Below are 46,341 nucleotides of genomic sequence, written 5' to 3'. Positions count from 1 at the left end.
GATGTTGCAGTACGCATCGGGCGGGTAGGGGAGCTGCTCTCGTCACCGTCTGGAGGTGGGTGTCTGTTTGCCCGGCTCCGAGCGACAAAAACTTTGTCGCTATTAGCCGGGCACGTGCACATATGCGTCCGGAGACCGCGCCGGGGCTGGGGACACTGCACGTTTTGCCCGGCTCCGAGCGACAGGAACTTTGTCGCTATTAGCCGGGCACGTGCACACATACCTCCGGAGGCGGTGCGTCGCGCACCCATCGCGAAATCGAAGCGTGGACGGTTGATCCGTGCCTATTCGCCGAACACCACTCCGGGGTTGAGGATGCCGGCCGGGTCGAAGCTGTGCTTGATGCGCCGCAACAGTGCCACCTTGGCCGGATCTTCCAATTTGAGGTAGTACGAAGTCTTGGCGCGGCCCAGCCCGTGCTCGCCGGATATTGCACCGCCCAATTCCATTGCGAGCGCGAAGATATCGGTCATGAGCTGCTTGCGCGCATCCGTATCCTTCAACAGGATCGCCAAGTGCACGTTGCCGTCACCGGCGTGTCCGCAACCTGCGACTGCTCCACCGGCTGCGGCCGCTAAACCCTTTGCGGTGTCGAGGAATTTCGGCATCGCTGAGCGCGGCACCACGGTGTCGATGATGTCGTCGGCTCCGATCGCTTTGGCCGTCCAGAACGCTTTCTCGCGCGCCTCGATCAGCCGGCGCGCCGAACCGCCCTCGAGTACGTACGCGTCGGCGGCACCCAGTTCGGCCAACAGCTCTCCGGTGCGCTCGACATCCTCGTCCAATCGGACCGAGGTCCGATTCTCCAGTGCCACAACGAGATACGCCGCACAGCTGTCGCGAACCTGGTCGGGAATGCCGAGTTCGAGATTCTGAGTATGCACGATGGCGGCCATGGTGACGTTGTCGATGTACTCGAGGATGTAAGGCGCCAACCCGCTAGCCAACACCGCGGGCACCGCCGTCATGACCTGATCGAGATCGGCGAAGGGAGCCAGCACGGTAGCGCTGTGGTCCAGGTGCGGGTGCAACTTGACGATCACCTCGGTGGCCAACGCCAGGGTGCCTTCGGAGCCGACGATCAATTGAGTCAGGTCGTAACCCGTTGAGACCTTGGCGATCCTGCCTCCGGTGCGGATGATCTCGCCCGTCGGTAACACCGCCTGCAAACCGAGCACGTTGTGGCGAGCGACCCCGTATTTGACCGCGCGCATCCCGCCGGCATTGGTGCCGACGTTGCCGCCGACGCTCGAGGACAGCTCGCCCGGATACACCATGTACCGTAACCCGAATTCGTCTGTGGTGGAGTCGAGTTCGGTCAGTGTCACCCCGGGCTGAACGATTGCGACCTGGTTGGTGGTGTCGACCTCGATGACCTTGTTCATCCGTTCGAACGCGATCACCAACCCGCCTTCGATCGGCCGCGCGGCCCCCGACAGACCGCACCCAGACCCGCGAGCCGTCACCGGCACGCCACTTTCGGAAGCGGCCTTCAGCAGCTCGGCCACCTCCTCGGCGGTGGCCGGCTTGGCGACATACGCCGGCGCTACCGGCGAGAGCGCCAACTCCTCGTCATGGGAGTAGTCCTCGGGGATCGCATCGCCGGTCAGCAGGTGATCGCTACCGACAACGTCGGCGAACCGCGCTGTCATATCGCTCATCGGCATCAACCTATCCTGCGTTCGACCCTGCAAGGTGAGGACTTCTGACTCTCACCCACCCACGTATTAGGGCGGATAGTAAACGGTTATGGAGCACCTGTCCGCCCTCGACGCCGCATTCCTAGAAGTCGAAGACTCTGACCCGCATGTGAGCTTGGCGATTGGCGGCGTCTCGATCCTGCAAGGGCCCGCGCCCACCCATGAGGAGTTCGTCGCTGCCTATACCGGGCGGATCCAACGCATCCCGCGCTGCACGCAGGTGCTGCGAACCCATCCGCTGGACATCGGCCCCCCGGAATGGGTGGATGACCCACACTTCGACATCGACCGGCATCTGCACCGACTCGCCCTGCCGCACCCAGGAGGCGACACCGAACTGTTCGAGATGGTTGCCGATGTGATGGAGCGTCGCCTGGACCGGGGGCGTCCGTTGTGGGACTGCTTCGTCATCGAAGGCTTGCGCGATGGCCGGTGGGCGGTGCTGACGAAGTTGCACCACTGCATGGCCGATGGCATCGCGACCACACAGATGATGGCAAAGCTCAGCGACGACGGTGGCGGTGACTCTTTTGCTACCGACATCCGCGCCACTAAGGAGGAAAACGACTCCCAGGCGGGCGGGTCCAGGCAGAGCCGCAATCCGTTGAGTTGGGTGAGTGCGCTCGCGCACAGCGCCGCGAGTGTTGTGACCGGCGTCGAACACGCCGCACTGGGTGCTGCTGGACTGACGGTGAGCCTGTTGAATTCGGCGCCGGAGACGTCATTGAGCGGTTCTGTCACCGCAAGGCGGCGCTTCAGCGTGGGTCGGGTCGGGTTGGCGGATTTGCATGAAATCGGCGAGGCGTTCGGCGTGACCCTCAACGATGTGGCGCTGGCGGCGATTACCGCCAGTTACCGACAGATCCTGCTCGACCGCGGCGAACAACCCGGGCGCGATTCGCTGCGCACATTGGTGCCGGTCTCGGTACGCGGGATGGACAAATTCAACATGACCGACAACCAGGTGTCGGCGATGCTGCCGCTGCTGCCCGTCGACGAAGCCGACCCCGTGACGCAGTTGGAGTTGGTCCACCAACGACTCCTGCGCACCAAGGGCAGTGGGCAGCGCGAAGGCGGCAATGCGATGATTGCGGCGGCCCGAAAGGCGCCATTTGCTCTCTCTGCGTGGACTATTCGGCTGCTGAGCCGGTTACCGCAGAAAGCCGTGGTCGCTTTGGCGACCAATGTGCCGGGCCCACGAGGCGAACAGAAACTGCTGGGCCGGCGCGTGTTGGAGGTGCTGCCGATTCCGCCGATCGCGCTGCACCTGCGCACCGGAATCGCGATGGTCAGCTACTTCGACCAGTTCGTCTTCGGCATCACCGGCGACTACGACGCCGCACCCGACATCGATAAGCTCGCCTCCGGAATCGAGGACGGGGTGGCGCGGCTGCTTGAGATCAGCCGCAGGCTGCGGGTCAAGCGAGGGGCAAAGTCGCCGATAGCGCTGGCCTAGTTGGCGTTTCGGGCGACATACCGCAATTGCTCAGGCGATATTCGACACCGTCTTCCTATCTTTGCCATCATTGCGTGTCAGCGCACGAGGCCCGGGAGGTTTTGATGGGTTCACAACCGGTCGTTTTCAACCATGTCGGGTTGTGCGTGCGAGACCGGGAGCGGTCGCGGCGGTTCTACGAGGGGCTGCTCGGGTTTCAGTTCTGGTGGGACCTCGATCCACCCGACAACCGGACTGCGCCTTTGTTGGGGTTGCCCGAGCCGCTTGGGGTGCACGCGACGTATCTCGTGCGCGATAGCTTCGTGCTTGAGCTGATCGACTATTCGGCACGTGAAGTCCACGCCGGCGGGCAGCGGGTGATGGATCAGGTTGGGTTGACGCATATTTCGTTCTCGGTGTCTGATGTTCCTGGTGTACTCGCGCGGGTGACGGAGTACGGGGGAGAGGTGGTCGCTGGGACGGTGACGAACGGGTCGGCCATGATTCGGGATCCGGATGGGCAGTTGCTGGAACTGCTCGCGGACGGGTGGCTGAAGGTGTTGCCGAAGAGACCGTGATCGAGGGTGCCCAACAACTCCGTCTTTGTGCTATAGCAAAGCTAGGACGCCGTGAGTCGGTAGGGAGGACAGCAGATCATGACCATTGCACGACTTATTGGTACCGCCGCCGTGTTCGTCGGGTGGGTCTTCGGGTCAACTGGCACCGCATGGGCAGAATCATCCATGAGCGGGCACTACATTTCGACGGTGACCTCGGATTCGGGAGAGGCCACTGATAGTGATTGGTACTTCACGCCATGCGGCGAGGGATGCGCTTCGGTAGCAAACACACCCGATGGTCCCGCCTTTGGTAATGCCCGAATGGTCGACGGGCAATGGACACTGCTCTGGCACTCTGACGCATTCTGTCCGGGTGGCTCACGGGTACCCGGGGTGTACGTCAGTTACGCCACGTGGGATCCGAACACTCTTGCGGGCAAAGATGATTCCGGCATCGTCACGCCGATATGCGGGTCCGGGGGTCGGCCGCCACGCGTGACCCAGCATATGCAACTCACGCCGGCCGGATAGTGCCGCAACGAGCAGTCTTCGAGTGGCGCCAGCGACGTGCGATTGCACCGCTTGAGATGCGGCAGCGCGTTTGCCACGGCAGAAGGCCGACGGCATGATGAGCCGAAGTCCGCGTTGAGGAGCCAAGAAATCATGCAGAAGGTCACCGTCAAGATCTTCGTTTTCTTGGCGCTCACCTCGCTCTCGCTCTGCGCTGCAACGCCTACCTCAATTGCCACTCATGTTCGGTCGGCAGCACCGGAGCAACTTGAGTTAGTAGACAATTGGACGTTGGCAGCGGCGGACTCGGCCTCGATGCAGGGTGAGGCATTATCTGTGCCGGGGTCGGTATCGGACCATGACAGCGCGGCGTGGTACCAAATTCGCCGAATGCCGGCCACCGTGCTGGAGGTCCTCCAAGAAAACGGGGTCTACAGGGATCTTTATGAAGGTAAGAATCTCCGCGACCAAGTGCCGCAGGATCTCTACCAGCGTGACTGGTGGTACCGCACCCAGTTCATCGCCCCGAAGGACCGAAAGACCTACCTGTTGGGATTTCCGGGCATCAACTATCGCGCTGACATCTGGTTGAACGGGCGTCTCGTTGCCGACCGCGAGCAGGTCGTCGGCATGTACGTGGATCACCAGTTCGACGTGACGCAACTGATTCGACCTGGGCAGCAAAATGTGCTGGCGGTGAAGGTAACACCGGAGCGTGCGCTTCAAGATGTGGACGGTGTCGAGCTGGCCGACAGCTGGAACGATTGGATTAACTGGGATTACCTCGGTATCCCGCCGCCGAACGGTGATTCGGACCGGCGCGGAACGTCTTTCGTTCCCGACCGCAACGCCGGCATCTTCAAGCCGGTGTACTTGAAAGCATTGGGAGTCGCGGGAATCGGCTCGGCATCGGTCAATTCGGAAGTCTCGCTACCTAGCGCAGATAGCGCGCGGTTGACGATTCGGGCCGACGTGCACAACTACTCCTCAGAACGCATCCGAGGGGTTCTGCGCGCCACAATCACACGCCCGGACAATGCCACGGTTCACGTCGAGCAAGAGGTCGCCCTCGCTCCCGGCGAGGACGGGCAGATCACCTTCGCACCAGATGAATTCTCGGAGTTGAATTTTCAACATCCGGTCTTGTGGTGGCCGTACACCATGGGGCAGCCGAAGCTGCACACCCTTCGGCTCGAACTCCGCATCAACGAGCAACTCAGCGACTCCCACGAACTGCGTTTCGGGATTCGGACCGTCACACAGCATCGTGACGAGGCGTTCTCCGGTGACGGTGGAGACTTCTATCTGGAAGTCAACGGCAAAAGGTTTCCAGTGCGCGGCGCTGCTTACACGCCCGATCTGCTCTTGACGTATCGCCCTGACCGCGAAGACGCAATCCTGCACTACGCCAAGGATTTGGGCCTCAACATGCTCCGGCTTGAAGGCAAGCTCACCAGCGAACACCTTGTCGAGAAGGCCGATGAACTCGGTATCCCGCTGATGGCCGGTTGGATGTGCTGCAACCAGTGGGAGAAGTGGGAGCAGTGGGACGCCGAAGATCACCGGGTGGCGATGGAAAGCATGCGTTCACAGATTCAGCTGCTGCGCAGCCACGCGTCGGCGTTTCTCTGGGCCAACGGTAGTGACGGGTTGCCCCCGGCGGACATCCGGAGTCGATACCGGTCCATTCTCGATGAATTGCATTGGCAGAATGCCGTTGTCGATACCGCTTCCCGTCAGACCCGCGACGGCGACGGCGTTTCGCAGTGGGACGGGATCGATATGGCCGGACCGTATACCTGGCGCCCGCCCGCCTACTGGTTCAGCCGCCGCTACGGAGCGACCTGGGGGGCATCGGCCGAACAAGGCAACAATGAACAGATTCCGCCGTTCGCGAGCCTGAAGCGGTTCATCCCGTCCGACGAGTTGTGGCCGATCAACGACACCTGGTCTTTTCACGCCGGCGCGCAGTACAAGAACGCCGGTCTGCTCAGCGCTCAGCGCTCAATTGGCATGCGCTACGGTCCGTCCGACAGTGCCGAGATTTTCGCTGCCAAAGCGCAATTGGCTCAATACGAGGCCGTCCGCGCGCAGTTCGAGGCGTTCGCCGCTATGGGATGGAACAGCCACAAGATGACGATCTATTGGATGCTGAACAGTCCCTGGCCGTCCTTCTTCGGGCAGCTCTTCGACTATTACCTGCGCCCCGGTGGCGCATATTTCGGAGCCAAGAAGGGGCTGCGGCCGCTTTCTGTCGTGTTCGACTCGTATGCCACTGGCGACTCGGGCCGCATCAGCGTCGTCAACCAATCACCTTCGGACGAAGGCGATCTCCGTGTGCGCGTCCGCGTCTACGACCTGCAGGGCAATCTGCAGGCGGACGGATCATCAGACCGCATCAACGTCGGCGCCGGTGGTGTCGCGGAGGCAATGGCGCTACCCCGCGGTGCCGCGAAGTCACCCGTCTTCTTCGTTCGCTGTCAACTGGCTCGCGCATCCGGCGAAGTGATTTCGGAAAACGTGTATTGGCAATCGCAACAACCCGATGACGTGGGGGACCCGGACAACGACCGGGCGTTTGACTCAATCCAAGCGAGCTGGGCGGACATGACCGCGTTGAACTACCTGCCGAGCGTGCCGCTGGACGTCACAGCGCATCGTCAACAGACACCGGGAACCGTAGCCATCCGGTTACACAACCCCACGCCCAATGTTGCGTTTTTCGAACGGGCCGAAATCATGTCGTCGCGCGACGGCGACGAGATCCTGCCCGCGGAGTACGACGACAACTACGTGACCGTGTTTCCGGGAGAGACCGTCGAAATCCGGGGAACCGTTTCCGGTTCGGTGGCGAACTGGGTACGGGTGAGCGGGCACAACACGTCGCCGATCACTGCGGCGGTTGAGTAGGGGCTTGGTGCGTGCCGTCGGTAGCCTGTAGTCAATGCCTATCGCCTTCGACCTACGCAGCCTGGACGTGCCGATCGCTCAGGCTGGGATGGGCACCATTGCGGGTCACGAACTCGCCGCGGCCGTGTCCGAAGCAGGTGGACTGGGAACGATCGCCGGAGCGCGTGCCCCGATCGCCGCCGAGGTGGCGGCCGCCCGCAGGCTGACTGGACGGCCGATCGCAGTGAACCTGTTGCTGCCGTTTGTGCGTCGTGGCGACGTGGAGGCGGCCGCTGCCGCCGATGTGATCGTGACGTTCTGGGCGTTCCGTGCCGGCTCGCTACGACCTTGTCGTGGAGGTTTCGTCAAACCATCACGCCTAACGACTGCTGATCCTCACATTGGAGGGTAGCGACTGGCCGGATGCGACATTGGACATCAGCGGGTGTACCACGGCAGGCTGACAGGCATCCACACACGACTTCTTAATAGTCTGGGGATATATGAGTACGCGCGTGCCCGCTTCCTGCACTCCTCCGTCGGCTTTGCGATCGCGCAACATGGCTGCGGTTAAGCGGTTGAACACCGCGCCCGAAATTGCACTTCGATCTCGGCTTCATAGGATGGGTTTCCGGTTTCGTGTTGATTGTCCGATCCGGCTCTCGGGCAAGCTCATCCGACCCGACATAGTGTTCACTCGTTGGAGGGTGGCAGTATTCGTTGATGGTTGCTTCTGGCACATGTGTCCACAGCACAGCACCATGCCAGCTACGAATACCGGCTTCTGGAAAGACAAGCTCGAAGGCAACGCGGCTCGCGACATTGAACAGAACCGCCTGCTGTCGGACGCGGCGTGGGTTGTAGTCAGGATCTGGGAGCATGAGCTCCTGGAGGTCGCCGCAGACAAGGTGCGGCGTGCCGTCGACCACCGGCGTCACTCGGGTGTTTCATAGGTTTGCGCGCGCCGAGCGGCGGCTTGTCGGTGATCCGCCGTAGGATGCGGACGTGCCCACCATGATCGATTTGTTCGCCGGCTGCGGCGGCATGACCAGCGGTTTTACTGCTAAGGGGTTCTCGCCAGTTCTGGCCGTCGAGTGGGATTTGTTCGCAGCGGCAACCTATGCGGCAAATTTTGGTGAGGACCACACACTTTGGCGGGATATCGCCAATGTGAAGTCTCTTGACATCCCGAAAGCCGACATCGTGATCGGGGGGCCGCCTTGTCAGGGGTTCTCAAATCTCGGGATGAAGGACGCGAACGATCCGCGCAATAAGCTGTGGCGGGAGTACTTGAGGATCGTGAAGACGGCCAATCCAAAAGTGTTCGTCATCGAAAACGTTGACCGCTTCATGCGTTCGCCTGAATTTGAGCTACTCCGTGCGGAAGCAGACCACGGAAGTCTCTCCCGCTACAAACTTCACTACGGGCACCTCAATGCCGCCGACTTTGGGGTGGGCCAGCGTCGAATCCGCACTATTGTGATCGGGTCGCGCGTCGGTCCTATCGAGTTGCCTAGACCAACGCACGCCCGACAGCCACAATCCGGCTTGATGAAGCGCTGGGTGACAACCAAGCAGCGCATTGGCAAGGTACCTGAGGAGCCATCTTCGAAGAATCTCCCCGATTCGGTGGTCGAGTTCTTTGGGGAGCTTGTCCCCGGCGCGTTCAAGGGCCTCGACATTCACCTCGGCCGGACGCCGACCCTCTTGTCTCAACAGCGATACGATCATGTTCCCCCAGGGGGCGGCCGATTTGACGTACCGGACCACCTACTTCCTCGGTGCTGGCGCGAAAAGCCGACCGGCACAACAGATGTGATGGGTCGAATGCGCTGGGATATGCCGTCCCACACTATCCGGACGGAGTTTTTCAAGCCTGAGAAGGGCGCTTACCTTCACCCGCAGTGGGATGAAGAAGGCAAGCACCGCGTCAATCGGCCAATTACGCACTACGAAGCGGCTTTGCTGCAAGATTTCCCAGAAAAGTTCCTCTGGTGCGGCACAAAGATTGGCATTGCCAAGCAGATCGGCAATGCGGTACCAGTCGGGTTAGCACGAGCTTTAGCCACGCACCTCAATCAGTACCTGTAGCGTTCACCAAAGAGCGAGCGTCTCGGCGAGATCGCTGTATGGCCGTACTCGCCCTTGGCTGGTTACCTCATTCCAGGCATCGACCTGTTCCACTGAAATTCGTTGTTTCATAGCCAGATTGACCACCGCATCATCCAATGCACCGAACGCTATGTGGTACACGGCGTCAACCTCGCCGGTGCCGCGGGCAATTGCAGCCAATCGACTTGGTAGCGGCTCGGCGGTGACTGTGACCAAATGCGGCAATCGCTCACGCCGGTGCCGGATCATCTGATTGTTCTCATGCCGGATGTTCTGCACGCGATCGCTGCGGATCGTCCACTTACACGAAATGGCGGCATGTAGAAACAACGGTTCGTCGGGATGGCGTGACGGCAGACCGACCACCACATCGGGCTTGATGATGTAGTCCATACCGAGCGTCGTCCGCAGCTCCGCATTTTCCTTGACCAGCTGATCTACTTTCTTGAGGTGGCCGTACTGCAGGAACTCGGTGATCGGTCGAGACGCTTCATTGACAACCCACCGCCGTGACGAGTCTAGCGCTGGCAGATCTGACTTGAGGGTGGCCGCAACCGCCAATTCGAGAGGGCGGCCGCTCTGCGGGTTTTTCACTCCAGAAGCAACTTCCCGCTTAATATTTAGCTCGTCAAGAATTGCGCTGGACAGGGCGACTGAGGCGGCATTATTGCCGTCCGCAGTATTTGGGACGAATCCAGCACTTCGCTGCTTCCTTTTCCAACCGAGTAAATCGGCCGCGAACGACGCGTTCAACGGTCTGGGGACTCTTCGATGAGGCACATACCCAAGATTAGTATTGCCGAGTGTGAGGCACGTCCCCGCGGATGAACCCAGCCAGCCAGCCAGCCGTCGACGTCGATTACCGGCGCGCCGCGTTGCTGCATGGGTGTCGCCGCCCATTCTTTCTGATGAATTCAGCGCGCCTTCTCGACGATGTCGCTGAACAATCCCGCGTCCTCCCAGCCTTCGTCGTGGGTGCCGAAAAGCAGAGCCCGGTCCAGGAAGGAGTTGTTCATTTCACACGATGTCTCCGGCGCGAGCACGCACGCGTGACATGCTGCGAGATTGAGCCCGTCGGCGCCGGCGCCCGACGACTCGATGCACACCGGGTCGGACGAGCACCACGACAGGCGTTGCAGTCCTTCTCGGAGTGCCGCCCCGAGGTGTTCTGTCTCAGCCCTGGACGCAACCCCGCCCAGACTGCCCGCCGAGTCAGAACTTGCCGTGTAGACAAGCAGCCCGGCCATCTTCTCGTCCACGAACAGTCGTTCCCGAAGCGCGGCGGCCGGGTATCCAGCGTCGAGAGACAACTGGTCAATGATGATGTGCGACAAGGTGTGGACGGCGACCTTCACGATATCCACGGGGGCGGGAGTGCGACCGTAGTCCGCCGCCGCCCGGTCGGCGGCCTTCTGAAGTGCGCGGGCCCTACCCTGCGCAAAGTCGCCCGCAGCCCACTCCGCGAGTGCGTTACGGCGGAACGCGAGGAATACACCCTCACCGATCACCTGGATCGCTGGCAGCCAGTGCAGGTGCGTTGGTGCGAGGGCACACAGTTTCTGCCCTGGGCCGGACGGATCAGGTGCCCCGTCGAGACGGGTAAAGCCCTGCAATGCGCGTACTTCTCGCAGTCTGGTGACCTTCCGCACGTCGGAGATCAGAGATTCGAAGCCGTCGGGGACCTCGCGAGTTAGGCACACGAAATCCGAATCGAGGCCTTCCTCTTCACGTCCTTCGACCAGCGCCTTGTATTCGTCGACGCGGAGTCTGGCCTCCGAGATTTCTTCGTCGTCTTCTTCTTCGCCGCGCCGCCGCCCGATCTCGCGGGTGATCTGGTCGACGCTGAAGCGTCCCTTCGACATTGCGGCCAGGCCGGCGAGGACGGGAGGGATCACGGCATCGGGGTCCTTGACCATTTCCCAGTTCTTGTCGACGAACTTCGCAAGCGCTTCTGAGTAAGGCGGTATGGAAATTGACGACCGCACGGCAGGAAACCACACGTTGGAAGCGCCGCGTTGGACCGCGCGCGGATACTGGTCGCAGTCTTCGTTCGTGTCGAGTCCGAGCCAAGGCCGCAACCCGGTGCATTTGCCGAAATCTATGAGGGATCCTGCGCCGATCGCACCGTCGAGGCTGCGGCTCTCGACACCGCACGTGCATGACAATGTCAGGTCACCTAGAGAAGACGTTCGCCCGAGCACGTTGAGTTTCATCTCGTGCTCATCGCCACGGATCCGGTCCTGCTGCCCCTTGTGCAGCCACCAGTAAACAGGAAATTCGCTGACGTGCCCGTTGCGGCATGCAGCCATCAGCCTGAACGGGCTCAGATCGACCTTATCGACCTTGCACTTGGCATCGTTGTCCTTCGACAACTTCGAGAGCGGACCAATACGTCGGCACTTGGGGCACACCTGCGTGAACGGGTAGCGGATGACGGGCACATCCCGCTTGCCTCCGGCCGGCGGCGCCTTGAGTTCAGTTACACCGAGGGCCCTGGCCAGTCGCGGCTCGGAGATGTGCTCAGCCCGATCAACGTTCCATTCGTGAAGGCCAGCGATCATGAAACTTGTTGATTCAGCTGGGAACAACCCTCCCACGCCATATGTACTCAGCAACTGGCTGCGCCGAGCTTTCGCCGCATTCATCGTGCCACCTTTCTCGCCGAGATCTGGAAAAGGGCACTCTCGGCATCGACGTCCCGCATGCTCTGCAAGGTGGGCCACGGCGCGTCTCGAGTCGAGTACTCGATGTCTTCGTCCGTCAAAGCCACGTCTGAGGGCACGAGGAGCGAATCGTCGTAGTCGCGACTATTTCTGTACTGCATGTCCGGCCGAGATTCAGCAGCCTCGGCCCACACCTCGAGGAGAGCGCCCAGTTGATTTTTTGTGTCCTCAGCTTCCTCCGGATCGGTGACAGCCTGTGCGCGCTGCTCCAAAAACTCAGCCAACTGGGTGATTTCGTCGTATCGAACAGTGGCCTTGTGGGCCGAGCCGTTGGATGCAAGGTCATTCACCAAGAGGCGGGCGAGGGAAACAAGCACTCCGTGCAGGGCCCGATCGCGGGCGCGAGCGGCGAACGGTGTCGCGCTAGTGGCCTCAACGGCGCGGTACAACGCTTGGTGATACGGGACGAAGTTCTCATAGTGCGACCTGTCGCGCGAACGCGCTGAGTTGAAAATGGTGACAACCAGACCAGGATGCTGGCGTCCGACGCGACTGGTCGCCTGGATGTACTCGGCGCTCGATTGAGGTTGACCCATCACGGCCATCAACCCGAGCCTGTCGATATCGACCCCGACGGAGATCATGTTGGTCGCCAGGACTACGTCATTCGCTGAGCCCGAGGCGAAAGCCTTCTCGAGGCTCTTGAGCGTGCGGGGGATGTCCGCCGAAGGTACGCGACTCGTCAATTCGACCGGTGGCCGCAGGTCACGCGGCGACGCCTGCTTGCGACGGGCGACCAATTGCAGCCTGTCCCGGACGTCGCCCTCCACTTGGAGATTCGCGCTCCCTAGTACTCGAAGGCTGTTGAAATATCCGAGGAGCGTCCAATATGGATCCCTGGTCTCGGGACTCGCCGCCAAATCGTGGGCGGCCTGCAATATGGCGGCGTAGACCCTGACCATCAGCGTGGCGTGACTGGTTCCTGGCGCCATCACCCCGACGTACTCGCGAGTCCCGAATTGTTCGCGAGGGGCGGGTTCGGCGAAGAACGATTGATCGGGATCTATGCCCGGAGGTGGGAACTGCTGTGCACGACGGTCGAAGACTGCACGAATCTGACGGTCGGCACGGCGGATGGTCGCCGTGGAGGCTATCACCTTCGGCCGGCCACGAACACCTTCGGAGGTCAATTGGCCGCAGGCAGCATCGATTGCGGCTTCGTAGAGCCCGACGATTGAACCGAGCGGCCCCGAGATCAGGTGCAGCTCGTCCTGAATAATCAGAGAGGGTGGCGTACCAATTCCGTCGCGCGCGAACAAGTTCCGCACTTCTTCGCGCCACGTCATTTGTGCAAACTTATCTACGGTACCAAGCACCAATTCGGGACGAACACGATAAATATCTTGATCGACAAGATAGGCAGGCAGGCCGTCTCTGAAGTCACAGGAACCATTCCCGCATGCGATTCTGAGTCGCTCGTCGGGCGACTTGACTACTGAATAATGACTTTCGTTCAAGTCCTGACCACACCAAGGGCACTGCGTCAACTGGACGGGGTTCTTCTCGTTGAGCTCCCTGCCGTCGGCGATGTCTCGGAGAGATTTGCGTGCTTCCAATAGAGTGTTCGGGGTTGCTCCTTGGCCGACCCAGAGACCGATTGAGAACGGTCGGTGCCCTAGGTCGTTCTCACGCTGCCGCAACCGCTCGAGCGAACAGAGCAGCATAGTCGCGCGCTCGAACTGTTGAATTGTCAACAGCCGCAAGGTGTACCGCATAATGACCGCGACACCGAGTGTTTCGGGATCCTTCAGCCTGCGATGGAAGATCGTGAACGCAACCAATCCGAGGTAGGCCTCGGTCTTACCACCCCCTGTCGGAAACCAAAGCAGATCTGCGATGTCGCGGTCTTCGTGGTTAGGGTCTGCGAGACCCGGCAGGTTCAACAGAATGTAAGCAATCTGGAACGGCCTCCAGCTTTGTTGAACGCCATCGCCGACCACACCAACTGCACCGCTCCGCACCCAGTCTTGGCGTGCTCGCTGCAGCTGCATGGCGGCATTAGCGAGGCGGAAGGCACGGCCGGCATCTCGATCGGTTACGATCAGATTGATGCCGTTCTGTATACGTTCGGCGGCACCTCGGGCACGTGAGACATGTTCGTCGGCAACGGCCTTCAGCCCGTCCTCGACGTGCGCCTCGCCATTCTGAACGTTCGTAGTCAACCGGTCGATCCATTCGCGGTATTCGGTGACCAATCGACCGAGATTCGTTGCCAGTTCCTCGTCGGTTGCGTTGCTCAGAAACGACATTCGAAGGTCGATATCCTCGCTTACGCCACCGGGTTTCGCCCTAAATATTTCCTGCCGGGGGATGAAGGTCGATGCCACTCGTTCGACGTGAGAGGAAGTCCCGTCGCGATCCCAGATGGCGGCGCAGCCGTGTCCGATCGCGAAGACCCGCGCATTGCGGTACAGCAGTGCAGCCGAGCGCAAGTCGGCATCATCACTTAGCACACCGTAGGAAGATCGGTCCACGATGGATTGGGCAGATGACTGCACCTCGACACCCACCTGGAACCAGGCATATGCATCGCGCAGTTCACCTCTAGGTGGTACCTGCGTATTGCGCAGTGCAACCGACACTGCCACACGCCCGTTCTTCGGCAGTCGGGCGTACACGTACAGCTGAAGGCCGGATACAACGTCAATCTTCTTCGCCCCTGGCGTGCTGACATCCCATTCGATGGGGTCTACGACTTGCGGGTGACGAATCCATGAGTCCGGTTTCGCCCTTTGCTTGCGCCGGGCTGGTCGCTCAGAACCGGACGTCTCGCCACTGTCCATTTTTCCGGAGGGAACGTATTTGGCTGCATCGACTGCGATCTGCACGGACGAAGCCTTCGCGAGGTCAACGGAAAAGGTGATACCCATTGACGTCGGGTAGCGCATCAGGGCCTGGGATATCGGGCTGTCGCCGGAATCGTACTCCTCTGCTTCACCGCTATCAGGCTCCGGCGCCTCCTGCAGCAGATCGTCTGCCGGCCAGAGCACACCCGCGATGTACCGGTCCAGCGGAAGATCGGTGATGATCTCGTCCGCGCCCTCTGCCGGTCCGACGAGGTCCTTGACCAATTCCTCGACAACGTCGTCGCGAAAACCGTACTGCTCAACAAGATTCGCCATCGCGGTGCTGCAACTCCTAAGTTGTGTTCAAGTCGGGGCGCGCCAGGCCTGTTATCCGCGGTACCAGCCAGAAACCGGAGCTTCCGACGCCGGCCCTCTCGGATTCCCGGTAGTCGCCTGCAACGGTCTCCACTGACACCAGAGACAGACCGTCAATGACTGTCGGACGGCTCTTCAACCAACCGAAGGTCTTCTGAAAGGCAAGGTTAAAGGCGGGGCTGGTACGCCCCAGGGGCTGCTGATCTTGCGTCATAAGAAGATACGACGGGGATTCGGGCGTGGACTCGGATTCGTCGAGTTCTGCATAGACCCTCATACCAAGTTGGTCCAGCGACTGCAGCGTCTGCTGTATGTGCAGGGCGTCAACGGCGTATGACGAGGCAGGATAGGCGGTTTCCACATCGCCATAGAGGAACTCGAACGACTTCGTCCACGAGCCACGCCTTTTCCTCCTCCAGGCCTCTTCCTTGAAGCGTCCCAGCCGATCATCGGCCGTAATCATCGTTTTGGATTGGGGCAGCCTGCAGCTGTAGATCTGATCGCGCGCGCGACTCAATGCCACGTACTCCCGACGCACCCTGGTCCAGCTGGCTTCGCCCTCAGGCAACCAGGTGGGCTCGACGATGAAGACACAATCGAACTCCAGACCCTTGGCCCGATGGATTGTCGACACGATCACTGAACTGTGATCGGGCTCGGTGAGCGGAAGGGGCAGCGCCCGCGCCTTTACGAGGCTGCCCATTCGAAGCAGGTCCAACGAGTCATGATTCCTTGTGCGCCCCTCCGCAGACTTCAGCTCCTTCCACTTCTGTTCCACTTCAGCTTCGGCAAGCATCCGTTGGAGGGCCGCTTCGACCTCCGACCGTCGTTCCCGTGGACCGGGTAAAGGACCCAGCGCTCCGGCTATCCAACGCGCCGCACCGAAATCTTGCGCCTGCCGGCGGACGGCATGCGCGACCGACTTCTCGTTCAGGTAGCGCGATACTCGAAGCACATCCGCGTTGGTCGTGCAAAGCACAGCTGTTCGCTTGCCGTCCGCCGGTGTGACGAGGTCGTACCATTCTGCGATCTCACCCCGATCCGGGATATCCAGAATCAGGTCCTCGAGCAGCCGCTGCGCTTCACCGCCATTGTGAGTCGACCGGAGCTGATCACCCAGCGAGACAACCTGCTTCGGGAATTTTCCTCTGGCCCGGTAGTTTTGGCCTAATCCAACTGTCTCGCATCCGAAGGAACCGGTCAGCTCGGTGAAGACATCGTTGGCGGAGGTCTTGCTGCGTGAATCGTCGAGTTGGAAGTCGTACACGCCTTGCAAGGGGTCGCCCAGGGCGGTGATGCCCGCTTCCTCATCGAGACATCTCAGAATCGCGATGACGAAATCCGCTCGGTCTCCGACCAGATCCTGTACCTCATCCAGCACGACATGAAGTAGAGGCTTGAGCTCGTCAGGCGCTTCGTCCGCCTCCTTCAGAAGCCGCGTCGCGCGTCGAATACGGGCATCGAAACTGCCCTCGGGTTGTACATCCGCTCCGAGCAGCAAGATACTAGCGAACGAGTCGAATGTTCGGACATTGGCCAGGGCAACGTCTCTCGCGTCGAGCCGGCTCCGAACTGCCGATACCGCCGCTCGAGAAAAGCTCAGGACCAGGATTTCTTCGGAGGCAGTCAATCCCTCGTTCTGGACCAGACTGTCTATTCGGCTGACCACCACCTCGGTCTTACCTTGGCCTGCTCCTGCTATCACCAGCACGCGTGCGTCGCACGGCGCCTCGACGACCTCGAGTTGGTGTTCGTTGAGCTCGATCCCTTGCCGGCTGTTACCCGACATGAGCCGACTCCATATCGCGTTCTGCCTCGAAGATATCTTTCACTGTTTGAAACTGGATGCTGTCACCGAACTCGACAATGTTGTCGAGCATGTTGACGATCAGAACCTCCTCGGTACCACCGTTCTTCGGTCCGCGAAGACCGCGACCAACCATTTGTAGGTACCGCACCTCGCTGCTTGTCGGACGGGTGATGTAGACAGCATCCGTCTTCGGAGCGTCGAAGCCCTGCGACAAGACCGCATAGTTCGTCAAGACTTTCAAATCACCCGACTTGAATCTCTCGATCGCGACGCGGCGGTCCTCCGGACTGGTGTCCTGGTCGATCGAGGCTGCCGGACGCCCGTGCAGGGTGAGCAGAGTGGCCAGCGTCTGGGCATTTTCAACCGAGGCAGCGAAGACCACAATCTGCCAGTGTTCCGGCTTGCTCAGGACCGAATCAACGATCGTACGGGTGCGGTCTTCATCCCGACCGATTCTGATTTCGGCACTTTTGGAAAGCCAGCCCATTGACTTGAACTCTTGGAGTTCGTGATCTGACAGCTTTATGGACACACCACCAAGAATCTCGAGGCTGGCCCGCGCAAGGACGCGGTCGCGCTGCAGCCTGACTTGCGGCAATTCGTTGCCGAATACCCCTTCGTCCAGACGGTTGTCGCCGAACCGAGTCAGGAGGCGCTCGGTTTCCGCACTGTCGCGGCGTCCCCGGAAGGGCGTTGCCGTCAGCCCGATCAATGGCTTTTCTCGCTGCCGGGTACCGCGCCCGAGCCACTCGAGGATCGTTGTGTACGAGGGAGTGTAGGCGCCGTGCGCCTCGTCGATGATCACGATAGGAGCCTCGGCCAACCAGGCAAACGCCTTCTTGCCCACGGCGCGGGCCTTGATTTTGTGCCACGTCGCCACTACGACCTGGACGCCTGCGGATTCCTCCTCCATTTCGTAGTTCGACCAGAATCGGCTGAGGATCAACTGTGTGTCCTGGCGGCCCAGCGCCCGCCAGAGATATGACCATGCATCGATCGCCTGTTCGCACAATTCTTCTCCGTCGGCCAGCCACAGGATCGGGCCGAAGAAAGATGATCCATGGGCAAATTCGTCGAGGCTGCCGTCACGAATTGACTGGATGACGGTCTGTACTGCCACCCTCGTCTTTCCGGCTCCCGTCGGAAGCGAAATAATCCCTCGCGTGGGCCCTATGCCGCGCAGTAGGTTGCTGAGGCGCTGTGATACGACCCGTTGATAGTCGTGCAGGGCATCGAGCTGCGTGGGACCGTCGATATATTCCGTCGGCTTGTTCCGTCGCTTGGCCTTCTGGCCCGCCCATTCATCACCAAAACCGAGCCGCTTCACCCACTCTCGAGTGTTGTAGGAACCCACCCACGTCGACGGAGCGGGAACCGGCAGTCCGCGCGGGTCGACCTTGCATACGCGTTCCAGTGCGCGAACACCCAACATCGTCACGCAGAGTTTGGCGAGGTCGAGACCGTGCGGCTCGACCATTCCGTCGTTGACTAGATAGGTGAGCGCGTCTTTAGGGACCAGCGTCCTCAGGCGCTTCTCACCCGCAAACATGAGTAGGCGTTCGGCATCTGAGGATGCGTTCCTGATGGCTCTGATACGTGCCGAGTTACGACGCTGCTCCATATCCTTGAGCAGGAGGTCGACGTGGCGGTCGGAGCTGTCGTAGAGCAAACATTGGAGCGTTTGCCTCAAGACTTCGCGGTCTGTGTTGCCCGTCACTAAGACTGTGTTCGCCTCACGGCCGCTTTGGCAAACCACCTGTGCCGCAGGCTGGCCCGGCACGGCGGCGACCTTACTGATAGACAGGCACTTCTGCAGGGTGAGGTTATCGAGCTCGTGAGCGTCGGGAAGCACGTCCAGCATCGGGAACACATCGGTAAGCAGCTCCGGTTCCGCACTTGTTTCATAGGAGTAAGTGACGGGAAGTCCACGGCCCTCAAGACAACTCCACAACGTGCTGAGCACGTGAACGTACTCAATGGTGTCGACGAGTAAACAAGGTATTCCGAACTCATCGAGTTCTTCATAAGCATCCTTGCTGTGGACAACAGCGACTCCCGTCCGATCCGCCGCGATCCAGTCAGTGTCGCGGCGCACCCACACTTGCTCCGGAGGATCGACTTCTTGATGCGTCCAACACCAACGCGCGTAAGCCTGACCCACGCGTGCAATGTCGTTGCGACTGATATGAATCTGTACAAGCGAATCGAACCCAGAAGGATCAAGCTCTCCGATCTCCCGCCGGAGACCTAACACCCGTTCCGCATCGGAACTTAGCACTACTTGACTCACGCACGGCAGAAGGCCCTCGGGCACATCTGGTACCTCCGCGACGAAAGCAGCGGCCACCGGCACAACACCCAGTGTGGTGGGCAACAGCCCATGCTGTCGCACCCACCAGAGCTCTGGCGCAACATATTTGGCTTTCTTCAGAACACTGGGATGGCTCACCCGCACCAGCGCAACGTCGACGGCATTTATAACAGCGACGGTCAGGGCCGCCCTGTTCATGACGCTGAGGTCTGGCAAACATGCCAGGGGCCCGAGAACCGAATCGATACCCGCTACCTCGATATTCTGGCGGGCTTGGATGCCGAGTTTTAATTCCTCGCCGACGAGCTCGCGGACTGTCCTTTGATACCGCGCCACCCACTTCTCCCTTGCGCCTGCAGGCGAGCGTGCTGGTCGCGACCGTACACCCAGGAGATACAGGATCTCGTGGTCGCCAGCGTGATAGTCAACGTCGACGAGGTGAGTCCCGTCCTCTTTCAAGGGTTTCAGACATTCACCAGCGAAGTACAAGCCCTCAGGCAACACCCAGCGTCCGTGGCCATTTCGCACCTGGACCACTTGCGCCGCGTGCCCGTCGAGCACACCCTCAAACGCCTCGTGCACAAGCTGAGCGCCGGAGCCGCGCATCGCGATCCATAATTCTTCCCAATCGGCCTTTCCGGTGCGCCTTAGTTCCGTGAGTAGCTGCAGCATCTCGCCACCGTCTTCGAAGGCGGTAATGCCTAGGAACTTCATTGCATCAACGGTTGCAGGACGTGCCGAGACAGTCTCGGCGACAAAAGAGGTGCCGTTCTGAAGCGCGCTCGTTCGCAAGAAGCATCGACCACGAACGGGTTGCGCAAGCGATCCGTTCTCCAACAAAATGATCCGGGCGTCTCGCACGTCCATTTCTGTGTTGCCGCCTTTGCGCGCCAGCATTGCAGCGAGTTCGATCGCCGCCGCGGACTGGGCAGGGCGCGGATCAACTACGACAGATTGGAGCCAATGAAGGACACGTCCTGCCGGCTTGATGCGATCATCTTCCTGCAACAGACGGTCAACCTTGGACCGGCGCTCCGTGCTTGTGGTGCAGTCCGGGTGTACCCACGCTCCACGACTTCCCGTGACCGCCAACCACCTATCCGCAAGTTCGGCGACATCGTCTGGAATGCGTTGTAGCGAACTGGGCGCCCGGAGGTCACCATCCAGGTCCGGCAAGCATCGAGAGGCTCGCAACGCTTGAAACACGGGCTCGTTCAAAACTTTATCGGCCCAACTGCGGGACTCCTTTCCTCGGGCGGGCAGAACATCGATGTACCTGCCAAACGCTCCGCCCGCAATCAGATCCCGTCGAGCAGCAACCACCAGCTGCGGGACTACCTCAGTAAGGATCTCGTAGTTGAAATGACATTCGATGATGTTGATGCGGTCGTCTGACAATTTCCACGGCGCATTGACACGACCGCTCAGTGTCAGACCCGACTTCACCGGGAAAAATGCAGAAAGCTGGCCCAGACCCACTCCGCCTGTCAGTGGCAATGCCCAGCTCACCGCTACTGATTCGCGCCGAGCTGCATGCCCGGCCGATTCCAATGCCGTCGGGGAGGGATCGTGCGTGGTTGACACCACTAACCACTCGCGGTCACCGTCCTCGGTGGTTAGCATGACGCGATTTCCCTTTTTGGCGGCCTTGAAATGACGTTCTCGGCTGGCGACAGCGTCGACGAGGTCAAGGATCCGCACGTGAGGGGCAAACAGATTGAAGGACTCATCAAACTCATCGATCTCGGCCGACAGCTGCTCTGCCGTACCCACTTTCAGCGGCACCTTTACAACCGTCGTGGCCCAGGCGGCCAGATCTGCGAGGACAGCATCGCCCCGCAGCTCGAGGGCGGCGTTTAGCGTCCAGGCGAGCCGCAAGGCAGGGACTTCGTCCGGCTGATAGTGGCGTTCGAGTTCAACGGACAACCGTTCCGCCGATTGCGTGCGACTGAATTCGAATGCGACCGAACGGCTGAAGATCTGTGGACAGTCGGAGATACCGCTGATCGATTTGAAACCCAGCCCGAATCGGCCGATTTCGTTGCCCGTTTTATTAGACAAGTGCGTATACAGCAGGGCTCGAACACCTGTGTCCTGAAAAGGGTTGCCTTCGTTCGCCACATACAGCGCGTGATCAGTCAGGTTGACCTGGATTCTGCCCGGTGCGCCTTGGAGCGCATCGGCAGCATTTTGAACGAGCTCCTGGATTTGTTTCCGTCCGTAACCGCCCTCAGCGATCCCGCGCTCTTTGCCCGCATCTTCCTCGACCCGATTGGGATCTTCCTTATAGACCCGAATGCATTTGTCGCGGAATTCGTTAACGAGTCCTTCCAGCGCACGGTCTGGGTCCGTCCACCCCTCGGCCACTACGATGCCTCCCTCCATTTGTGACGTCGTGACTCATTGTTACCGAGCTCACATCAACTGCACCGAGTTTCTACCACTCACCTCTGTCAAAAATCCTGGGGCTGCGTTGCGGCGGTTGCATCCGCGAGCCGCCACGGCGCGGTAACCGCTATGCCAGGCGCAAAGCGCCACATCGACGCGCAGCGCGCCTAACTCAAAACCCTCAACTACAGCTTTACCCTTCTACACGTGACAACCGGGGAGTGCTTGCTGTTACCAGAGCTCGACATCCTGTCGACGCTGGATTTCGACACCGATATTCCGTGCATCTGCCGGAAGTTCTGCGACGAGGCAGACCATTCGGCGGACTGGTGGGTCACGCTGTCCTGCGGTTGCTCGTATCCGTTCTGCAACAAGGCATTACGGATGTCGAAGATGCGGCTCAGAATCCGGCCGTTGACGTGTCGGCTGTGCTCGACGCCCGACATCACGATCAGCCGCGTCAAACGGACATAGCCGACGCGGTTCAGCACGCCTTGGAGATCTGTCACACCCGCTGTGTTCAATCGTGCGATGGGGCATAACCAATCGCAGTTGGTGACGACGACGTCGAGCACGCCCCGCCTCGCCAACGCCGCCGAACGCAAGGTCTACGAAGCCCTGCGAGGGCAGCTCCTACCAAGCAGCTTGCTGATCCCGAACCAACGCGTCACCGACCATCTTAAAGACCACGAGGTCGACTTCCTCGTGGCAATCGAGGGCGCCGGCATCATCTGCCTCGAGGTCAAGGGTGGCGAGGTCTGGCACGACGGCAAGTCGTGGCGTCAGCGTCGAAACAACGACCATCACGAGATCAACCCCGTCCGGCAGGCGCGCGACGCCTGCTACGCGCTGAGGGCCTTCGTGGAAGGCGACGACCGCTGGACCCAGGGACGACTTCGGTGGGACCATGTCGTCGTCCTGCCGAATGCCGAGATTCCAAACGATTTCGCGTTACCGGAGTGCCCGCGCTGGAAGGTGGTCGACCGCAATGACCTTCCGGCGCTCGTGGACAAACTCACCTACATCCTCACCAGTCAACAGCTCGACCGCCCGCTGCTAACCCGAAAAGGAATCCAGCAGCTCTCAACAGCGTTGAGCGGCAGGGGATTACCGCAACGAAACGTGGTCGCCCGCGCGCTGGCGAACGAGGACGCCGCCGACACGCTCACCGAGCACCAGTCGGTCATCCTCAACGCTATCCAGCTGTTGAACCGAGTGGAGATTCGCGGCGGCGCGGGCAGCGGTAAGACGTTCCTCGCGGTGGAACAGGCCAGAAGACTTTCAGTGAAGGGGCAGCGGGTAGCCCTGGTCTGCTACTCCCACGGTCTGGCTTCTTATCTGGAGCGGATCACTGGGCATTGGCGTCGCCGTCACCAGCTGGCCTATGTCGGCGAGTTCCACGATCTTGGTGTGCGGTGGGGTGCACCCGCGGGCCCCGACGAGTCGCTGCGGACCGAGGAGACGGTGCAGTTCTGGGAACACGATCTCCCACGCCAAATGACTGATCTTGCAGCACAACTCGCGCCCAACCAAAGATTCGACTCCATCGTCGTCGATGAAGCCCAGGACTTCGCCGACGCATGGTGGGATCCGTTGCTGGCAGCACTCAAAGACGACGAAACCGGCGGCCTTTATGTCTTCACCGACGAAGGGCAGCGCGTCTTCAGCCGGCACGGTTCGCCGCCGGTACCGCTCGTCCCGTTGGTCCTCGACCACAACCTGCGCAACACCCGCCAGATCGCCAACGCTTTCCAGCCACTCGTGGATCACCCGATGCGCTTTCTCGGCGGTGACGGCCCGGCCGTCAAATTCGTTGCTTGTCAGAACGACGACGCGATGGACGTCGGCGACGACGAAGTCGAGTCACTACTCGACCAGGGATGGCGCCCGGAGGACGTCGCGCTACTCACCACCGGTTCCCGACACCCCGAACAGCGCGAGCGCCAACAGGCCGGCAATGCCGCCTATTGGGACAGCTTCTGGGATGCCGACCAAGTCTTCTACGGACACGTCCTGGGTTTCAAAGGACTCGAACGGCGTGCCGTTGTGCTTGTGGTCAACGAGAAGTCAGCCTTCGACCGGTCCCGCGAACGCCTGTATGTCGGGCTCTCGCGGGCACGTGACCAACTGGTGGTCTGCGGCGACCCGAGTTTCATCCGCGCGGTAGGTGGCTCGGATTTGGCTCGACGGTTGGGCATTGCGTCGAGCTAGAAGTTCAGTGCACGTCGTTCCAAGCAGCCCAGATCTCGGGGCGAAGACGCCCGCGATCGGGTACCGCCAAGCCGGTGCTGCGAGCCCAAGCCCGGACTTCGGCGGTGGACGGTGTCGGCGCGGCGGGCGCCTGCTCCAGATGGGTAGTGTCGACGTTGATCGGTGAAACACGTTGCGCTGCAGCGTGTTCGGTCCTAGTCCACTCGTTGGCGGCGGCGAGGAACCGGTAGGTCCATTCCTCGGCGAGCTGGCGGGTCTCGCAGAACACGATGGGCACGTTGGGCCAGCGAATCTGGACTTCCGCGAGCCCGTCGGCGACCACTGCGGGTCGGACGTATTCGAGCTTGAACAGCTGCGAGTAGCGATCCTCAACGACGACTGCCGCGCGGGGCAACGCGGCTAGGTCGCCAATCTGATAACGCAACTTGCCACCGGTGAGGCTGGCGACCAGATCGGCCAAGGACTTCCGTTCCACGCTGGCGACAAGCTGGTCCTCGACGACGATCCCGTAGTCCCCGCACGGCAGCGCCCGCTTAACCGTGTGGACCTGCTGAGTCGTGAACCGATAGGCGTACTGCTCGTGGCTGTCGACCACGATGTGCAGCTCCTCGATGCCGTGGGCGCGGGCGGTTGGCGTGCGCACGTTCGGGCGCGCCTGCTTGCGGGTGCGGGGCGACTGCCAGAACACAACGTCGCGGCCACGAGCCTGAGTGAACACGAGTTGGGAGCGGTTGTGCCGGGACCGATCGGCAATCACGTCGATCGCCGCGCCGCGCCGACTGCACGACCGTAGCGGCACTCGTTCGATGATCACGGCATCGTCCGGCCAGTCGTGCAGTGGCACCGGGTAGGCGAACAACGCCTTCTCCCGCGGCCACGTCCCCGAGGTGCGGAATAGGAGATCACCGCCGGGCAGCGGAACCCTCAGCAGAAACCTCAGCCGGGATTCACCGTCTGGGTTGACCGCAATCAACAACTCCGCCACAAGTTCCGAGTCTGCCACTACCCATATGCGCGGCCCAGATGCCAGCAGCTTCTGACGTCACACCTTCGCCACACTCAACCCAAGGTCGACTGCCCGAGCGGCGAGTTTGCCATCGAAGGTGGCGACCATGGTGTTGCGCTGCTCCGCGCTGTAAAGCACACAACAGTGCGGCATGCTCAGCTTGGTAGTGGCGCGTAGCTCGCCGAGGCGGCGGGCCGCACCGGCAGGAAGCTCAAGGCTTTCGACCTGCAACTGTGTCAGCAGCCGGTCGAGCTGCTCGGTTCGGCCGGCTCGGGCGGGGCCAATGTAGACCTCCGCGAGGGTGACGACGCTAGCGGCGAACGAGGCCATGGCGTGGGCCTTGAGCAGAGCGGTCGCGCCAACATGATGCGCATCGGCGGGCTCGAAATGTCCAATCAATACGCTGGCGTCGAGGATGATCATTCGGGCCAGTCCTCCCTCAAATCTTTGAGGTAGACCGTTCCGAAGACACCGGCCATTGCGCCGCTCGTCTCCTCTACTGCTTGCTGGCGTTGGTTGATGGACGCAATTTCGTTCTGCGCCAGGGCGTTACGACCCACTAGGATGAGCCGGCGCAGTAGCGCGCCTGGCTTCTGGGCGAGGTCGGGCCAGGCGCGGCGGGCGATCTCCCGCGCGTCGCAGTGCCGTCGGGCCCAGATGTCAGTGGCATTTCCTACGCTTGCCGAGTGGACTACGCGACGATCGATACTTTGCGCGAGCGGCACCCCGCGTGGCGGCTGCTGCGTGCCGGCAACGCCGCGCTGATCCTGTCGTTCCTCGGGGAGTTCTTCGTGGAGGGCAACCGAGGGGCGTGTTCGGCAAGCGTGGTCGCCGCTGCATTGGACGACCATCTGCATGCGCGTAACACCGAGATCCGCACCGATAGTGGAGAGGAACGGTTCCCAAAGCAACCTCGCGCCTATTTAGAGGACTGGGCGGCTACCGACACCACGTATCTGCGACGGTTCTATCCGCCGGGCGACGACGAAGTCCACTACGAGGTCACACCCGCTTTCGAGAAGGCTTACGCGTGGATAGCGACGCTGAAGGGCCGCTCATTCGTGGGAACGGAGTCCAGGCTGCACACCGTGGTCGAACTGCTCAGGCAGATCGTGCACGGCACCGAAGTCGAACCCGCTGCCCGGCTGGCCGACTTGCGCCGCCGCCGCGACGAGCTCGACGCCGAGATCGCCGCGGTCGAGGCCGGTGTCGTCACGGTGCTGGACGCGACCGCGGTACGCGACCGCTACCAACAGCTCTCCACCACAGCCCGGGAACTGCTCGCCGACTTTCGTGAAGTCGAAGACAACTTCCGCCTTCTGGACCGGGGCGCACGGGAGAAGATCGCAGCCTGGGACGGCTCCAAGGGCGAACTGCTCACCGACTTGGTCGGCAGCCGCTCCGAGATCGCAGGCTCCGACCAGGGCCGCAGCTTCCAATCGTTCTACGACTTCCTGCTGTCCGAAGCGCGCCAGACCGAACTTGCCGAACTGCTGACCAAGGTCTCAGCACTGTCCGTCATCGAAGCCGATCCGCGCATCCGCGGCATCCACCACGACTGGTCCGAAGCCGCCGATCGTGCGCAACGCACGGTCCGGCAGATATCCGAACAACTGCGCCGTTTTCTCGACGACCAGGTCTGGCTGGAGAATCGGCGCGTCGTGGACCTGGTTCGGGCAGTGGAAAGCGTTGCCCTCGACTTGCGCGACAAACCACCGGAATTCGGGCTTGAGGTTGATCAGCCCGGCATCGAGATCGCGCTCCCCGTCGAGCGCCCGCTCTACCAACCGCCGGCCGCGGTCGCGGTCGAAAGCCACATTGCACCGGCGACGGAGGGGGTGGACACTGACCTGCTGTTCACTCAGACCTTTGTCGACCAGGCCCGTCTGGCTGGGGTCATCCGTGCCGTGCTACCCGAACGCTCCGCTGCACTGTTGTCCGACGTCGTGGCGGTGCATCCGATCGAGCAGGGTGCCGCGGAGATCGTCGGCTACCTTGCCCTCAACGACGAAGACGTGACCGTCGAGATGGACGACACCGATGAAACCCTGTTGGATTACGCCGATCCCGCCGATCCGAACCTCACCAAGCGAGCGAGGCTACCGAAAGTGACGGTGCGACGACGATGAGCAACGAGCACGCGGTCGCGAGCGCCATCATCCGGCTGATGCAGGGTGTCGTTTACCGCGAGTCAGATGAGGACACTTGGCTGACGCTGGAGCGCTTGGGCGCCGGAGTGAGGGACCATTTCGCCACCATCGGCGTCGATGTCGTCGTCGACGACGCGGAGGGCTACAGCTATTTGCGGTCGAGACCTCAGGAAGACGGCGATGAAGCTCTGCCGCGGCTGGTACGCCGCCGGGCCCTGACGTACAACGTCAGTCTGCTGCTGGTGTTGCTGCGCAAGCGGCTCGTCGAATTCGAAACCACCGGTGGCGACGGCAGGTTGGTCCTGACCACCGACCAGATCGTGGAGATGTTGAGGGTCTTCCAGGCTGCGTCGAGCAACGACGCGCGAGTCGTGGACCAGGCCGAGACGACGATCAAAAAGGCGGCCGAACTAGGCTTTCTGCGCCCGCTACGGGGTCAAAGCGACCATTGGGAGGTACGGCGGATTCTCAAAGCCTACGTCGACGCCCAGACCTTGTCCGATTTCGCGGGCAAGTTGCGCGAGTACGCCGGAGCCGTGACCGGTGATGAGTGAAATAACCTGTGCGACAACTGGACTCAGTCAAAGAGCCGGTTATCGGCTGCAGCACGCCGAAGTGTTGAACTGGGGCACCTTCGACGGCCAAGTCTGGACGTTCACCCCAGGCGCCGACACCGCACTACTCACCGGTGACATCGGCTCGGGCAAGTCGACGATCGTCGACGCGCTCACCACCTTGCTGGTGCCTTCCCATAAGGCGGCGTACAACAAGGCTGCGGGCGCCGACGCCAAGGAACGCACCTTGCGCTCCTACGTCGAAGGCCACTACAAATCGGAGCGAATCGAGGCCACCGGACGGTCGCGCGCCAAAGGACTGCGGGAGAACCGGCGCACGTACTCTGTCATCCTCGGCGTCTTCACCAATCACGGTCACAACGAGACCGTCACGCTCGCCCAAGTGTTCCAGCAACGTGAAAGTGTCGGACAGCCCTACCGCTTTTTCGTTACCGCGACCAAACAACTCTCGATCACCACGGACTTTGCCGACTTTGGCAACGACCTACGCGATCTTCGCAAGCGGCTGCGCGCCGCCGGAGCAGAGATCTTCGACGAATTCCCCAAGTACGCAACGTCTTTGAGGCGTCTGCTCGGCATCCGCTCAGAACAGGCGCTGGAGTTGTTCCACCAAACTGTCTCGATGAAGTCGGTCGGCAACCTCAACGACTTCGTACGTGACCATATGCTCGAACCGAGCGACGCCACCGAGCGGGTACGCCACATCATCGCCCACTTCGACGACCTGACCAAGGCCCACGACGCGGTCAAGCGGGCGCGCGAGCAACTGGAGGCACTCGAACCGATCGTGCAGACCGCAGCCAAGTACGATACCGCGCTCGGCGAGCGCGACGACTTGGATCGCCAGCGATCGGCCGTGCGACTCTTCATCGCCGAGCTGCGTGCGAAGCTATTGGCCGGCGAAATCTCTCAATTGCAGATCGAAGGCGCGGCGCTAGGTGCTCAGCAGGACGCCGCGGAAGCTAAACAGCAAGAGCTCACTAACAAGCGCGAGTCCCTGATCGAAGAGCGCGCCAAAGCGGGTGGGGACCGCATCGGCGAGCTAGAGCGGCTCAGCCGCGAGGCTCGCTTTCAGGCCGAAACACGCCGTCGCACAAGGACGTTATTCGATGACGCGGTCGCCGACGCTGGATTGCGGCCCGTCACCGACCGTGAGGATTTCGCGGCACTTGCCGCACTGACCGCGACCGAGCGCCCGCGACTTGCCACCGAGAAACGAGCAGTCGATACGGCCACCGCCGAAGCGATCGGGCGCGAGCGGGATTTGCGACGCAAGTGTGAGCTCGTCAGCGACGAACTCGCCAGCCTGGAGCAACGCACCAGCAACCTGCCTGTCGAGCAGGTTGAGGTGCGCGCCGAACTGTGCGCGGCACTGAAGCTGACGCCGGAAAGCCTTCCGTATGCCGGCGAACTCCTCGACGTCAGCGATGCCCACTCCGAGTGGCGTGGGGCCGCCGAGCGAGTGCTGCGCGGGTTCGCGCTCTCGCTGCTGGTGCCACAGCAGCATTACGACGCCGTTGCCACCTGGGTGAACGGCCGACGGCTCACCTTCCACGGTCGCGGCGGCAAAGCCACCGGAGCCAAGCTGGTCTACGAACGGGTTCCCCGACAAAGGGTCCGACTCCAACCGCCGGAGCACGACGGGTTGTTGCTCGCCGATTGCCTTGACGTCAAGGAAGGGGACTTCCGCGAGTACCTGGTCAACGAGCTGACCAAGAGGGCCGACTTTCGTTGCGCGGCAAGCGTTGAGGAGTTCCGCAGCCAGCGTCGGGCGGTTACCCGTGAGGGTCAGGTGCGCTCCGGGGAGCGGCACGAAAAAGATGATCGGCACCGCGTCGACGACCCCCGGCGTTGGGTGCTCGGTTGGGCGAACGAGCGGAAAATCGCCGCGCTGCGGACCGAGCTGGCAGACCTTGAGGGAATACGCGAACAGGCCGCAGCTGACCTGGCAACGCTGAGCTCGCAGCGGGAGGCGCTGCAGCAACGATCGGACGCGCTGCTGCGTATCGAAGGTTTTCGCGCTTGGAACGATCTCGACTTCGAGGAGGCGGAAACTCGGGCGAATGACCATGACGCTGAACGAATCCGGCTAGAGGAAGGATCGTCGCGTCTGACGGAGATCGCCCGTGAACTGCACTGCAACAGCGAGTTAGCCAGCGCCGTAACCGAATTGATCAAGGAACTCACCGGCCGTCTCGCCACCACGGCCAAGGCGGCCGAACAGGCGAAACAGGACAAGAAGGGCGACGACGACTTCGTTGCGGCACAGCCGGAACAGGAGCTGAAATGCGCCAGGGAGTCCTACGCTGCACTGGATAACCGTGTGGGTAGGAATCGTCCATTGCGGGCAGCGGAGTGCGTCCAAGCCGAGACAGCGCTTTCCGACGATCTGCATCGACGCATCGAGCGACTAACCCGCGAACTCGGCGGCTATGGACAGAACCTCGGCCAGTACATGGCCGCGGTCTTGAGCCGCTGGCCCGAGCTTCGTGCGGACATGGATGCCAACGTCGAGGCCCGCGGCGACTTCGTGGCGTTTCGGGACCGCGTCGCGACCGACGACCTCCCGCGTTTCGAGACCGAGTTCAAAGAACAACTCAACAAGAACGCGATCCAGGAGTTGGCCGGATTCAACAACTGGCTCGGCCGGCGGGCAGCGGCGATTGACGAGCGTGTCCAGCGGATCAACGAGGCACTCGGCGCGGTGCCCTACAACCCGGGCCGCTACATCCGGTTGGAGAAAGAGCACACCACCAACCAAGACGTCTCACAGTTCCGCTCAGACCTGCGCAACTTGACCAACGACAGCCTTGCCGTCGATGGCGACCAGTACTCCGAGCAACGCTTCCTCGATGTAAAGCGGATTATCGAACGCTTCCGCGGTCGCGACGGCTACGCCGAATCCGACAAGAACTGGACCCGCCGGGTCACCGACGTGCGCAACTGGTTCGTCTTCTCGGCTTCCGAGCGTGACGTCGAGACCGGTGAGGAATGGGAGCATTACAGCGACTCCGACGGCAAGTCCGGTGGTCAGAAGGAGAAGCTCGCCTACACGATTCTGGCCGCGTCTCTGGCTTATCAATTCGGGCTCGAATGGGGTGCTGAACAATCCCAGGATTTCCGGTTCGCCGTCATCGACGAGGCATTCGGGCGGGGCTCGGACGTCTCGACCCGCTACGCGCTGGAACTTTTTGCGACGCTCGGACTGCAGCTTCTCATCGTCACGCCGTTGCAGAAGGTCCACGTCATCGAGCCGTATGTCAAAGCAATTGGTTTCGTCGACAACCCAACCGGAACCTGTTCTCGCCTGCAGACAATGACGATCGAGGAGTACCGGGTACGCCGCGACGGTCGGCGGCGATGAGTAACCGGTGGACCACACCCGAGGACATCGCGGCCAGGGTTAGCCGCCGGTGGGATGACGGATCGCTCTTGCGTGCTTATGCCGACGGCGTTGCGTTTGAGCCGATCGAAGTGCCGCTGCGCGGTCCCAGACCATCAGAGATTGGTGACGACGTCGCTGCCGCGCGGGCGTGGGTAACTGCCTTGGACGCCGGGCGGCGCGACGACCGTCGATACGCGCTGCAATGGCAGGAGATTGGCGGCAGACAGATCGGCCGCAATCGATTACCGTGCCGCGCAACGATATTCACTTTCGAGCAAGTGTGGACACTGTTAGGTGTGACCACTTCGGTTCGTAGGTTCGACGAGATTCTGTCGCTAACACAACAACATTCGCCGGTGCGGGACTGGATCGTCGAGCATCCGCTTCGCGCCCTGGAACTGTCGGCAGAGATGCCGCAGCTGCTAGCCGCCTACGCCTGGCTAGACAGCCATCGCCACTCGCAACGGTATCTGCGCGAGATCACCGCCCCAGGTGTCGACACCAAGTTCGCTGAGCGACACCGTCCAGTGCTGGCGGCGATGCTCGGTGTCTCCTCGTCGGCCGCAGGATTCTTGGCCGGACTTGGGCTTCGGACGAAGCCGAGCCTGGTTCGGCTGAGGCCGTCGGCGTCGTTGGGCTTCCCGGGGCCGACGCTCACCGAATTGGCGGTCCGTGCCGAGGAACTGGCCCAACTCACCGTTGAACCACGCCGGGCGCTAATCATCGAAAATGAGGTCAGCTATCTGTCGGTCGACATTCCCGACGATGGTGTGGTGATTTGGGGAAAGGGCTTCGACATCGACAGCGCTGGTCGGATGCCTTGGCTGGCCGACGTCGACGTCTGCTACTGGGGAGACATCGACACCCACGGATTCGCCATTCTCGACCGGCTGCGCGCGTGGCTCCCGCAAGCATGCTCGGTGCTGATGGACCGCCAGACTCTGCTCGCCCATCGCGACCGTTGGGTGACCGAAGACCGCCCGGCCAAGTCGCTTTTGACCAGGCTGACCTCTGACGAGCAAGATCTCTACGCCGAGCTGGTTGGAGACCGATGGGGTGAACGAGTGCGGCTGGAACAGGAGCGAATCGACTGGCAGTGGGTCCAGCATCGGTTACCGGGGGGACGTCGGGACTGATTTTGAACCGGCTTCGACGATCTTGACGCGGTGCGGTGACGGACTCTGACCGCCACGGGCGGGCCACATTACCTACCGGGCGGCCAGTCTCCGTCACCAGGCGGCGGCCTGGACGGGCGGCGCCCAAAAGCCTTCGCCGCGACGGCTACTCGACGTTGACGCCGTAGTCCACCGCAATGCCCCGAAGGCCGGAGGCATACCCCTGGCCGATCGCCCGGAATTTCCATTCCCCGGTATGGCGGTAGAGCTCGCCAAATATCATCGCGGTTTCCGTGGACGCGTCCTCGGTGAGGTCGAAACGGGCAAGTTCCAGAGTGGTGGCCTGATCGACGACTCGGATGTAAGCGTTGGTGACCTGGCCGAAGTTTTGCCGCCTGTTGTCGGCATCGTGGATCGACACCGAGAAGAAGATGTTGGTGATTGCCGGAGGCGTGTTCGCGAGATCCACGTTGATTACCTCGTCGTCACCGCCGCTGCCACCGACCAGATCGTCGCCGGTGTGCTCGATCGTGCGTTCAGGGGAGTAGGGGTTGTTGTAGAACACGAAATGGCTGTCGGAAAGCACCTTCTTGTTGGGCCCGGTCGCAAACGCACTGGCATCGAGGTCGAAGTCGGCGCCGGCAGTCGCGCGAGCGTGCCACCCCAGGCCAACCGCAACTGCGGTCAGATTAGGCGCTTGCTTCGCAAGCGAGACGTTGCCACCCTTAGCCAGCTTGACCGACATCAATACCTCCATGAACACACATCGTCGTTTGCTAGTTGTTGCGCTCGATATTAGTAACCGGCTGTCAAACCCTGGCTCGGCGGCTTTGGGAACAGCTTGGACCCGGAACGGATCGGTACGCCTAGGTGGCGCCGATCATCAGCGGACACGAAGTCTCGACGGCGATTGCAGAGTCGACACCACAGTCAACGCATCACTCGCCGCCATGAGTAAAGTGGCCCTCCCAGTCGATGACACCGGCATCGGCAGGATACCCGGTGGCCTGGTCGATCCGACGTGCATCGGTGTGTCCGGGCATAAGGCTGACTTGGTGTCGCGATACCAAACCGCCCGCGACCGTGATTGCTTCTTCGACCTCAGCGCCGATGGTCAACACCGTCCACGGTCTTGCCGGCTGCCATCGGTCCTGCATCGCAGTGGCCAATTCAGAAGGAAGTGAACCGAATTGGGGCGTCGAAATGTGCGCACCAAGTGCCCACGCATCGAGCGCGTCACGGGTGACATCGGGAAATCCGGGCCGAGTACCTTGGTCAATCGTCCCGACCGGCCGCACCTGACGGCGCACCTCGATCGCATTGCGCACCGACGAGTACCTGATTTGGTTGGGGTCGACGAAGGCTACGGCCTCGTCGGCATCCTCGACACCGGCCAACCGGGACAGGCTGGTGGCCCATGGCGCGGACGGTGAGGCCACGATGGTGTACCAGGATGTGCGGCCGCCGACGCGAACCCCTAGGGCCAGCGCCGAAGCGAGGCCGACGATCACTGCCTGAGCGGTTCCGCACGACGTGTGCGCTCGGATGTGCGGTGCCGGAGTCCACCCTTCCAACGCCCACCCGCACTCGGTGGGCCCGTCGATCCAGGCAGTCGCTTCGTCGGTTATTTCGTAGGGATCAATAGTTCGACTAATCATTGCGGATTCCGTAACGATGACATCGTGTCCCGTACGAATCCACCGCATCGTGAATTCGACGGGGTCAACTGGTCGCGTGCCGCGCAGTGCGTGGTGAACTTCCGCAGGCATCGCGCCCGCCGCGCTGGGCAGCATTGTCGGAGCCTTGAATTCGGCCAGGATGAGGGACGCGAGATCGACGTCCGGATCGGCATACCACCGTGAATCCTGGCCCAGCTTGCGATCACCGACCGCCCAACTGGCACAAAAGAACCGTCTGGACTCCACCACCACGTGCGCGGTGTCTACGACGACATCGTGATCAAGCGTTGCGACACGCGGGCTGATTTGCATGCCTAGTTCGCGGCTCGCGGCCAGCCGCAACTGGTAGGTGTCGTCAATTTCGTTCCGGCCGAACACCACCCACCGATCGACATTCCCATCGCGGACGACCGCTTGCTCGACCGTGTCGCCACGGTTCACTACAACTGTCATGGCATCACGGTCGGAACCGACGAGCACCGTGGCGCCAGAAGCGGCTAGGTCCGGCGGTAGCTTCTGGAGCTGCTCATCGGTCGTAGGCGTCAAAGCGGCACAGGCAGAACACGTTTCATCCGACCGGCACTCGCGACACATCTCGCGGCAGCAGATGGGACAGGTCCGTACTTGCGGGTCACGCCCGCAGGTGGAGCACGCGGTACTTTCACAGACTTTGCACTGCACGCTCGGCCCCGCGTGTTCGGTCGTAAGGCAGCGTCGGCACACCTGCGCCGAGCACCCGGGACACGGGACGGCAGCCTGGTGCTCCAACGGATCGCATGCCCGGCAGGTCCATGTGCTGCAGGAGCCACACAAGACTGAGGTGCCTGGTGCGTAAAAATGGCCATCGCGGCAAACGCCAAAATCGTTGAGTCGAAATCTGATGTCGTCCAGCTTGGGTGGCACAGGCCTCCCGTTGAAGGTGCGGTATTCGTGCACGGCGGTTCCGTGCCCACGCCAGGCCTCGCGAACATCGAACCCGGTGGACACCGCAGCAGTGAACTCCCCACTGACACGTTCGAGCAGTTGCCTTGCGATGTCGGTGGGCATCGTGACTGTCGTCGCGGGTTCGACTGCCGACAGCTGACCAACGACCGCCACCAGCGAAGCGCGTTGTGCGGGAACCAGTTCGGCACCGTGCGCAACTGAGGCGACTTCGGCAACTGGACGTACACTACGGTCGACCAGCGTGCACTCTGAAGGCGACAAGTTCGGCTCGACCATCGGTGTCTGGTTCTTCGGTTGACCGACTCGACCACCCGGAGTGCCTAGCGAACGAAGGATTTGATACCAGCCGATCTGTTCCTCGGCGGACGAACCATCCGGCACCGCAACCCAACTCAACACAGCTGGCTTGTTGCCGTCGCGGGTGGTTACAAGGACGGCATCGTTGCGGCGCTCGATGCGCACACGCAATCCCGCCAGTTCAGCCTCGGCGAGCAGCGCATCCTTAGTCGACTGTTTCCGCCACTTAACCGGAGCCGTCCGGTGCATCACGGCTCGAGGCGCCGTGCTGGTCGCCACTGTTCGCTCGACGAGACGATCCGGTTCGAGGTAAATGTCGACGAACTCCGAGCGCCTGGTGAGAAGCACGCACGGCGAAGCAGGCGGTGGCACCTGGGCGCGAAGGCTCGCCAGGAGAACCGCCAACCCCGCCGAACGTTCACCTTCGACCGGCACGGCCTCATGAACGGGCAGGTCCGCGGGATCACACTCGTCGACCTCTGATTGATCGGACTCTGCGATGGCCAACTCAGCTCCGACGGTGAGCGAGGAGCTACGCAACAGCAGACCGGCAGAGGCGGGCGCCTGCGGCCGGTCGTCCACATTGCGCACCACCAGCCCAGTGTCAGCGGGTAGACCGCTCTGAATGGCCATCGCGCGCAACCGAATGCGGGCGGGATCATCGACGTCCTCGTCGCGGACCACCAGGGACGGCGCTGACTGTCCCGGTCGTGCCAGCTCGGCCCGCCGCTGCCCGACGTGAAGCGTCACTCCGCGGCTCAGCCGCCACCCGACGGCGAACTTCTCGTCTAATTCCGGTGCCCGGATGGGCTCGCTGCACCCCCGGCAAAGACCGCCGGTGGCTCGTCGGCACCTGCCGCAGCATGCCAGGCCGCACGCAGCACAGTCCGCGAAGATCCCGTCGTCGCCGCAGGCCCGGCACAGGGCGGTGTCGCATGAGCCGCACCGTGCGCGTTCCGATTCGTCGATGACATGCGACTCGCGACATAGCGCGATAACGGTGATTGTTCGTTTCGAGGCAAAGCTTTTGATGGCCGGTGGTCGCCGCGGATTCCACTCGTAGGTCAGCGTTGCCCGAATCCCGCCTGGACCGGCCCACGTCTCTTGGATCGGCCAGTCGTTCTCCGCGATAGTGAAGGCCAGCAATTTGGCCCGCGCCCGGATATCGGGAACGCGGGTGAGCCGCTGCTCTTCAGCGGCTAGTGCACTACGTAAGCGCACCTGGTCTTGTGGTGTGGCCTCGCTGATCTGCGCGTTGTAACCAGCCTGAATCCTCAGCAGTTCGCGGTTGCGCTCGGTTGAGACTTCCTCGACCATGTCCTCTCGTAAGGCGTCGAGGGTTTCGGCCGCGACGCGCTCAAATTCGGTAATCACCTCCGCAGGTTTGCCGAATACCGCAGGCAGGCGCTCGCCGTCCGCCAAGGGGCGGCGAGGCATACGAGTCCTCTTGTTTGCGTTGATATCTGCGGTGACGACGTATTCGGTCGACTCTGCCTCGCCGATGGTTGTCCGGAAAGTTGCCTGTCCGCTCCACGAGCCGGGAGGGACGAAGCGCCGCTCAACGAGCGTTAGGTCGGGGCTATAGCGCAACGGGCTCGGGCCTGGGTCGTCGGGAACGATCGGGACTGTCGCGTGCATGTCGCCGCGCTCCTTGAGCAGTCCCAACAGCTCCTCGAACACCGGCGATCCGACCGCACATAGTTCGGCATCCGCGTGCTGTTCCATGCCGAGTCGATCAAACGCGATGTGCAGCAATGTCCGATTGCCGAGCTCCTTGGCGACCACATCGTCGAACTGAACCGTGAGGAACGCGCCTTCGCCGTCGCCGGTATCGTGAATCGTCTGTGCATCAAGAGCTTTCAATACCTTGCGCACCCAACTTTGCACGTTTCGCTGACGGATCCGCGTTCGCTCAGCGACTTCGGGCGCAAGTTCGTTGCTGCCGGCCTTGCCGAGTTCCTTGCGATGTTCGAACGCGGCCGCCATCCAACTGCTCAGCGTAGTGTCGGCGGCGATCAACGTCGACGCACGCCGACGTGCATCAGCAAGTTCGGACCCCAACTGCGACAGCAGCCGCTTCATACGGGAGTCATCTTCGGCGAATAGTGCCTCGAGGACGCGCGATTCAAACGTCACGGACTTCGACTCGTCCAGTTCGCCCAGGATCGTCGTGACCTGTCCGAACAGCAGCTCGAACATCCGTAGTTTTTCGGCGAGCAGACGATAAACCTGCTCGTCAATCGTGCCGCGCGCGTATAGATTTGCCACGAACACCTCGTCACAGGGTTGCGTGAGGCGGTCTACCCGGCCAATGCGTTGCTCGATGCGCATCGGGTTCCACGGGAGGTCGTAGTTAAGCACGCAATTGCAGAACTGAAGATTCTGACCTTCGGCGCCGGCGTCCGTCGAGATCATGATCGGCGCTTCACCGGCGCGGAACGCAGCGACGGTTGCGGCGCGCTCAGTGGCCGACATCGATCCGTGGAACGCGCGCGCATCGAGCCCTTCCGCCGCAAGACGGCGCAACAGTCCGGTGACGGTATCGGTGTGCTGGGTAAAAATCAGCACTCGGCCGTGGTTGCGCACCCATTCACTGGTGATGCGCAACGCGGTGTCCTCGCGCGCGGAGCATTGAATGTCCATGGCGAGATGACCGACCTCTTGCAGCGCATCACGCACCACTGGATCAGGATGCCGGTCGGCCATGCGCAGCGCCGTTGTGCCCATCGAAAATGGGCTGGCGGTCAAGCGCAGCGCAAGACTTCGTCGGCGCATGCTATCGCCCGGATCGCGCATGACGTTCCTGAGCAGTTCGGTGCTCAACGCGTAGAGTTCACGCTCGCGCGGTCCAAGATCAATTGGCACGTCAACAGGTCGGCGGACGACGCGGTCCACTCCAGCCTGAGCTCGTGTCGTACGGACCATCGCACTGCTGATCAGGCGCCGCAACGCCGCAGGATCCTTTGGAGTGCGGGGGTCGTTGCCGCGCATGTACTGCCGCTTGAATTCGCTGACGGAGGTGAAGGTTCCGGGCCGGAGCAGCTCGATCAGACGGTACAACTCCAGCAGATCGTTTTGGATCGGCGTGGCGGTCAGGAAAAGGGCGTACCGGCATGCACCCGTCAATGCCGTGACCAGTTCGCGTCGCTTACGAGCGCCCGAGCCCGCGACCCGGTGCGCCTCGTCGACGATGACGACGTCCCACGGTCTCTTGGTGAGGGCCGTTAACGCACGCACGCCTAAATCCAGGGTGAGGATTAGCTTTTCTTGGTCGCGCACTTGGAGGCTGGTGTGCGCCACATCGAAGCTCAGATCGAACTTGCTGCTCATCTCGTCGCGCCACTGCTCGCGCAGTGTCGCGGGACATAGGATGAGTACGCGTTTCGCCAGGCCGCGCAGCGTCAGCTCTTTGACGGCGAACCCAGCCTCGATGGTCTTGCCGAGTCCGACCTCGTCAGCCAGTATCGCCCGTCCACGCAATTTCGAAAGTGCGTGTCGGGCAACGGCTTCCTGGTGTGGCATACGTTCGACGTTGGCTATATCGACAGCGAGCAGTTCGGTGAAGTTATCCAGGGTAGCCAGTCTCTCGCCCTGAAGTCGTAGCTTCACCAACTCTAAGGTGTCGAAGCCGGCGGCCGTCAGTTGCTCGCTTAGCAGGTCCCGCGCTGGCTTCAGGAAGCCGACGGCACCGTTTTCCTTTGCGTTCCAATCGTATTCAGAGTCGGGATGGAACTGCCGGTCCACCGTCTTCTTACGACTCTTGCGGGCGGCGTTCTTCTTCGTAGTCCGCGAGTCGACTTTGCTTTTGAATTGCATTGCCGTGCCTGGTGGCAGTAGCACCAGTCGGTACACCTGACCGACAAGGCGCAGACGCAACAGGCCGTCTTCTTGGCCATAGTCCTGCAGCCGCTCTAAGAGCACTTCGCCGCTGAGTTTGCGGCTGCGAGAACTCCATTGTGCGACGAACTCCTCACCCTCTAAATCGATGGTGACCGTCGCGGTGTGCTCAGGCAACGCGAGTGCCGTGCGCTCATTCGGGGTGAGGATCAGTTCACCGGTATTCAGTAGCTGGTGGCTTATTCGCTTCTCAATCATCTTGCGTCAGTACAACTCCGAGGTTTTGGGCGCCGAACTCGGTCAAGACGACCGTCTGATACTGACTTGAAGAACTATCGCGTTGCACGGTCCGACGCTCGACCAGGCCCTGAGCGAGGCACTGGTTCAGCGCGCTAGTCCAGCGTTTCTCGCCGTTGCGGACATGCCGAAGAGCGCCAAATTGCGGACAGCTGAGCACTCCCTGGCCGAGCGGCCGCCCTTCCCCGAGCGACTCTTTGCCCAAAACCGCCGCCTGTAGGCTCGCCTCGCCATAGTGACCGCGTTTGTAGCTCGTCGCCCACGCAACGGATTGCAGGACGATCAGCTGGGGGTTGATCAGCGTTTCGGGATCGGCGACTAGGTGATCCGGTACCAACGACCACGGTGCCGGCTCTGCGTTGCAAACGTCGCACGGTGTGATGCCGCGGCTGGCGCAGTCGGCGACGACGTCACCGAAATGCTTGGCTACGGTCACCCTCCGACACACCGACGCGTCCACGGCGTAGTCGATCATCGCCTGCAGGCGCCGCCGTTGCCAAGCGTTCCAGCGCGCCGATTCTCTGATCAACTCTTCGCGGGGCGCGATCCTGTCGAACAACTCGACTCGGCGAAGCCTGCGAGAACTGGAGAAGGTGACGAGCCGATCCAGGCTCCACGCGATGAGTTGTTGCTCCAAGTCGTCCGGATCGTAGCCACGCTCTTGTTGCAATTTCTGAAAATCGATTTGAATACGGACGTTCGGACGGGCCCGGTGTACCTGGTAGAAGAGTTCGCGGAAAAGACGGCACTCGTCAGGTGAGTCGGGTTCCTTTGAACCGACGTCGACCATTCCGCGGGCAGAACAATCCAGTCCCTGCTTGAGCGCGCCCACCCGTTCGAGGCGGGCGAGATTCACGTTGAGCTCGTCGTCATCGATGCCCAATGCGTCGCCCAGTACGTCGACGTCGAAGACCCGACTGTTGCCGCGCTTTGGGCAGTCCCAGAGCGCGGTGAGCAGGCGCTGGGCGAGCTCGGCGTCCGTCTTGGACTCGTGGGAACTGACCAGCCCCTTGCGAAAACCGATGTCACGCCTGGTGTACAGCAGCAGACAGTCGCCGGTCAGGTCCCGCTGTCGCGCGGCCCGGCCCGATTCTTGGGCGTAGCCGTCCAGAGAGTCCGGCAGGTCGTAATGGACGACCCAGCCGATGTTCGGCTTATTGATCCCCATACCGAACGCCTTGGTGGCGACGATGATTCGCGCGGTGTCGGAGTCGAAATCCTCTTGGACCGCGTCGCGCTGTTCAGGAACCATCCCTGCGTGATAGGCCCGCGCGGCGTGGCCGGCGCGCCGCAGTAGCGCCGCGACCTCTTCGGCGAGTGCGCGACGGGTGACGTACACGATCCCCGGTTTAGGGTCGGCCCAGGTGACGAACCGCAGCAGCTCGCGGCTTCGCTCCCGGTCGCTGCTGCATAGGGTGACCCGGAAACGCAGGTTCGGTCGGTCGCTTGGTTCTCGTAACAAAACCGGGTCGCGCATCTGCAAAGAGGTGTTGATGTCGGATTCGACCTCGCGGGTCGCTGTGGCGGTGAGGCCGGCGCGTGGCGGACGCGTGGCGAAGGTGGCGACCGAAGAGGGGACTTGCCGGAATTCCGGACGGAAATCGTGACCCCACACTGAAATGCAGTGCGCCTCGTCAACAACGACGCGGTTGAGTTGCTGGCGGCTCAACGCCCCCCGCAGCACCGGGTCGCGGGCCAGTCGTTCCGGGGAGACATAGAGGAGCCTTACGCGCCCGTCGGCGATGTCACGCAAGATCTCGGTCTGTACTACCCGGGACGTCGTGCCGGTGATGCCCTGGACCGGTCGGATGCCGCGACGGCCCCGCAGGTCGTTTAGTTGATCCTTGATAAGCGCCACCAGTGGGGACACGATGACCGTCGCACGTGCCTCGGGCGTCAGCAGCGCAGGCAATTGATAACACACCGACTTGCCGAACCCGGTGGGCAGCACCGCAAGGAAGTCTTTGCCGTCAAGGAACGCGCGCATGACGTCGAGTTGCTTGGGGTGCAGTGCGGGAATCCCAAACAGCTTCTCGGCGGCTTCGACGAGTTTTGCCGTCGGTTCCTCGCCGGGAAGGAGTCGCAAATCTTCGAGAAGTTGGGTGACGTCATCGCGGTTTAACGTCAGCGCGGCCGCGAGGTCGGGCGGTGATCCGGTGACGAACTCGATTGCCCGAATCCAGGCATCGTCGCGGTCGGAGGCTTCGTGGACAGCGGGGTTGGGCAACGATCCGAGGATCACGTGTTGCGCCTGCGTGGGGGCATGCAGGCGTCGGTCACACACCAGGGCAGCGCCTTTGTCGTCTTCGCTGCGGATCAGCCGGCCGAATCCCTGAGTGAATTGCATTGCGGTCATTGGAAGTACGTAGTCGAGGAACGGGTCGCCGCCGCGTTCGGCAATCGCCCGCTGTCGGGCAGCGATGAGCGGATCATCTGGATGCGGGTAAGGCGGCTTCTCGAGGAACAGGTAGGAAAGAGTTTCGCCGGGGGCATCGAAACCTTCCCAGTAGGACTTCAGGCCGTAGAGGACCGTTCCGAGTTCGGATCGAAACCTGTGCAAGATCTGCGATCGGCCTTGCTCGCCCTGGACTAGCAGCTCGACACCGTGCTTGGCCAGTTCTGCCGACTGCGTCTTGACTTGCGCAGCAACCGTTTCCATTCGTCTGCGAGCTGTGAACAAGGTGAGTGTCCTACCCCCCGAGAGGGAAAGAAATCCGGCCTGATCCGCGGCCATGTCTTCGCAAAATTCACGCTCGTTCGAAGGAATCGGCACCGGCAGATGGTTAGTCAGGATCACCAGGGATTGCTTGGCGTAGTCGAACGGCGATGGCAGCGTCAGTGCCCGGAAACCATTTTCGGTCGGCTCGCTGTCGATCCGGATTCCCAATCGTGAAGCGAGGTAGTCGAATCGGTGTTGCACAGTGAGTGTCGCCGAGCACAGCACGGTCGAATGGGTCTGGTCCACGATGTGCTGCTGAAACTGGGGAAACACGTGAATAGGTATGCGTTCGTAGGTCCACGCTGTGGGATTGTCCGGCTCGACCGCGATCTTGTAGATCCACAGGTGGTCATCCGGCAACTCGTTCAAGGTGCTCAACATCTCGATCGCCGTATCGAGCCGGTCGGAATAGCCACGGAGGCGCCGTCTCTGGGAGCCTGCTCCGATGATTTCGCCGAGCGATTGGCGCAGCGCGTCGACAGCTTTCCTCAACTGAATCAGCCAGTAGCGCGCGCTGGATGCAGACTGTCGCAGGTCTCGGAATTCCGGGCGGCCCGTGACGATCCCCATACGAAGTACCGCCGAGTCTGAGTCGCCCGCGTATTCGTGAAGATACGTGCCGATGGTTTCGACTAATTCTTCCCTGCATCTCTGGATTTCAGCGCCGGCGGCTCCGAGCGATTGGATGTTTCGCCGGACGGCATCGTCGGCGCCTGCTCGTGACCGCACTTCGCGCAATACCTTCGATCGAGGCGACAGGCTGTTTACCAGAATCTGGAGTTCGAGGGCGTCGACGCGCTGAGTCCAGGCCGCAGTCAAGCTGTCTTCGAGGGCGTGAGCCTCATCAAACACGAGGTCCGCCCGGCCGTCGGCGAGGACGTCTCCTGGCGCCCTGCCACCCGCTGCCTCGATCCCGGCCCAGCTCGCGATGAGGGCGTGGTTCACCGAGACCACGCCGGGTGCCTTTTCGATGTCGACAACCTGTTGCATGAGCGGACACACCTGCGCCCAACTGCACCGTGCGCGGTCGCACCCGCTCGCATTAGTGCGCAGGCGTGCACGGGTACGTGCATAGCGTGCGTCCCGACGACGGATGACGTCGTCGGTCACGTCGTCCCAAGTCCCGGTCGGGGAGTCCGCGATGGCGCGCAACGCTACCGCCATCGCGAGTGGTGACGAGTCCCGGTCGGACAAGGCGTCTTCGAGTTCGCGCGCGCAGATGTAATTGCCAACGCCCTGGAGTTGGCGGAACGGAGCTCTCAGCAGCCCCTCGTCGTGTAGGCGCGCCGCCTCTGCGCGGAGCTGTCCTTGCAGCGCTTTGGTTGCGGTAGCGACGACCACGGGCCGTCCCGGCTGGGATGCACGACCGAGCGCCGGGAGCAGGTAGGCCAGCGACTTCCCGGTTCCGGTCGGGGCTTCTACCGCCAGCAAGCCGCCGCCGTCGCAAACCTCGGCGACGGCCTGCGCCATTTCTCGCTGCGCCGGGCGCGTCCGTAAGCCACGTCGGGATTGCAGCAGCGCTAGGTCGTCGCGGGCTGCCGACCAAGCGTCCGGCGCAGGCGACCCTGTCGGCCTCAGCAACGGGTCAGGGGTGCGCTCCAGCGACGTGAGTTGAGGTGCCGCGGTGAGCACTGGCATTAGGGCTGTCAACGGGTGATCAAACGCCTCAAGGGCCGCAACCACCAGCTGCCAACTCGGTTGGCTGATATCTATTTCGTTGAGCAGCCGTCGGACAACGTCGGCGGTAGCCGTTGCGTCCGACAAAGCGTTATGAGGAGTGTGGTTGACGATGTCGTACCGGTGAGTGAGATCGAATAGCGACCGGTTGGGCATCGAAACATCGACGAGAGTCGCCAGATGCAGGCTATCGACACACACCGGAAACCGTAAATCTGCGACACCTGCCCGTTCGGCGACCTTCTCAAGGAATGGTCGATCGAACGCGAGCAGGTTATGTCCGACAAGAACATCGATCCCATCCAGCGCTTCCCTCATCGAAACCAGCGCTTCGTTGATTGAAAAGCGTTGTAGCTCAGTATTATTCGTGTTTGACTGGACGGCGAGATCGGCGATGGGACTGCCATCTAGCCGAACCAGTGCGATCTGCAGTACGTCATCCTTGATTGCGTCCAAACCCGTCGTTTCGATGTCCAGTACGGCGACCCGGTCGGTCGAAACGCGACGCGCATTTGTCTTTCGGTACCAGTCGGCATCTACGGGTATGTCATCGTCGGAAGGGGCCTCAACGTCCTCGATATTTTCCGTCGATGTGACCGAGATCAGTCCTTGGACCGTCAGGTGAAATCGGTTCGGAAAAATCTCTGGAAGCCGATTGATCCGCTCGATCCGTTGGTGGAAACCTGCCGCTCGAAGTTGCTCGACAAGTGTGGATGCCGGCTGCGGTCCCTGCTCCACGAGAATGCGGTGGGCGGCGTCGAAGGCAGGCGGCAACGGTTTACGTGACTCAGGCATCGTCAGTTCCGAGGCATGGCAGCAAGGTACACAGCAAATAGATCAAGTCGCCCGCAGGCCTATTGCACGTCGACATCCAAACTTGGCCTTCATAGTTCTGGACAAGCCCGTCGCCAATTTCAACCCATATACGCACGCATGGCCAAGCGGCAACCTACCCGTCCAGGATCTGGTTTCGCCGCGATGTGTCATCGCGAAACTGATGATAGATGTTCTTGGCAAGCGGTTCGGCGGATACTGACCCGGTGCCCACCATTGCTGCAGTTGAAGGAAACATCGCCGAGCAGCACGTCGACGCGATAGTCAACGCGGCGAACAACGCAATGCGCGGTGGCGGTGGTGTAGACGGAGCGATTCACCGTGTAGGTGGCCCCGCCATCTTGCGCGAGTGCATTGAGCGATTTCCTCACGGGCTTGCTACAGGCGACGCCGGATGGACGACGGCGGGCGAGCTACCCGCCCGATGGGTAATTCACACCGTCGGTCCCAACTACAAAGCCGGGCAGCGCGATCGCTCGCTCTTGGAATCTTGCTATCGCCGTTCTCTGGAGGTCGCCGATGGCCTCGGCGCTCGAGACGTGGCCTTTCCGCTCATCAGCACGGGAAGCTTCGGCTGGCCTGGACGCGATGCCATTGCGGCAGCGATCGAGACTATCGCCGCTTCCAACACCCGCGTCGAAGTGGTCAGATTGGTGGCCTTCGGTCGGGGTGGGCATGACTTGGTGCTTGAGCAAATCGCGTCACTCTTGCCCAAACCACCCGGGCCCGTCCAAAAATAGCTCGCAACGGCCGTCGGTTCCGACAGCGTCGACAACGGGCTCGCCTCAACACCACCACGCCGCAACGGCAGCTCAATTAGCAACTAACACCACATCACTATTCGTGACCCAGGCCCCCCGATCGGATATCGTTTGCGCTGGTAAGCCAACAGGGTCGGGAGCGTACATGGCGCAGTTGTATCAGCAGCACAAGAAAGTGATCGAGGCTCACCTCACCGGAGACAGCATCAAGGCGCTGACCGGCGCCATGGTCGCCTACGAGGGCAACATTAACTTCAAGAACGCCGGTTTCGGCGGCGGCTCGGGCATGCTGGCCGGCCTCAAGCAGCGCGTCACCGGCGAGGCGTTGAGCCTGATGGAATGCACCGGCCACGGCAAAATCTATCTGGCGGTCAACGCCCAGAACGTCACGATCATCGACATCAACAACGAGCAGCTGCAGGTCGAGAGCAGGCAGCTCCTGGCCTTGTCGGGCAAGTTGCAAACCAACGTCACCTTCACCGGCCTCCGCGGCGCCGCCTCTGGCGGTCAGGGCCTGTTCACCACGGTTGTCTCCGGATACGGGCAGGTCGCGTTGCTTTCCGCGGGCGGCCCGCTGATCCACCTGGAGGTGTCTCCGCAGTACCCTCTGGTGGTCGACCCCGACGCGTTCGTGTGCGCGAAAGGCCAGATGCAGCAATCGTTTATCACCGACATCTCCTGGCGCTCGGCCATCGGCCAGGGCAGCGGTGAAGCGTTCTCGCTGAAATGGGAAGGCCAGGGCCTGGTCTCGATTCAACCGGCCGAGCGGTAGGGGCACCGATGGTCTTCGAAAAGGTCAACTCCAAGGTCGTCAAGGTCAATGTCGGGCAAGCCGGCGGCGTGGTGGCCCGCACCGGCGCAATGCTTTTCTACACCGGCGACGTCGCGTTCTCGCCCCACCAAGTCCCCGGCGGGGCGCAAATGGGCATGGGCGGCATGGGTGGCATGGCCCGCCTCGCCGGGCGCGTCATGCAGGGCGAATACGAGCGCACCATGATCGCCCAGGGCACGGGTGAGGCGCACTACGGCTACGCCGGCCTGGAAGTCCACGTCGTCAACATCCAGCCCGGCGGCGTGTTGCGCGTGGAAGCCTCACGGTTGCTTGCCAATACGGCCGGACTGCAATCCTCGGTCGTCTCGGTTACCAGCAGTTCCGGTGGCGGCGGCGGTGGCGGAATGATGGGCATGCTGCGCGGCGCGGCCAGCGGCGCGCTTACCGGGCAGGGTCTGTTCACGACGCAGTTGTCCGGGCAC

The 46,341-nt window shown here is 61.8% G+C and carries 26 protein-coding genes (1 of these 26 running past the window's edge); 15 read left to right on the top strand and 11 right to left on the bottom strand.

Annotation, left to right across the window (positions count from 1 at the left end; genetic code table 11):
- Nucleotides 1-284: 284 nt before the first annotated feature.
- Nucleotides 285-1,661, bottom strand: a complete 1,377-nt coding sequence (locus A5634_RS11175; RefSeq protein ID WP_065144092.1) for an FAD-binding oxidoreductase — start codon at nt 1,659-1,661, stop codon at nt 285-287.
- An 88-nt stretch (nt 1,662-1,749) separates the two neighbouring features.
- On the opposite strand from A5634_RS11175, the gene A5634_RS11170 reads away from it, so the two are divergent.
- From A5634_RS11170 to A5634_RS11145, 6 genes are all read left to right on the top strand, one after another.
- Complete coding sequence (locus tag A5634_RS11170) at nt 1,750-3,156, top strand: WS/DGAT/MGAT family O-acyltransferase (protein WP_065144091.1); 1,407 nt, start codon at nt 1,750-1,752, stop codon at nt 3,154-3,156.
- A gap of 104 nt (nt 3,157-3,260) precedes the next feature.
- The gene (locus A5634_RS11165) at nt 3,261-3,713 is read left to right on the top strand and encodes a VOC family protein (RefSeq protein ID WP_065144117.1); all 453 of its coding nucleotides are present in this window, start codon (nt 3,261-3,263) and stop codon (nt 3,711-3,713) included.
- A gap of 783 nt (nt 3,714-4,496) precedes the next feature.
- Nucleotides 4,497-7,115 carry a glycoside hydrolase family 2 protein gene (locus A5634_RS11160; RefSeq protein WP_253861550.1) on the top strand — a complete coding sequence of 873 codons (2,619 nt, stop codon included), beginning with the start codon at nt 4,497-4,499 and terminating at the stop codon, nt 7,113-7,115.
- A gap of 34 nt (nt 7,116-7,149) precedes the next feature.
- The gene (locus A5634_RS11155; protein WP_065144090.1) at nt 7,150-7,506 is read left to right on the top strand and encodes a nitronate monooxygenase; all 357 of its coding nucleotides are present in this window, start codon (nt 7,150-7,152) and stop codon (nt 7,504-7,506) included.
- Between the two features lie 91 nt (nt 7,507-7,597).
- Nucleotides 7,598-8,047 (top strand): very short patch repair endonuclease, encoded by a 450-nt coding sequence (locus A5634_RS11150; RefSeq protein ID WP_065144089.1) that lies wholly within the window; start codon nt 7,598-7,600, stop codon nt 8,045-8,047.
- A 61-nt stretch (nt 8,048-8,108) separates the two neighbouring features.
- Nucleotides 8,109-9,185, top strand: coding sequence for a DNA cytosine methyltransferase (locus A5634_RS11145; protein ID WP_065144088.1), 1,077 nt, complete (start codon nt 8,109-8,111; stop codon nt 9,183-9,185).
- A gap of 3 nt (nt 9,186-9,188) precedes the next feature.
- On the opposite strand, the gene A5634_RS11140 is transcribed toward A5634_RS11145, so the two are convergent.
- The 5 genes from A5634_RS11140 to A5634_RS11120 all read right to left on the bottom strand — a co-directional run bounded on the left by A5634_RS11140 (nt 9,189) and on the right by A5634_RS11120 (nt 21,578).
- Nucleotides 9,189-9,959, bottom strand: coding sequence for an NgoMIV family type II restriction endonuclease (locus tag A5634_RS11140; protein ID WP_065144087.1), 771 nt, complete (start codon nt 9,957-9,959; stop codon nt 9,189-9,191).
- Nucleotides 9,960-10,120: 161 nt separating this feature from the next.
- The gene (gene drmB, locus A5634_RS11135) at nt 10,121-11,851 is read right to left on the bottom strand and encodes a DUF1998 domain-containing protein (RefSeq protein WP_065144086.1); all 1,731 of its coding nucleotides are present in this window, start codon (nt 11,849-11,851) and stop codon (nt 10,121-10,123) included.
- The gene (locus A5634_RS11130) at nt 11,848-15,051 is read right to left on the bottom strand and encodes a helicase-related protein (protein WP_065144085.1); all 3,204 of its coding nucleotides are present in this window, start codon (nt 15,049-15,051) and stop codon (nt 11,848-11,850) included. Before A5634_RS11130 ends, drmB begins: the two co-directional genes overlap by 4 nt.
- 16 nt (nt 15,052-15,067) lie before the next feature.
- The gene (locus A5634_RS11125; protein ID WP_065144084.1) at nt 15,068-16,879 is read right to left on the bottom strand and encodes a UvrD-helicase domain-containing protein; all 1,812 of its coding nucleotides are present in this window, start codon (nt 16,877-16,879) and stop codon (nt 15,068-15,070) included.
- Nucleotides 16,869-21,578: a DEAD/DEAH box helicase gene (locus A5634_RS11120; protein ID WP_253861549.1), complete on the bottom strand. Its 4,710-nt coding sequence runs from the start codon at nt 21,576-21,578 to the stop codon at nt 16,869-16,871. Before A5634_RS11120 ends, A5634_RS11125 begins: the two co-directional genes overlap by 11 nt.
- Before the next feature lie 228 nt (nt 21,579-21,806).
- On the opposite strand from A5634_RS11120, the gene A5634_RS27285 reads away from it, so the two are divergent.
- On the top strand, nt 21,807-22,073 hold the full coding sequence (locus tag A5634_RS27285) for a hypothetical protein (RefSeq protein ID WP_081290354.1): 267 nt from the start codon (nt 21,807-21,809) through the stop codon (nt 22,071-22,073).
- 57 nt (nt 22,074-22,130) lie between these two features.
- Nucleotides 22,131-23,810: a nuclease-related domain-containing DEAD/DEAH box helicase gene (locus tag A5634_RS11110; protein WP_065144113.1), complete on the top strand. Its 1,680-nt coding sequence runs from the start codon at nt 22,131-22,133 to the stop codon at nt 23,808-23,810.
- A gap of 4 nt (nt 23,811-23,814) precedes the next feature.
- Here the strand turns inward: A5634_RS11110 and A5634_RS11105 are convergent, their stop codons facing one another.
- Together A5634_RS11105 and A5634_RS11100 are read right to left on the bottom strand one after the other, a co-directional pair.
- Nucleotides 23,815-24,795, bottom strand: coding sequence for an ERCC4 domain-containing protein (locus A5634_RS11105; protein WP_065144114.1), 981 nt, complete (start codon nt 24,793-24,795; stop codon nt 23,815-23,817).
- Nucleotides 24,796-24,852: 57 nt separating this feature from the next.
- Nucleotides 24,853-25,239 (bottom strand): type II toxin-antitoxin system VapC family toxin, encoded by a 387-nt coding sequence (locus A5634_RS11100; protein ID WP_065144082.1) that lies wholly within the window; start codon nt 25,237-25,239, stop codon nt 24,853-24,855.
- A gap of 263 nt (nt 25,240-25,502) precedes the next feature.
- On the opposite strand from A5634_RS11100, the gene A5634_RS11095 reads away from it, so the two are divergent.
- The 4 genes from A5634_RS11095 to A5634_RS11080 are packed head-to-tail and all read left to right on the top strand — an operon-like array spanning nt 25,503 to nt 32,062.
- Nucleotides 25,503-26,945 (top strand): DUF3375 domain-containing protein, encoded by a 1,443-nt coding sequence (locus A5634_RS11095; RefSeq protein ID WP_065144081.1) that lies wholly within the window; start codon nt 25,503-25,505, stop codon nt 26,943-26,945.
- Entirely contained in the window at nt 26,942-27,520 is a 579-nt protein-coding gene (locus A5634_RS11090; RefSeq protein WP_065144080.1) for a DUF4194 domain-containing protein, read from the top strand. Before A5634_RS11095 ends, A5634_RS11090 begins: the two co-directional genes overlap by 4 nt.
- Nucleotides 27,513-30,905 (top strand): ATP-binding protein, encoded by a 3,393-nt coding sequence (locus A5634_RS11085; RefSeq protein ID WP_065144079.1) that lies wholly within the window; start codon nt 27,513-27,515, stop codon nt 30,903-30,905. The genes A5634_RS11090 and A5634_RS11085 overlap by 8 nt, the downstream gene beginning before the upstream one ends.
- Complete coding sequence (locus tag A5634_RS11080) at nt 30,902-32,062, top strand: Wadjet anti-phage system protein JetD domain-containing protein (RefSeq protein WP_065144078.1); 1,161 nt, start codon at nt 30,902-30,904, stop codon at nt 32,060-32,062. The genes A5634_RS11085 and A5634_RS11080 overlap by 4 nt, the downstream gene beginning before the upstream one ends.
- Before the next feature lie 145 nt (nt 32,063-32,207).
- Here the strand turns inward: A5634_RS11080 and A5634_RS11075 are convergent, their stop codons facing one another.
- The 3 genes from A5634_RS11075 to A5634_RS11065 form a co-directional block, all read right to left on the bottom strand.
- Complete coding sequence (locus A5634_RS11075) at nt 32,208-32,786, bottom strand: TerD family protein (protein ID WP_065144112.1); 579 nt, start codon at nt 32,784-32,786, stop codon at nt 32,208-32,210.
- A 193-nt stretch (nt 32,787-32,979) separates the two neighbouring features.
- Complete coding sequence (locus A5634_RS11070; protein ID WP_065144077.1) at nt 32,980-39,057, bottom strand: DEAD/DEAH box helicase; 6,078 nt, start codon at nt 39,055-39,057, stop codon at nt 32,980-32,982.
- Nucleotides 39,050-44,287: a RecQ family ATP-dependent DNA helicase gene (locus A5634_RS11065; RefSeq protein WP_065144076.1), complete on the bottom strand. Its 5,238-nt coding sequence runs from the start codon at nt 44,285-44,287 to the stop codon at nt 39,050-39,052. The genes A5634_RS11070 and A5634_RS11065 overlap by 8 nt, the downstream gene beginning before the upstream one ends.
- 245 nt (nt 44,288-44,532) lie before the next feature.
- On the opposite strand from A5634_RS11065, the gene A5634_RS11060 reads away from it, so the two are divergent.
- The 3 genes from A5634_RS11060 to A5634_RS11050 form a co-directional block, all read left to right on the top strand.
- A complete protein-coding gene (locus A5634_RS11060) occupies nt 44,533-45,066 on the top strand; it encodes a macro domain-containing protein (RefSeq protein ID WP_065144111.1) in 534 nt (177 codons plus the stop codon).
- A gap of 166 nt (nt 45,067-45,232) precedes the next feature.
- Nucleotides 45,233-45,859 (top strand): AIM24 family protein, encoded by a 627-nt coding sequence (locus A5634_RS11055; protein WP_065144075.1) that lies wholly within the window; start codon nt 45,233-45,235, stop codon nt 45,857-45,859.
- A gap of 8 nt (nt 45,860-45,867) precedes the next feature.
- Nucleotides 45,868-46,341 carry the 5' portion of an AIM24 family protein gene (locus A5634_RS11050; RefSeq protein WP_065144074.1) on the top strand. Its footprint extends 234 nt past the window's final position, so only the first 474 of its 708 coding nucleotides appear in the window; it begins with the start codon at nt 45,868-45,870; its stop codon lies off the right edge, out of view.

The sequence above is a fragment of the Mycobacterium asiaticum genome, from assembly GCF_001673365.1.
Taxonomy (GTDB): Bacteria; Actinomycetota; Actinomycetes; order Mycobacteriales; family Mycobacteriaceae; genus Mycobacterium; species Mycobacterium asiaticum_A.
Note: the sequence above shows the minus strand (reverse complement) of the source record. Positions and strands in the feature narration are given on the sequence as shown.

Coding starts and splice junctions, on each gene's coding strand:
- A5634_RS11175 (WP_065144092.1), bottom strand. CDS start 1,661: ATGAGCGATATGACAGCGCGGTTCGCCGACGTTGTCGGTAGCGATCAC.
- A5634_RS11170 (WP_065144091.1), top strand. CDS start 1,750: ATGGAGCACCTGTCCGCCCTCGACGCCGCATTCCTAGAAGTCGAAGAC.
- A5634_RS11165 (WP_065144117.1), top strand. CDS start 3,261: ATGGGTTCACAACCGGTCGTTTTCAACCATGTCGGGTTGTGCGTGCGA.
- A5634_RS11155 (WP_065144090.1), top strand. CDS start 7,150: ATGCCTATCGCCTTCGACCTACGCAGCCTGGACGTGCCGATCGCTCAG.
- A5634_RS11150 (WP_065144089.1), top strand. CDS start 7,598: ATGAGTACGCGCGTGCCCGCTTCCTGCACTCCTCCGTCGGCTTTGCGA.
- A5634_RS11145 (WP_065144088.1), top strand. CDS start 8,109: ATGATCGATTTGTTCGCCGGCTGCGGCGGCATGACCAGCGGTTTTACT.
- drmB (WP_065144086.1), bottom strand. CDS start 11,851: ATGAATGCGGCGAAAGCTCGGCGCAGCCAGTTGCTGAGTACATATGGC.
- A5634_RS11130 (WP_065144085.1), bottom strand. CDS start 15,051: ATGGCGAATCTTGTTGAGCAGTACGGTTTTCGCGACGACGTTGTCGAG.
- A5634_RS11125 (WP_065144084.1), bottom strand. CDS start 16,879: ATGTCGGGTAACAGCCGGCAAGGGATCGAGCTCAACGAACACCAACTC.
- A5634_RS11110 (WP_065144113.1), top strand. CDS start 22,131: ATGGGGCATAACCAATCGCAGTTGGTGACGACGACGTCGAGCACGCCC.
- A5634_RS11100 (WP_065144082.1), bottom strand. CDS start 25,239: ATGATCATCCTCGACGCCAGCGTATTGATTGGACATTTCGAGCCCGCC.
- A5634_RS11090 (WP_065144080.1), top strand. CDS start 26,942: ATGAGCAACGAGCACGCGGTCGCGAGCGCCATCATCCGGCTGATGCAG.
- A5634_RS11085 (WP_065144079.1), top strand. CDS start 27,513: ATGAGTGAAATAACCTGTGCGACAACTGGACTCAGTCAAAGAGCCGGT.
- A5634_RS11080 (WP_065144078.1), top strand. CDS start 30,902: ATGAGTAACCGGTGGACCACACCCGAGGACATCGCGGCCAGGGTTAGC.
- A5634_RS11075 (WP_065144112.1), bottom strand. CDS start 32,786: ATGTCGGTCAAGCTGGCTAAGGGTGGCAACGTCTCGCTTGCGAAGCAA.
- A5634_RS11070 (WP_065144077.1), bottom strand. CDS start 39,057: ATGATTGAGAAGCGAATAAGCCACCAGCTACTGAATACCGGTGAACTG.
- A5634_RS11065 (WP_065144076.1), bottom strand. CDS start 44,287: ATGCCTGAGTCACGTAAACCGTTGCCGCCTGCCTTCGACGCCGCCCAC.
- A5634_RS11055 (WP_065144075.1), top strand. CDS start 45,233: ATGGCGCAGTTGTATCAGCAGCACAAGAAAGTGATCGAGGCTCACCTC.